This window comes from Streptosporangiales bacterium (assembly GCA_009379955.1).
In the GTDB taxonomy this organism is placed as follows: domain Bacteria; phylum Actinomycetota; class Actinomycetes; order Streptosporangiales; family WHST01; genus WHST01.
Window position 1 is genome coordinate 1 of record WHST01000044.1, and the last position, 45,368, is coordinate 45,368.

40 protein-coding genes are annotated in these 45,368 nt (G+C 69.0%); 30 read left to right on the forward strand and 10 right to left on the reverse strand.

All coding sequences use genetic code 11. The features are described 5' to 3' along the window. Positions 1–140 precede the first annotated feature (140 nt). Positions 141–605: a hypothetical protein gene (locus tag GEV10_14785; GenBank protein ID MQA79721.1), complete on the reverse strand. Its 465-nt coding sequence runs from the start codon at positions 603–605 to the stop codon at positions 141–143. A gap of 63 nt (positions 606–668) precedes the next feature. Between GEV10_14785 and GEV10_14790 the strand changes: the two genes are divergently transcribed. Then, positions 669–1,397 (forward strand): MerR family transcriptional regulator, encoded by a 729-nt coding sequence (locus GEV10_14790; protein ID MQA79722.1) that lies wholly within the window; start codon positions 669–671, stop codon positions 1,395–1,397. Here GEV10_14790 and GEV10_14795 read toward each other — a convergent pair. The 3 genes from GEV10_14795 to GEV10_14805 all read right to left on the reverse strand — a co-directional run bounded on the left by GEV10_14795 (position 1,357) and on the right by GEV10_14805 (position 4,415). Next, entirely contained in the window at positions 1,357–2,247 is an 891-nt protein-coding gene (locus GEV10_14795; protein MQA79723.1) for a phosphatase PAP2 family protein, read from the reverse strand. The two genes, GEV10_14790 and GEV10_14795, sit on opposite strands and share 41 nt — an antisense overlap. 95 nt (positions 2,248–2,342) lie before the next feature. Beyond that, positions 2,343–3,827: a hypothetical protein gene (locus GEV10_14800; GenBank protein ID MQA79724.1), complete on the reverse strand. Its 1,485-nt coding sequence runs from the start codon at positions 3,825–3,827 to the stop codon at positions 2,343–2,345. A gap of 402 nt (positions 3,828–4,229) precedes the next feature. After that, a complete protein-coding gene (locus tag GEV10_14805; GenBank protein MQA79725.1) occupies positions 4,230–4,415 on the reverse strand; it encodes a hypothetical protein in 186 nt (61 codons plus the stop codon). 69 nt (positions 4,416–4,484) lie between these two features. On the opposite strand from GEV10_14805, the gene GEV10_14810 reads away from it, so the two are divergent. Together GEV10_14810 and GEV10_14815 are read left to right on the forward strand one after the other, a co-directional pair. Continuing rightward, complete coding sequence (locus GEV10_14810) at positions 4,485–7,214, forward strand: hypothetical protein (protein ID MQA79726.1); 2,730 nt, start codon at positions 4,485–4,487, stop codon at positions 7,212–7,214. Between the two features lie 39 nt (positions 7,215–7,253). Next, entirely contained in the window at positions 7,254–8,249 is a 996-nt protein-coding gene (locus GEV10_14815; protein ID MQA79727.1) for a hypothetical protein, read from the forward strand. 62 nt (positions 8,250–8,311) lie between these two features. Here GEV10_14815 and GEV10_14820 read toward each other — a convergent pair whose 3' ends face one another. Next, positions 8,312–9,163 (reverse strand): alpha/beta fold hydrolase, encoded by an 852-nt coding sequence (locus GEV10_14820; GenBank protein MQA79728.1) that lies wholly within the window; start codon positions 9,161–9,163, stop codon positions 8,312–8,314. 14 nt (positions 9,164–9,177) lie between these two features. Continuing rightward, entirely contained in the window at positions 9,178–10,185 is a 1,008-nt protein-coding gene (locus tag GEV10_14825; GenBank protein ID MQA79729.1) for a hypothetical protein, read from the reverse strand. A gap of 293 nt (positions 10,186–10,478) precedes the next feature. Between GEV10_14825 and GEV10_14830 the strand changes: the two genes are divergently transcribed. The 5 genes from GEV10_14830 (at position 10,479) to GEV10_14850 (ending at position 15,230) form a co-directional block, all read left to right on the forward strand. Continuing rightward, complete coding sequence (locus tag GEV10_14830; protein ID MQA79730.1) at positions 10,479–11,450, forward strand: iron chelate uptake ABC transporter family permease subunit; 972 nt, start codon at positions 10,479–10,481, stop codon at positions 11,448–11,450. 68 nt (positions 11,451–11,518) lie between these two features. Beyond that, positions 11,519–12,508, forward strand: coding sequence for an iron chelate uptake ABC transporter family permease subunit (locus tag GEV10_14835; protein ID MQA79731.1), 990 nt, complete (start codon positions 11,519–11,521; stop codon positions 12,506–12,508). Then, positions 12,505–13,377 carry an ATP-binding cassette domain-containing protein gene (locus tag GEV10_14840; GenBank protein MQA79732.1) on the forward strand — a complete coding sequence of 291 codons (873 nt, stop codon included), beginning with the start codon at positions 12,505–12,507 and terminating at the stop codon, positions 13,375–13,377. Before GEV10_14835 ends, GEV10_14840 begins: the two co-directional genes overlap by 4 nt. After that, the gene (locus GEV10_14845) at positions 13,374–14,396 is read left to right on the forward strand and encodes an ABC transporter substrate-binding protein (GenBank protein ID MQA79733.1); all 1,023 of its coding nucleotides are present in this window, start codon (positions 13,374–13,376) and stop codon (positions 14,394–14,396) included. The genes GEV10_14840 and GEV10_14845 overlap by 4 nt, the downstream gene beginning before the upstream one ends. Positions 14,397–14,414: 18 nt before the next feature. Continuing rightward, positions 14,415–15,230 carry a siderophore-interacting protein gene (locus tag GEV10_14850; protein MQA79734.1) on the forward strand — a complete coding sequence of 272 codons (816 nt, stop codon included), beginning with the start codon at positions 14,415–14,417 and terminating at the stop codon, positions 15,228–15,230. A 29-nt stretch (positions 15,231–15,259) separates the two neighbouring features. Here the strand turns inward: GEV10_14850 and GEV10_14855 are convergent, their stop codons facing one another. Continuing rightward, complete coding sequence (locus GEV10_14855; protein ID MQA79735.1) at positions 15,260–15,637, reverse strand: hypothetical protein; 378 nt, start codon at positions 15,635–15,637, stop codon at positions 15,260–15,262. A 10-nt stretch (positions 15,638–15,647) separates the two neighbouring features. Beyond that, positions 15,648–17,576, reverse strand: a complete 1,929-nt coding sequence (locus GEV10_14860) for a GAF domain-containing protein (protein ID MQA79736.1) — start codon at positions 17,574–17,576, stop codon at positions 15,648–15,650. A 90-nt stretch (positions 17,577–17,666) separates the two neighbouring features. On the opposite strand from GEV10_14860, the gene GEV10_14865 reads away from it, so the two are divergent. The 8 genes from GEV10_14865 to GEV10_14900 are packed head-to-tail and all read left to right on the forward strand — an operon-like array spanning position 17,667 to position 26,034. Then, complete coding sequence (locus tag GEV10_14865; GenBank protein MQA79737.1) at positions 17,667–18,737, forward strand: alcohol dehydrogenase catalytic domain-containing protein; 1,071 nt, start codon at positions 17,667–17,669, stop codon at positions 18,735–18,737. A gap of 51 nt (positions 18,738–18,788) precedes the next feature. Continuing rightward, positions 18,789–20,165, forward strand: coding sequence for an MFS transporter (locus GEV10_14870; protein ID MQA79738.1), 1,377 nt, complete (start codon positions 18,789–18,791; stop codon positions 20,163–20,165). A 20-nt stretch (positions 20,166–20,185) separates the two neighbouring features. Next, positions 20,186–20,635, forward strand: a complete 450-nt coding sequence (locus GEV10_14875; protein ID MQA79739.1) for a hypothetical protein — start codon at positions 20,186–20,188, stop codon at positions 20,633–20,635. Beyond that, on the forward strand, positions 20,632–21,819 hold the full coding sequence (locus GEV10_14880; GenBank protein ID MQA79740.1) for a hypothetical protein: 1,188 nt from the start codon (positions 20,632–20,634) through the stop codon (positions 21,817–21,819). The genes GEV10_14875 and GEV10_14880 overlap by 4 nt, the downstream gene beginning before the upstream one ends. Further along, on the forward strand, positions 21,486–22,652 hold the full coding sequence (locus GEV10_14885; GenBank protein MQA79741.1) for a 5-oxopent-3-ene-1,2,5-tricarboxylate decarboxylase: 1,167 nt from the start codon (positions 21,486–21,488) through the stop codon (positions 22,650–22,652). Before GEV10_14880 ends, GEV10_14885 begins: the two co-directional genes overlap by 334 nt. A 13-nt stretch (positions 22,653–22,665) precedes the next feature. Then, on the forward strand, positions 22,666–23,757 hold the full coding sequence (locus GEV10_14890) for a hypothetical protein (GenBank protein ID MQA79742.1): 1,092 nt from the start codon (positions 22,666–22,668) through the stop codon (positions 23,755–23,757). Next, positions 23,672–24,730 carry a phosphotransferase gene (locus tag GEV10_14895; GenBank protein MQA79743.1) on the forward strand — a complete coding sequence of 353 codons (1,059 nt, stop codon included), beginning with the start codon at positions 23,672–23,674 and terminating at the stop codon, positions 24,728–24,730. The genes GEV10_14890 and GEV10_14895 overlap by 86 nt, the downstream gene beginning before the upstream one ends. Further along, positions 24,727–26,034 carry a phosphopyruvate hydratase gene (locus tag GEV10_14900; protein ID MQA79744.1) on the forward strand — a complete coding sequence of 436 codons (1,308 nt, stop codon included), beginning with the start codon at positions 24,727–24,729 and terminating at the stop codon, positions 26,032–26,034. Before GEV10_14895 ends, GEV10_14900 begins: the two co-directional genes overlap by 4 nt. Here the strand turns inward: GEV10_14900 and GEV10_14905 are convergent. Beyond that, complete coding sequence (locus GEV10_14905) at positions 26,012–27,166, reverse strand: mandelate racemase/muconate lactonizing enzyme family protein (GenBank protein MQA79745.1); 1,155 nt, start codon at positions 27,164–27,166, stop codon at positions 26,012–26,014. The genes GEV10_14900 and GEV10_14905 overlap by 23 nt on opposite strands. A 22-nt stretch (positions 27,167–27,188) precedes the next feature. Then, positions 27,189–28,589 carry a glucuronate isomerase gene (gene uxaC, locus GEV10_14910; protein ID MQA79746.1) on the reverse strand — a complete coding sequence of 467 codons (1,401 nt, stop codon included), beginning with the start codon at positions 28,587–28,589 and terminating at the stop codon, positions 27,189–27,191. Between the two features lie 238 nt (positions 28,590–28,827). On the opposite strand from uxaC, the gene GEV10_14915 reads away from it, so the two are divergent. The 14 genes from GEV10_14915 (at position 28,828) to GEV10_14980 (ending at position 45,118) form a co-directional block, all read left to right on the forward strand. After that, the gene (locus GEV10_14915) at positions 28,828–29,880 is read left to right on the forward strand and encodes a LacI family DNA-binding transcriptional regulator (GenBank protein MQA79747.1); all 1,053 of its coding nucleotides are present in this window, start codon (positions 28,828–28,830) and stop codon (positions 29,878–29,880) included. A 20-nt stretch (positions 29,881–29,900) separates the two neighbouring features. After that, entirely contained in the window at positions 29,901–31,175 is a 1,275-nt protein-coding gene (locus tag GEV10_14920; protein MQA79748.1) for an extracellular solute-binding protein, read from the forward strand. 37 nt (positions 31,176–31,212) lie between these two features. After that, the gene (locus GEV10_14925) at positions 31,213–32,145 is read left to right on the forward strand and encodes an ABC transporter permease subunit (protein ID MQA79749.1); all 933 of its coding nucleotides are present in this window, start codon (positions 31,213–31,215) and stop codon (positions 32,143–32,145) included. Continuing rightward, positions 32,129–32,992 (forward strand): ABC transporter permease subunit, encoded by an 864-nt coding sequence (locus GEV10_14930; protein ID MQA79750.1) that lies wholly within the window; start codon positions 32,129–32,131, stop codon positions 32,990–32,992. Before GEV10_14925 ends, GEV10_14930 begins: the two co-directional genes overlap by 17 nt. Positions 32,993–33,049: 57 nt before the next feature. Beyond that, a complete protein-coding gene (locus GEV10_14935; protein MQA79751.1) occupies positions 33,050–34,702 on the forward strand; it encodes a hypothetical protein in 1,653 nt (550 codons plus the stop codon). Continuing rightward, entirely contained in the window at positions 34,699–36,369 is a 1,671-nt protein-coding gene (locus GEV10_14940; protein ID MQA79752.1) for a hypothetical protein, read from the forward strand. The genes GEV10_14935 and GEV10_14940 overlap by 4 nt, the downstream gene beginning before the upstream one ends. Before the next feature lie 189 nt (positions 36,370–36,558). Continuing rightward, a complete protein-coding gene (locus GEV10_14945) occupies positions 36,559–37,599 on the forward strand; it encodes a hypothetical protein (protein ID MQA79753.1) in 1,041 nt (346 codons plus the stop codon). A 6-nt stretch (positions 37,600–37,605) separates the two neighbouring features. Continuing rightward, a complete protein-coding gene (locus GEV10_14950; protein ID MQA79754.1) occupies positions 37,606–38,418 on the forward strand; it encodes an ABC transporter permease subunit in 813 nt (270 codons plus the stop codon). Further along, a complete protein-coding gene (locus tag GEV10_14955; GenBank protein ID MQA79755.1) occupies positions 38,373–39,245 on the forward strand; it encodes an ATP-binding cassette domain-containing protein in 873 nt (290 codons plus the stop codon). The genes GEV10_14950 and GEV10_14955 overlap by 46 nt, the downstream gene beginning before the upstream one ends. Continuing rightward, positions 39,242–40,084, forward strand: coding sequence for an ABC transporter permease subunit (locus tag GEV10_14960; GenBank protein MQA79756.1), 843 nt, complete (start codon positions 39,242–39,244; stop codon positions 40,082–40,084). Before GEV10_14955 ends, GEV10_14960 begins: the two co-directional genes overlap by 4 nt. After that, on the forward strand, positions 40,081–42,405 hold the full coding sequence (locus tag GEV10_14965) for a molybdopterin-dependent oxidoreductase (GenBank protein MQA79757.1): 2,325 nt from the start codon (positions 40,081–40,083) through the stop codon (positions 42,403–42,405). The genes GEV10_14960 and GEV10_14965 overlap by 4 nt, the downstream gene beginning before the upstream one ends. After that, a complete protein-coding gene (locus tag GEV10_14970; protein ID MQA79758.1) occupies positions 42,395–42,907 on the forward strand; it encodes a 2Fe-2S iron-sulfur cluster binding domain-containing protein in 513 nt (170 codons plus the stop codon). Before GEV10_14965 ends, GEV10_14970 begins: the two co-directional genes overlap by 11 nt. Further along, positions 42,715–44,265, forward strand: a complete 1,551-nt coding sequence (locus GEV10_14975; protein MQA79759.1) for a UbiD family decarboxylase — start codon at positions 42,715–42,717, stop codon at positions 44,263–44,265. The genes GEV10_14970 and GEV10_14975 overlap by 193 nt, the downstream gene beginning before the upstream one ends. After that, on the forward strand, positions 44,228–45,118 hold the full coding sequence (locus GEV10_14980; GenBank protein MQA79760.1) for a carbon monoxide dehydrogenase: 891 nt from the start codon (positions 44,228–44,230) through the stop codon (positions 45,116–45,118). Before GEV10_14975 ends, GEV10_14980 begins: the two co-directional genes overlap by 38 nt. Positions 45,119–45,368 lie beyond the last annotated feature (250 nt).

Sequence of the window (45,368 nt, forward strand, 5' to 3'; positions counted from 1 at the left end):
CCGGCCTGACTCTTTACGCCGTCCTCCGCGAACTCCAGGCCCTACTCGGCGTCTGGACCGGCGCTTGCCGTCTCTGCCTGCAACCCGTCCTGCCACGCCCACCCACCCCCGCAGACTCGACATAACAAAGTACTACTAGGTCACCCGGCGCGGCGCTCGTAGCGCGCGCGGGCGAGGTGGTGGGCCTTTCCGAGCAGCTCTCGGGTCGACCCGTCGGTACGCCGGCCGGGGTTCACCACCGCGAGCCAGCCGAGGGAGCCGTAGACGGGATGGGCGATGACAGCGTCGACGGCACCGGTGTCGACGGTGTCATCGGTTCGTGCGCGCGGCACGTGGCCTGTCCAGCGAACGAAGGACTCCTTCCCGGCGGCGACGTTGACGCGGAACGCGGCCGGGCGGTCCAGGCCCGACGTCTCGTCGCCCGGGTAGTTCTTCGTCACGATCGTCGCGAACGGCTGAGTCGCTTCCGGCATGACGCCATCGGGAGCGTAGTAGAAGAACGTGTCGCCCCAGCTGACCTCGGGTGAGCCGTCGCCGGGCCCCGGCCTGACGATCAGCACTCCGTCGAGGGCTGCCACGAAGTCGATGATCTCGTCGATGGTCATGCACTCCAGCGTTTCATTAAGGTGCTTGTGGAGACTTCGGGTCCGCGGACGGGAGCGTCAGGGGTGTCGACTCTCAACTCGTCGACCATGCGCACGGTCGACGTCGCGCGACGCGCCGGGTACTCCGTACAGCAGGTGCGCAACCTCGAGCGCGACGGGGTGCTGCCGACGGCGACGCGCACGGCAGCGGGCTACCGCAGGTACGAGGAGATCCACCTGCGTTCCGCGCAGGCCTACCGGGCGCTGGCAGCCGGCGCGGGCCCGGTCGAGGCCAAGCGGATCGTTCGAGCGGTACACGAGTGCCCGGCGCCTGAGGTACTTGCCCTCCTCGACGCGGCACACGCCCGACTCGACCGCGAGCGAACGGACCTCGCACTCGCCGTGCGGGCCGCCGAGGCGATCACCGCGGAGCCGATCGACGACGTACGCGCGCGGGACTCGATGAGCGTGTCCGAGCTCGCCGCCGCGCTCGGCGTGCGCACATCGACGTTGCGGCACTGGGACGCCGAGGGACTGGTCGTTCCCGACCGCGTCTCGACGCGGGGAACGCGACAGTACGCACCCGCCGACGTCAGGGACGCGCGGATCGTCCACCAGCTACGCGGTGCCGGGTACCGAATCGACACCCTCCGGGCCCTGATGCCGGACCTCCCGCGCGGGCACCGGTCGGGGGACGTCGCAGCCGCGCTGGCGGCCCGGGACGCGAGCATCGCGGCCCGCTCCCATGCCCTTCTCGACGCCGCCGCCGCCCTCAGTGCCGTAATCGCGCTCGGGGCGAATCCGCCTCGGTGACGTCGCCGCCGTGCGTGCGGCGTGAGACCCAGGACGCCGCGACCGGCAGCTGCCTTGCCGCTCGGACCTCCCGGGCGCGTGACACCGGCAGCAGCGGTCTGCCCACCGGCAGGAACCGGTCAGGCAGGGCCGCCTCGGCCCGCACGATGATCCGCAGCACCACACCGCCCGCGACGACACCTCCGACGAGGTCGGTCACCCAGTGCCAGCCGAGGACGAATGACGTGAACACCGCGTTGAGCGTGATCAGAGCCGCGCAGAAGCCCAGCAACGTGACGAGCCGCCTCGACGCCGAGCTGTACTTCGCGATGAGGCACACGGCGAGGCCGTAGAAGATCACGGACTCCGCGGCGTGCCCGGAGGGATAGCTGATGCCGTGCCAACCCTGGCTGAAGAGGCCGCCCTGGAAGAACGACGGGTCGTTCAGCTGCGGCGCCGGCCGGGCGAACCCGATCTTCATCAGCCCGATGACGCCGAGGAACCCGACCTCCGCCGCGAAACCGGCGAGGATCGGCCGCCAGGAGCGTCGCCGCCACGCCAGCGGGATCGCGACCGCGGCGAGGACGGGAAGGACGACGGCCTGACCGGCGATGCGGTCGAGGACCTCCTGGAAGAACGGGCGCAGGGACGGCGCGTACCACCGGATCCACTGGAAGTCCAGTAGCTTGTCGAGCTCGCGCAGCGGGCCGCTGGCGAGCACGGTGACGACGACGAACGCCACCACGAGCACGGGCAACGAGGCCGCGCGACCAGCGAGCCGCCGCAGCCGTGAGGGCCTCGCATCGGCGCCGGGCGAGTCCGCCGTCTGGCTGATCTCGCTATCGACCGAGTGCGCTTCGACTACCGACATGAGACCTCAGGGTAAACGCCCACCCGGACCGCGCTTGCAGGTCACCCCCACTTTCGTGCTCACGAGGCGATAACGACCTCGTCCGAGCGGCATGTTCAGGGCCGGGATGGTGCGAAATATGCGTAGATAGGCGCTTCTTCGTTCAACCGGATGCGCGGCCAGCCGGCCACACCGTCGGGTGGTCGCTCGCCGAACAGCACCGTCACGAACCGGGCGTCCTCCCGCTGCGCTCTGCGCTGGTCCCGCCGGAACTCCCGTTGCCAGTTCGCGCTGGCCAGCGCCGAGAGGTTGTCGCCGGCCTCGCAGCCGAGGGCGTAGGCGAGGGCCGGTGCCTGGTAGCCGGAGACGACACAGGGCGGCGAGATGCCGTGCTCGCCGATGCGCTCCGCGTAGCCCTGCCGCGCCTGCCGTACCGCCAGGGAGCCGGGCGCCCTGTCGAACGCGGCGACCACCTGGACGCCGGTGTACAGGAGGACCGCGATGGCTGCCGCACCCGCGACCACGTTCCTCCTGCTGCCGACCGACGACCTGACGAGCCGCACCAGCGCCGCGGCGGCCACCACGACGAGCACGCACTGTGCGGGCAGCAGGTACCGGTCGGAGGCGTACGAGAGCAGCAGGAAGTACGGAAGGATGAGCCCGGCGGACGCGACCAGTGTCAGCACCCAGACGGGCCTCGGCCAGCCCCCGCACACGCCACGGACGACCGCGACCGTCACCACCACCGCGGCCGCCCACCCCACGCCGAGGGCGAGCGTCGGCAGCGGCGCCGTGGCGGCCTGGGCCGCGATGCTCGCCGCCCACTGGGACACGAGCGGGTCGCTCCCGGCGTCGGTGATGGTCTGCATGCCCGCCAGCCGCGTGACCGGACCGCCGAAGCGCACGAGCGCCTCGACCAGCCAGGCGACGCCGCCGATGCCGAGCCCGGCCAGCACCGCGACCGGCGGCCCCACCCGCCGCCACCGACGTACCACGACACACGCGGCGAACAGCGGAACGGCGAGGAACACGGCATCGGTCGGCCGCACGAGCGACATCAATCCGAGCGAGCCCGCCACGCCGACCAGCGCCCGCCACTCCCCTGCCCCCTCCACCGCGCGCACGAAGAACGCGACGGTGGCGACGGCCGTGAGGGCGGTGTACAGGTTCGGCAGGGCGAGGTGGGCGATCAGGAGAACCTCGCTCGAGAAGGCGAACAGCAGGGCCGCGAGCGGCGCGACGCGCGCGTCCACCGCCAGCCAGGGCCGGAACGCCAGGAAGAGGCCGAGAGCGCTCACCACGGTCAGGTAGCCACGGATCACGGTGAACGAGGACGTCACGGCCGTGACGGGTGCGAGCAGGAACGCCATGCCGGGTGCGCGATGCGGCGACGGCGTGAGGTCCGGTGCGTGCTGCGAGAACTGGCTGACGTAGACGACCTCGTCCCAGCTCTGGAACACGTCGAGCGGGATGAGCGCCACCTGCGTCACGGCGAACCCGGCCGCGACGACGGCGAGCCAGAAGACGCCCGAGCGTCGCGTCACCCACGCCAAGGCACCCATCGACATGCCCCAGATCATGCCCCCGGCGCGAATGATCATGTTTAGTGGGTGAAGCCGTCGTTCCCACGGCGCATGCGCCGTGGGCAGGACGTACTCACCGTGGGAAGTGGACGCGAAGACCTGGAGGGACGCCCCATGCCCAGCGGAGACGACGCCGCCCGTTGGTCGGGAGCGCGGTCATGAGTGGCGGGCAGCGCCGGCTGCTGTTCGAGGTGTCCGCACCAGTGCGCGCCACGCTCGACGAGCTGCACGGCCTGATCGACGAGGGCTGGCTCGGGCGTGCGCTCGGCTGGGGCGAGATGCCTCCCGACGACGGACCGGGGGCAGGACGCGGAGTCGCCCACGCCCCGGGGATGCTCGGCATGCAGGGCGGCTGGTGGTACCGGGGCGAGTACACGGCCGAGCAGACGGGATCCGAGGTGCGGCTGGTGCACCGCGTCTTCAATGTCGCCCGGCAGGGACGCTGGGCGGTGGCACTGGCCAACCGCTTCTTCGTCGGCTATCGCGTGGCCCTGCAGGACGGCGTCGACGACCTGGCACGACAGGCCGACGAGCACCTCGCCGCCCAGGGGAACGGCCGGGAGGGGACGCGGCGCGAAGGAGAATCTTGACCCCCGTCGCGCGCAACCGCGATACTCCTCTCCATCAGCAGTCGGAGTTCCGAGGGGACCCGGAGCTCCAGGTCATGTCGCTCCTATGACCGGACGTGTCCCCGTGGAACCCAGACAGCGCAGGCTCGCAGGCAGCTCGACCAGGCCGGTGCGGACGTGGGTGTCGCTCACGGCAGCGGTGGCCCTCGCCGTCTCGGGGTTCGCGCTGCAGGCACCCCCGAGCGTCAGCGCGCAGACGACGGCTCCGTGGGACGGCAACCCCCTCTCGGCCGGGCTCGGACCCACGTACGGCGAGGAATGGTGCGAGCCACCGGCCGCCGGGTCGAGCATCGCGGACCAGCAGGGTCCGCCCCTCGCCCTCATGCCCGGCGCCGCCGTCAGGTGCACACTGGACCGGTTCACGACGGAGGCACGCCGGGCCGGCGTCCCGGACCGGATGTCGTACTCGGTCATCGGGAGGTCCGTCCAGGACCGCGACCTGTACGGCGTCGTGGTCAACGCCAGCGAGACGCCGCAGCAGCGACGCGACTACCGGCGCTGGGTCCAGCTGCGCTCGGTCATGACGACCGACCCGAAGCGTGCGCAGTCGCTGCTCGCCGACTGGGGCCCTGACGTCAAGATCCCGATCGTCGTCGAGGCCAACATCCACGGGAACGAGGAGGAGGGCACCGACGCGGCGATGCAGGTGATCCGCGACCTCGTGACGACACCGCGCGGCACCGACCCGATGGTCGACACCCTCCTCGACCACGCGTTCCTCGTCGTGCACCCCACGATCAATCCGGACGGCCGGTACGCCGGCACGCGCGCGAACGCCAACGGCTTCGACATGAACCGGGATCTCCTCGTACAGGGGCAGCCGGAGATACGCGCGAGCATCACGAACATGCTGAAGTGGCTGCCACCCGTCGGGCTCACCATGCACGGGTACACGAACATGATCCAGTCGATGACCAAGCCACACAACCCGGGCTACGAGTACGACCTCATCCTCAAGTGGAACCAGCGGCGGGTCGACGAGAACGACAAGGACCTCACCGCGATCGGCATGGACGTCATCCGTCAGGTCAACGACTGGAACGCGAACGCCGAGTCCGAGCCGCCGCCGGTCGGGCCCGCCTACGCCGAGGGTTGGGACGACTGGGGGCCGTTCTACACCGCGGGCCACGCGTCCACCTGGGCCGTCGACATCCAGACCGTGGAGATGTGCGACAGCGGTCCCGGTTGCGACGGGCGGTTCGGCTCGAAGCGCATGCAGTACGTGGCGTTCTACTCCTCCGCCCGGTTCTGGACCGCGCACCGCAACGCCCTGCTGAACGACCAGGTCGAGATGTTCCGCAGGGGTCTCGCCGACGCCGAGCGTGTCGACTGCTGTGACGACCCGCTCGTCGCCGACCGCGGCTTCACCGAGGCCGAGCACAACTGGACGGTCGAGTACCCCAAGGCCTACGTGATCCCGTTCGACCGCGCGCCGGCGGGACGCTCGCGCGGTCACGACGCCCAGCGAAGCGACGCCGAGGCCAACCGGCTGACCCGGTGGCTGCTCGACAACGGGGTCCGCGTCACCGAGACGACGAGGGACTTCGAGTGGGGCGACACGACGTTCCCCGCACGTTCCTACGTCGTGTGGATGGACCAGCCGCTACGCGGGCTGGCGCTCACCACGCTCGGCGCGGGCCAGGACATCTCGGACCGCATCGCGCGCCTCTACGCGCCGCCCGGCGCCTGGAGCCCCGGTCACATCTGGGGCGCGGACGTCGTCGAGATCCCCCGCGGGGACTCCACGTTCGACCCGCGCACCGTCCGCGTGTCCTCGACGAACCGGCTGACCGGCGGCGTCCGCGGCGGTGGTCACGCCGACTGGTACGCGGTGACACCGCGTGGACCGTCGGAGGTGCGCGCCGTCCTCGACGTACTGCGCGACGGCGTGGACGGCGGAGTGGCCGAGGAGGAGTTCACCAGCGCGAGCGCGGGGACCATGCCGGCCGGGTCGCTGATCTTCCCGAGTGGGCACAAGGCGGTCACGGCACTGCGGGCCGCGGGCATGAAAGCCGGCTTCTACTTCGAGCGCGGGAAGGGCAATAAGCCGGAGACGTCGAACCTGTCCGGCGTGCCGCGCATCGCGGTGCTCGTGGACAGCGCGGCCCCCGCCATGAATGACACGCTCTGGTCGCTGCAGCGGATCTTCGGCGACGACGCCGAGTTCGTGTCCGTCGCGGCCGGCGACGACTCGCTCCAGAACGCTCCGGACGACCCGCTGCGCGACTTCGACGTCGTCTACAACGCCGGCCAGAACTACCCGGCGGCGGAGAACGACACCGCCCGCACCCGGCTGCAGGCGTTCTTCGAGCGGGGCGGCGGGTACATCGGCACGAGCCAGTCGGCGAACAACTTCGCCTTCCTCAACAACGCCGACCCCGCGCTGATCGACGGAGCCCTGACGCAAGCAAGCCAGCCGGCCGGCGGCGGTATCGCCCGCTGGGCCAACACCGGGTCCGGCGGACCACTCACCGGGGGCTACCCGAGTGAGGACTTCCTCTACCTGCCGACGAACGTCACGTACTTCTCGTCGGTGCCGGCCGCCGCCACGGTCGACGGGCGCTACCTCGACGACACCACCGACATGTTCGTCGCCGGCCTGTGGCGCGACCGGCAGGAGGAGGCGGCGGGAGCGCCGGTGATCGCGCACGGGCAGACCACCGCAGGGAGCCGCTATGTCGCCTTCGCGACGAACCCGTTCTCCCGCGGCGACGCGGAGCGTGAGTGGACGCTGATGGGCCAGGCCGCCTTCTGGTCCGACCTGACCGACGAGTAGGGACGCGGGACGTACGCTTGTCGGGTGGATGAGCGCGACGTGCTACGCGACCTCGGTACGGCCATTCGGAGCTGGGCGGACGAGGGGGTCGGCGTCGTCCGGGTGCTCGACCGGCATGGGTTCGGCACGGTCGAGGCAGGGCAGCTGCTCGCCGGCACCGGCGGCGGCGATGTCGCCGGGCGCCTGTTGCGCGGCGCGGTCGACACCGTCGCGATCCCGCTGACCGCGTCCGCGGCCTCGGCACCGGGCACGACGCGCACCGACGTCACCGAGGACGCCGCCGTCGCCGCCGGCCTCGGGTGCGCCGGCCACGCCCACCTGCTCGCGCATCCCCTGCCACGCGACCGGGCGGCGGCACTGGGCGACGCCCTGGAGGCGGGGTATCCGGTGGCGCTCGCGAGCACCGTCGACGGCGGTCGACAGCTCGTCGTCTCGTGGACGCCGGGCGAGGAGCGCCACGGCACCCTCGGTGCGGCGGAGGTCGACGACGCGGCCTGCCAGGCCGCGGAACGCCTGCTGCGTCGCGGTGCCACCGCGACCGACCGGCTCACCGCCGCGGGCGTCGACGTGCTGCTCGACATCTGGGTCCCGGTGCCGACGGTCCTCGTGGTGGGCGCGGGAGCCATCGGTGATGCGCTGGTCGCGCAGGCGCACGTGCTCGGCTGGCACGCTCGCGTCGTGACGGCTCTCGCGGACGCCCGCGACGCCGTCGCCGCGTTCTCCCACGCCGACGTCCTGGTGCTGCTCGACCACTCACCCGACTTCGACGCCCTGCTGGTCGACGGCGTCGGTCACGGTCGCGGGTTCCTCGGCGCGCTCGGCTCGCGCACCACCCAGGCCACCCGCCGGGAACGCCTGCTCGCCACCGGGTTGACCGCCGACGACCTCACCGCGCTGCACGCCCCGGTCGGGCTCGACCTCGGCGCACGCTCCCCCGCCGAGACGGCGGTGTCCGTCGTCGCCGAGGTGATCGCGTCGCGATCGGGGCGCGCTGCCCGTCCGCTCGCCTCGACCGGCGGCCAGATCGGCAGCTGACCCGGACCATCCCGCTGTGTCACCGGCACCTCGATGTCGCCATGACAGCAGCGAGGTGCCCTTCACACGAGGCTCGCGCCGCCTCCTTCGCCAGCTTCGAGGAAGGCAAGGATCGCGGTGGTGACCTCGGCGGGGTACTGCGCATGAGCGTAGTGGCCCGCGCCCTCGATCATCTCGAGCGAGCCGAGACCTTCGGGCATGCCCGCCACGACGGCCGCACCCTCGGCCCCGGGGTCGGCCCAGTCGGGGTCGAGCGTGCCCTCGATGACCAGAGCGGGGCACACGATGTCGGCGAGCTCGGCACCGGCATCGGTGGGCGCGGACATGCCCATCCTGCTGACGACGGCCATCCGGCCCGGCCTGCGCAGGTCAACGTCGAGAGCGGCGACATGGTCGGCGAAACCGGTGGGCTTCGTCCCCGGGTAGGCATGGTCGAGGTAGCGCTTCCACAGTCCGAGGCTGCGCAGCACGCCGGTACCCATGAGCAGGGCCATGCCCTTCCGGTAGCGGGCGTTGGACACCAGAGCACCCAGCTCGATCTTCTGCGGGCGGGTGAAGGGGCTGATCTCGACGATGGCGGTGACGAGCTCGGGTCTCCGCGCCGCCGCGATGGTGGCGGAGCCGCCGGCGAACGAGTGACCCACGATGACGGCAGGGCCGCCGAGGTCGTCGATCACGGCGAGCAGGTCGCCTGCCGTGTCGGTGCGCGTGTAGGACGCCCAGCCAGTACTGGACTCGCCGTGACCACGCAGATCCGTGCTGGCGACCCGGAATCCGCCCGTCGCGAGTCGGGCGGCAACGTCGCGATAGGCCGCCCTGTTGTCGCCCATGCCGTGGGCGAGCACGATCAGCGGGCCGTCGCCGGTCACGTCGTACGCGAGCTGTCCGCCGTCGATCGTCAGGAACTCGGTCATGATTCTCCTCGGGTTCAGTAGCCGCCGACACCGCCCGCGCCGCTCCCCGTCGAGCCGGTCCCGCCGACGTCCAGCTGGCCGTCCGGCCGGTCACGTCCGCCGCCCTGACTCCCACCGCCCCGCGTCCCGCCGCCCGACCGCCCCCCGACGAGCTCGTGGACGAGCATCACCACCAACGGCCACGCCACGAAGCCGAGGAACGGGAGACCGACGAACAGGAGGGTGCGACCGGCGCTCTTCTTGCCGCCGGGTGTCTCGACTCTCTGTCCCGCGAACGAGCCCGTCACGGAGACACCCTCGTCGCTCGGGACGGACGTCTTGACGACCGTCACATGTCGCGACCCGTGCATCCGCGCCGCACAGGGCGTGTCGCGCTCGCTCCAGGTGCACGCGACACCGGACATCGCGACGTCGCTGGTCACCGTCGCCTCCAACCGGTCGACCCGGCCGGGCCAGGACGGCGACACGGCGTCCAGCACGAACCCGTGGCCGAATCCCGGCGTGCGCATGCGGTACTCGAACGCGAACCGCTGCCGGCCGGTCCAGCCACCCTCGGGTGCGGCCACCCGCACGACCATGTGCCGGTCACCGAGCACACCGCGCTCGTTGCGCTCACGCACGCTCGTGCGCGCGCCGGCGGGTGCGTCGACCTCGATCCCGGACGTGCCGCGCCCGACGGCCGACCTGTCGTACGACTCCAGCAGGCTCCTGGTGAATCCCCGCGCCGGTCGGCTGCCGAAGTCGTACTCGAACACCTCGCGTACCGAGGCGACGCCGTTCGCACCGACATGCATCGAGACCGCGAGCCGTTCCACGTGCTCGCCGGGACGGGCGGGCCGTTCCCGCAACGGCTCAAGCCCGGGCGGGAGGAAGCCGAAGCACAGCATTCCCGCGACGTAGTAGGCGATCAGGAGGGAGACGACGACCACCGCCTTGCGGAGGTCGCGCCGCCGCTCGGCGCGTTCACGCGCGATGCGTGCCTCGAGCCGTGCACGTGCGGCGCGACCCGGCGCCCTGGCCAACAGTTCTCGTTCACGGCGGCGCCTGGCCGACGTGTACGTGGATCCGCCGCGTTTCCGTCCGGGCGGCGAAGTGGCGCCGGGCCGACGTGCCGGCCCAACGTCGTTGTCGCCCACCTCTCCAGTATGACCAGCAGCCAGGGTCCATGGTCGGTCCGACCAATCCACTTAGGGTAGCCTTACCTCAATTTCCCTGGTGAGAGCGGGTCGTGGTGGCCGAGTCGGCGGTCGAGGCACGTGCGGGTGACGGTGCCCGGCCGGCCGCGGCTCGGAACGTGGCTCGTGGCGCCGGCCTCCTGGCCGCGCTCGGCGTCCTGACCGCGTTGAGCGTGCTGGGCGTCTGGGTCGGGTCCGACCCGGTGCCCCTGCGGGCCGTGTGGGAGACCGTGGTCCGTTACGACGACACGAACGCCGACCAGCTGATCGTCGCCACCATGCGACTGCCCAGGATCGTCGTGGGTCTGCTCGCGGGCGCCGCGCTCGGACTCGCCGGCGCCGTCATGCAGGGCCTGGCGCGCAACCCACTGGCCGATCCGGGAATCCTGGGCGTGAATGCGGGCGCGTCGCTGGCGATGATGTGCGGCATCGGCGTGTTCGACGTCACCACGTTCGACGGCTACCTGTGGTTCGGCTTCGCCGGCGCGGCGCTCGCCGCCCTGCTCGTGCACCGGGTCGCATCGCTCGGCGGGAGCGGTGCGACGCCGGTCAAGCTCGTCCTGGCCGGCGCGGCCGTCAGCACCGCGTTCGGTTCGCTGACCACGGCCGTCCTGCTCACCCGCACCGAGGTCTTCGACCAGTTCCGGTTCTGGCAGGTCGGCTCGCTGGCCAACCGGAGTCTCGGCCTGTCCGCGCAGGCCGTGCCGTTCCTCGTCGTCGGTGGGCTGCTGGCCCTGATCAGCCGTCGGCTGCTCAACGTGCTCGCCCTCGGCGACGACGTGGCCCGCGGGCTCGGCGTGAACCTCGGCGTGGCGCAGGGCATCGCCGCGGTCGCCGTCGTCCTCCTCTGCGGCACGGCCACGGCGATCGCCGGGCCGCTCGCCTTCGTCGGCCTCGCCGTGCCACATGCGGCACGGCTGATCGCCGGGCCGGACTATCGCTGGATCCTGCCCTACTCGGCGGTGCTCGCTCCTGCGCTCCTCCTGTCCGCCGACGTCATCGGTCGGGTCGTCGCGCCACCCGGCGAGGTCCAGGTGGGCGTGGTCACCGCGGTCGTCGGCGCGCCCGTCCTCGTCCTCCTGGTGCGACGCGGGAAGCTGGTCCGGTCGTGACCGCCACGCGTCGACGAGACGACGAGCGGTCGGCCACGGACGTCGTCGCCGCCGTACGCCACGGGGACCTGGCCAGGTCCCGGACCGTGGTCCTGGCCCTGACGGGGATCGTGCTCGCACTGCTCGCCGTGGCACTCCTCGCAGGGAGTGTGTCGGTCACCGTGACGGACGTGTGGCTCGCGTTCCTCGGTCGCGGCGCACCGTCGGTGGAGTACATCGTGCGGGAGGTGCGCGAGCCGCGGGCGCTGACCGGGGTGCTGGCCGGGGCGGCGTTCGGCCTGTCCGGTGGGATCTTCCAGAGCCTCATCCGCAACCCGCTGGCGAGTCCCGACATCCTCGGCATCACGATGGGCGCCAGCGTCGCGGCCGTGATGTGCCTCCTGGTCGTCGGTGGGTCGGGCGTCGCCGTGACGGTCAGCGCTCTGTGCGGAGCCTTCGGCACCGCCTTCCTCATCTACCTGCTGGCCTGGCGCCGAGGGGTCAGCGGTCATCGGCTGGTGATCGTCGGCATCGGGGTGTCCGCGGTGCTCTCGAGCGTCGTGTCGTACGTGATGACCCGCTCGCAGGTGCGCGACGCGCAGCAGGCACTGGTCTGGCTGACCGGGAGCCTCGCCGCACGGACCTGGACCGACGTGCGACCCCTGGTCCTGGCGCTGGTCGTGCTGGTGCCGGCCGCGCTGGTGCTCGCCGCCGCGCTACGGCCCCTGCAGTTCGGTGACGAGACCGCCAGAGGGCTCGGCGTCGGGGTCGAACGGAGCAGGCTGGGGCTGGTCCTCGTCGCCGTCGCGCTCGCGGCCTTCGCCACCGCGGCCGCCGGCCCGGTCGCCTTCGTCGCGTTCATGTCCGCCCCCGTCGCGCGACGGCTGGTCGGCAGAGGCGGGCCGGCCCTGGTGCCGGCGGCCCTGGTCGGCGCGGTCGTCCTGCTCGGCTCGGACCTCGTGGCTCAACGGGTGCTCGGCGCCGTCACGCTCCCCGTCGGCGTGGTCACCGGCGTACTCGGCGCCCCCTATCTCCTGTGGCTGGTCGCCACCACCCACCGGATCGGATCCACCGGATGAACGGCCGTCGCGAAGGTCCCGGCGAACTCGAGATCGACGAGGTGTCGCTCGGCTACGAAGGCCGTCCCGTGGTCGACCGGCTGTCGGCGGGGATCCCGCGCGGGCGACTCGTCGCCATCGTCGGCCCGAACGCCTGCGGGAAGTCGACCCTCCTCCGTGGCATGGCCCGGTTGCTCACGCCGTCCTCCGGTGCGGTGCTCCTGGACGGCCGGGCCATCAGCACCATGCCGACCAGGCAGGTGGCGACGAGGCTCGGGATCCTGCCGCAGCATCCGGTCGCACCCGAGAGCGTGACGGTCACCGACCTGGTCGGTCAGGGACGGCACCCCTACCGCGGCTGGCTGCGGCGCTGGAGCCCGGCCGACGACGCGGCGGTGGCCGACGCCATGCGGGCCACCGACACGCTGGCACTGGCCGACCGCCTCGTCGACCAGCTGTCCGGTGGCCAGCGGCAGCGGGCCTGGATCGCGATGGCACTCGCGCAGCACACCGGCATCTTGTTGCTGGACGAGCCGACCACCTACCTCGACGTCACCCATCAGATCGAGATCCTCGACCTGCTCACCGACCTGAACCGCGCGAGCGGCGCCACGATCGTCATGGTGCTGCACGACCTCAACCTCGCGTGCCGGTACGCCGACCACCTGCTCGTCATGAAGGACGGCGGGATCGTGTCGACCGGCCGGCCGGCCGACGTGATCACCGAACGGCTGGTGGCCGAGGTGTTCGCACTGGACAGTCAGGTCATCACCGATCCGGTCTCCGGCGGCCCTCTCGTCGTCCCCTTCGGTCGCCATCACGGCGGCTCTCCCGACCCCACCGATGCCTTCGCACCCCCGAGCCCGAACCATGGAACGAGGTCAGAGTGACTGCACCGACGATCACCAGAGAACCCACCCGACGCCCTCTCCCGGAGCGGCTCGTGCCGTACGACGCCGTCGACCGGCGCGGCTTCCTCGCCGGCGGCGCCGGACTCGCCACGATCACGCTGCTCGGCGCCTGCGGCGAGTCCGACGACGGCGGCAGTCGAGCGACCGAGCGGCAGGTACGGACCGACAAGGGTCGGGTCGGCGTGCCGGTCAAGGTCGCGCGGGTCGCCTGCGCGGACTTCTTCGGCGCCTTCGCGGTGATCGACCTCGGCCTCGTGCCGGTCGCCGTGTCGGGCTCCGGCTACCAGGACACCGGACCGACGTACGCACCCAAGCTCGCCAAGGTGCCGACCGTCGGTGACTTCACGACACCGGACCCGGAGAAGGTCGCCGGGACGAACCCCGACCTCATCCTCCGAACCATCGACACCGCGGACGCCCTCTACCGGCAGCTGACCGGCATCGCACCGACCGTCGTGGTCAGCTTCCAGCGGCTCAGCCTCACCGAGGTGACCAGCAGGGTCGGCGACGTGCTCGGCCGCAAGACCGAGGCCGACGCGCTGCTCGCCACCTACCGGAAGCGGTACGGGGAGATCAAGACCAAGCACGCCGACGTCCTCGACAGCCACACGTTCACCTTCGCCCAGACGGCCTCCGACTCCACGTTCTGGACGCTGGGAGAGAAGTGGACCGACACCAAGGTGCTGGTGGACTGCGGGGTCCGATTGGCCGAGCCGTCGGCGTCACAGAAGGACCCCACCCAGGAGTACTCGATGGAGCGCATCGGAGTCCTGGAGCGGTCCGACGTCCTCGTGATCCCGGCAGGCCCGGACGGTGTCACCGAGGCACCCGACAACAAGCCGTTGACCCGTAACGCGTTGTGGCGCCGCCTGCCGGCGGTGCGCGCGGGTCAGGTCTATCCCGTGCCGTCCGGCGCGGCGTCACTCGGCACCGCGCTCGAGCTGATCACCCGTCTCGACACGGTGCTGACCGATGTCGCCGCGACCGCGGGTGGGTGAGCGATGCCGCGTACCAACATCGCCGCGACCAGGATCAAGCCGGCGGACGCCGAGCTGCTCACGCTCCAGGTCGTGCGGCGCGAACGGATCTCGCCGCACTTCGCCCGCGTGACGCTCGGCGGCGGTGACATCGAGCGATTCGTCGCCATGGGGTTCGATCAGTGGTTCCGGCTGTTCATCCCCGTGGCCGAGGACTCGCTGGCGCGACTGCCGCGCAAGCTCGACACGCTGGCCTATCTGAAGTATCTCGCGATCGCGAAGACGTCGCGTCCGGTCCTTCGCAACTATTCGGTACGGACGTACCGGCCGGACGGACCGGCGGGGCCGGAGCTCGATGTCGATTTCGTGCTGCACGGTTCCCCGGCCGACGGCACGGCCGGCCCGGCCGCGGAGTGGGCCGAGACCTGCACGGTCGGCGACACGGTCGCGATCCTCGACGAGGGCATCGGGTTCAACCCGCCCCCGGAGCTGCGGCACGTGCTCCTCGTGGCGGACGAGTCCGGGCTGCCTGCGGCCGCGGCGATCCTCGCCTCCCTGCCCTCCGACACCACCGGTCACGCGATCATCGAGATCCCCGACGCCGACGACGCGCAACCGGTCGAGGGCCCCGACGGCGTACGCGTGGAGTGGGTGGTGCGAGAGGACGCCCACGCCGTCCCCGGTCGTGCCGCACTGGCGTGCGCCGAGGCGCTCACGCCGACCGAGCCGTTCTACGGCTGGGTGGTGGGCGAGCAGACGCTCCCCGTCTCCCTCCGCAGGCACTGGATCAGGGCGGGCGTACCGAAGGAGAACATCATGTTCTGCGGCTACTGGAAAAACGGGCGCAGACACTGATCCGGCGCGTCACGATGACGTGGCTCGCTCTAACCAATCGTGGCGGCGCCGTCGCACGCCTCGATCAGGTACAGCCCGTCCCTCACCTCGGTCACCGAGTCGACCCGCAGCCCGGCGCGTTCGGCGAGAGCGGCGAACTCGTGGCGACTGCGTTCGCCACCGCCGAACATGGTGTACATCTGCAGGTCGAACGCGAGATCGTGGTCGTCGTCGACGCGAGGGATGCGTTCCACCAGCACGACGCGCCCGCCGGCGACCCGGCGGAGGATGGCGACCGCCTCGGCGTCGGGCCAGTCCGCGATGCTGGCCGACGGATTCGGCCTGGACGCCCACGTCTTCGCGGATCCGCACGACCACCTGCCGACCGTCGTCCCCGTGCGCCGACACACGTGACCGCCGTGCGCCATCTCCGCAGACTCAACCGGTGTGTCGGCGCAGATCGCTCGTGAGGCGCCGGAGCTGCAGCGCCACCTCGATCTCGAGCATCCGGGGTCGGTCCTGCCATCCCTCTCCCAGCAGCTGGGTGATGCGGTCGAGGCGTTGCCTGAACGTGTTCACGTGCAGGGACGCGAGGCGTGCCGCACGCGACAGGTTGCGGTTGCTCTCGAGATAGGCGTCGAGAGTCGACAGCAGCTCGGTCCCGCGTCGGTCGTCGACGTCGATCACCGGACCCAGTACCGACCGGACGAACTGTGCGCTGTCCGGCTCCGACGCCATGAGAAGGCCCGCGACACCGAGGTCCGACACACTCGCCCCCTCCCCGACCACACCGAGTCGACCCAGCACCTCCAGGCAGCGAAGCGCCTGCGAGTACGCGGTCCCGATCTCGACCGGACCGACGGCCGGACCCGCGCCGCCCGCCGTCACCTTCCGGCCGGTCGCCGATCCCACCTCGGCCGAGGTGGCCCTGGCCGCATTCCCGGGATCCGGGTCCGGAAGCAGGAAGACGAACCTGCCGCCGTGCTTCCCGACGAGACCGTTGCGCGCCTTCGCCCAGCGTGCGACCTCGTGCGAGATGTCCCGGTCCGTGTCGGAGTCGATCACCACGACCGAGTGCCGCTCGTCCGTATCGACGCCGACGACGAGGGCCCGCTCCCGGAGGGTCGTCGCGTTCTGGCCGCCCGAGGAGATCAGATCGTCCACGAGATCCCGGTGGATGCGGTTCTCCGTCTCGGCCACCACCTGGCGGATCATGAGCAGCAGCGCGAGCACCATCGCACCGCGTTCGAGTATCAGGACGTCGGTCTCGGACAGCTCCTCGGTCGACTCGAGGACGATCCCTCCCGCCCGATCGGATGCGGGCGGCGCCATGGCGACATAGAGACCGTCATGCCGGTAGGCACGCCCGGAGCCGTCCTGGCGTTCGAGCGCGCCGACGACCGCCTCGGGCACGGTGCCGGCGTGCGGGCTGTTCGACGATGCCAGGAGGTCTCCTCGTCCGTCGACGATCAGGAGAGGGACGTCTCGCAGAGACGCCGACAGCGTCGCCGCGAGATCCGACAGGTCGCCGCCACGGAGAATGAGGTTGGTGAGCTTCACGTGTGTCTCCGCCGCGAGCGCGACCGACTGACTGTTCTCGTAGATGATCGTGTTCGCACGGTTCAGCTCGGCGAGAGCGCTCTGCATCTGGTCGAAGAGTCTCGCGTTCTCGTATGCCACGGCAGCGTGCGCTCCCAGGGAGCTCGCGAAGGCCACCTCCCCGGCCGTGAAGACGCGGGCCGACCGCTCCGCGACGTACAGCACGCCGGTCACGACGTCACCGATCAGGAGCGGAACTCCGAGCAGCGAGACGATTCCTTCGTCCCTGACGGCATCGTCGAGTGCGGGCGTGTGCCGGAAGTGCTCCTCGGCGAAGTAGTCCGATGTCGAGACCGGCGTCCTGGTCTGGCCCACCAGACCGCCCAACCCGTCTCCGAGAGGCATCTGGGTCCCCTGGAACCTCGTCGAGACGGACCCGATCGTGATCCGGTGGTAGTACCTGTCATCGCTGTTCTCGTCGATCAGGTCCAGGTACGCGACGTCGACGCGGAGCATGCTCTTCGCACGGCTGACGATCGTGTGCAGCAGCTCATCGAGATCACGTACGGACGCGAGGTCCATCGCGGTCTCCAGCAGCGCCAGCGACTCCTGCTCGCGTCGCCTTCTACGTTCCAGTGCCGAGAGCACCGGACCCGAGACCGCCACCATCTCGTCGATCAGCTTCGCCTCGCTCTCCCCGTCGGCGGCCGAGAGAGCCGACTCACGGAGTCGGGCGAGCTCGTCGGCGGGCGCCTCGCGCGCAAGCAGCCGCAGGATCGCTCGCGCTGTGCGGACCACGAGTGGGTCGTCGTCCGATTGGGCTGTCATCGGTCCACCCCCGAACGGTGACGGGTGTATGAACCATACATTCGGCGGTCGGGATCATGGACAGGATGCACGTGTACCTCGTGCGGCGACATGCGTACCGTAAGGCCAATCCGACCGACCAGCCCTGCGCGGAGGACCTGTGTGATGCGGCACCGAGCCCACCCGGACTCGCGCTCGAACCTGGCCGTCCGCTGGCGGGGACCGGAGAGCCTGACGGTGGAGCAGGTTCCGTTCCCGTCGCGTGAACCGGACGAGGTCGTCGTCAAGGTGGAGAGCGCCGGAGTGTGCGGCACCGACGTGAGCGCCTGGCGCGGTGACGTCGCGCGCATCGACGACGGCACCGTGATCGGGCACGAGTTCGGAGGCACCATCGTCGAGGTCGGCGACGGGGTCGACCGGTGGGACGTCGGACAGCGCGTCGCGATCGATCCCAACGACGTATGCGACCGCTGCGACTCCTGCCGGACGGGGTCACTCGGATTCTGCACGCAACGCCGGCTGATGGGCATCGACCTCGACGGCGGCATGCGCGAGTACGTCGCGGTGAAGTCACAGCGTCTCGTCCCGGTCGGCGCGAACACCGATCCCCTCGCACTCGCGCTGGTCGAGCCGGTGGCCGTGGCGGTGCGCGCATGCGCCCGAGCGGGGGTCGTGCCCGGGACACATGTGGGCGTGATCGGCGGCGGATCGATCGGCACCGCGTGCGTCCTGCACGCACGAGACCTCGGTGTCCGCTCCCTCACGGTCGTCGAGTCCGATCCCGCCCGACGAGCGATCGCCGCCGCCCACGACGTCGCGGCGATCGCACCGGGCGAGCGGCCGAGCTCGCCGTGGGACAGCGTGATCGACACCGTGGGAACGAGCACGACCATCGGCTCGTCCCTGGGCCTCGTCCGGGCCGGTGGCACCGTCTGCGTCGTCGGCGTCGCCCACGACGGCTCGCTCCCGTTCGCCGAGAAGATCGTCCGGGACGAGATCACCGTCACCGGCTCGTTCTGCTACAGCCGACGAGATCTCCATGAAGCGGCCGACCTCGTCAGCCGCGTGGAGCTCTCCACCTTCGCGGTCGACGTCGTCCACGGTCTGGCCGATGTGCCCACCGTGTTCGCGTCGCTGGCCAACGGGATCCGCGGCCCAGGGAAGGCAGTCGTCGTTCCCTGACGTACCGGAGCCCGCCAGAACACACTGGATCTGCGTCGAAGGAGATGCTCAGTGAATCCCCCAGATCAGGCAAGCGACAGCACACTCTCGCCGCAACCCGTCGTCCGAACGCCGAAGGCGGGCAGGAGCCCCGTACGAGCCGCGGTCGCGAGCTTCGCCGGCGGCACGCTCGAGTACTACGACAACCACATCTACGCTCTCTCGGCCACCCTCGTCTTCAGTCAGGTCTTCTTCCCGAACGCGGGAGGAGTCGCCACGCTCGCATCGCTCGCGACGTTCGGCGTCTCCTACGTCGCCCGGCCACTCGGAGCGATCCTGATGGGCCACTTCGGTGACCGTGTCGGCCGCAAGCGCGTGCTGGTGTTCATCCTGGTCCTCATGGGCGCGTGCACGTTCCTCGTCGGATGCCTGCCCGGCTACGCGCAGATCGGCATCTGGGCGCCGATCCTGCTGGTCACCCTGCGCATCCTCCAGGGCATCTCCATCGGAGGGGAGACAGCTGCGGCGACGACGCTCACCATCGAGGTCGCTCCCCCGCGACGCCGCGCCTTCTTCACGAGCTGGGCGCCTGGCGGGATCGTCACCGGGTTCGTCCTTGCCTCCCTCGTGTTCATGCCGATACTCGCGCTGCCGAAGGATCAGCTGTTGAGCTGGGGCTGGCGGATCCCGTTCTGGTTCAGCGTGTTCGTCATGGTCACCGGATACATCATCCGCAAGAAGCTGGAGGAGCCGGAGGCGTTCGTCGAGGCGAAGGAGGAGAACGCGCTCGTCAGGGTCCCGCTGCTCGAGGTGTTCCGCTCGCACTGGTCGGCGGTCATCCGGGTGGCGTTGTGCTCGCTGGCGTTCATGGTCGACATGATCATCAAGGTGTTCGCCCTGTCTCTCGCGACGGGGGTGTACGGCATCTCCGCGAGCACGATGTTGTGGGTGCTCATCGTCAGCAACGTCTTCGCTCCGCTGACCCAGCCGCTCCTGGCGATGGTGTCCGACCGGGTGGGTCGAAAGCCGGTGTTCATCGCCGGGAACCTGGCCTGCGCGGGTTCGATCTTCGCCTACTTCGGTGCGATCCAGAGCGGCAACATCCCGCTGCTCTTCGTCACCGGATTCCTGTCCGTGTCCTGTGCCTACGCGGCCGTCAGCGCGGTCTATCCGTCCTTCTTCGCGGAGATGTTCAACCTCAAGGTGCGGCAGACCGGCATGGCGTTGGGCCTGCAGGTCGGACTGATCGCCGCCGGTTTCGGCCCCGCGGTCGCGATCGCGTTCACGGCCGGCACGTCCGACTGGCTGCCCGTCGCGGTGACCACGGCGATCGTGACGCTCATCGCCATCGTCGCCGCGCTCACCGCGAAGGAGACGTTCCGCGTCCCCCTGCACGAGCTCGGCGTCCCGATCGAACGCGCCGCCGCGAAGCCGAGCGGCTCCCCGTGAGACTCACCCACCGGTCATCCGTGGTCGACGCACTCCGAACGGCGCCGCCCGCGTCGATCGGGACGCCCTGCTTCGTCCGATGTGGCGTCGTCGTCCCGCAGATCACCACGGTGACCGTCGCGTCGGTCCTGACGCGGCTCGCCAGGACGGGTGCGGATCTCCTGCGTCGCACGGCAACGCAGGCGTGGCTCACCGCCAACCCCGGGTCCGTCATCGCGTCGCTGACCTTCGGTGACTCGGCCTCCGCACTGTTCGCCCTCTGGACCGAGCCCGGACACGGCGAGCCGCGCGAGCCCGTATTGACGCTGCGCGAGTTCCTCGTGGTCGGGACGACCGGCTCGGTCGAGGGCGCGGACATCACACTGCCGGCGGGTGACGATGTCGACGATGACGTGAGCTTCGAGGCGGCGGTGCGGATCGCCCTCGACACGGGCTGGTCGAGCTGGTCGTCCGGGGAGGTCCACGCGTGAGTGTCCCCTCGGCGCGACGTGAGCCCTACGGTGTGCTCTTCGTCGGCGGGATGCGTACCCACCTCGAGCTGTACGCGCCCAGGTTCGCGGCGGACCCTCGCGTCCGACTCGTCGGCGTCACGGACGAGCGCGGCATCGACGACGGCACCCGCCGGCTGAACGAGGAAGCGGCACGGTGGCTCGATATCCCGTACCTGCCGGACCTCGATGCGGCACTCGCCGACCCGGCGGTGTCCATCGTGTGCGTCACGCCCGCGGTGGAGCGTCGAGCTCGGGTGTTGACGACGTGCGCGGCCGCGGACAAGCACCTCTACCTCGACAAGCCTCTCGTCGCCCGGCGCAGCGAGCTGGAGCACGTCCATGCCGCATTCCGGGACTCGACGAGCACGCACCGCGCCTACTCGTTCGCGAAGACGCCGTGGCTGCGGCACGCGATCGAGGTCGGAGACTCGGGCACGCTGGGAACGCTGACCGGCATCCACGCGGAGGTGCTCTACGCCAAGGGGCAGCAGGACCTCGACACCCCGAGCGTCCGCAAGGAGACGGGTCATCCGACATACACGTTCTTCGACGCGAAGCGCGAGCTGGCCGAGATCGGGTTCTACGGCATCAGCGCCATCCTCCTGCTCTCGCCGAGCCGGGTGAGGTCGGTGTTCGCCCTTACCTGCAACTACTTCTTCGAGGGCCACGTGCGTCGGGACATCGAGGACTTCGGCACGCTGATGCTGCGGATGCAGGACGGGCTCGTGGCCAGCGTCACGGCGGGCAGGTACGGCCGGAGCAGCCACGCCCAGGGCGGAGCGCAGCGGATCAGGCTGGTCGGCACCCGCGGATCCGCTTCGTTCGACGCATGGGAGCGCAGGCTCGAGGTGAACGGCCGCGAGGAGGCCGTCCCGGCGACGACACACCCCGAGGATCCCCTGAGCATGTGGCCGAGTACCTCCACCGGCCCACCGACCGCGCCCAGGTGGGTCTCGGAGACGACCACGGTCGACTGGGAGCAGCAGGACGTGTCGGAGTTCATCGACGCGATCGCCCAGGGACGCAAGGATCGACTCGGGATCGACCACGCCGTTCGGGTGAACGAGATCATCCTCGCGGCCTACCAGTCAGCAGCCATTCGACAACCCGTCGACGTCAGCGGATACCTCGACGACCGAGCGGAAGACACTCCATGCACCTGATGACCTGCACGACCGACGGACGCACCTCCGTGCTGGCCGAGACCGCCGAAGGCCTCACGCGAACCGGATTCGACGACATGCTCGACATCGTCGACGGTGGGGCGGAGGCACTCGCCACCGCTCACGACAACTCGCGTCTCGCAGCGTCGCACGGGGAGTTCGTCACCGCCGACAGGGTTCTGGCACCGATCCCCCGCCCGGCACGCATGCTCTTCGCCGGGCTGAACTACCGGGACCACCTCGTCGAGTCCGGAACGGACCAGGTCCCCGAGTCGCCCCTGATCTTCGCGAAGACGTGGAACACGGTCATCGGGCCGGGTGACCCGATCGTGCTCGACTCCCGCGAGCGCGACGTCGACTACGAGGTCGAGCTCGGAGTCGTCGTCGGACGCGCGTTGGCGAAGGCCTCCCCCGACGAGTGCCTGGACTCGGTGTTCGGGTACACGGTCGTCAACGACGTGTCGTCTCGGCGGGTGCAGCTCGCCGACGCGCAGCTCACCCTCGGGAAGAACTTCGACACGTACTGCCCCATGGGTCCGGCGATCGTCACGGCCGACGAGGTCGCGGACCCGATGAACCTCGAGCTGACCTGCACCCTCAACGGACGGGTCATGCAGCGGGCCAGCACCGCCGAGATGCTGATGGGCGTCGCCGAACTGCTCGCGTTCCTCAGCGACCACACGCGGCTCCACCCGGGCGACGTGATCGGCACGGGAACGCCCGCGGGGGTCGGGTGCTACCGGAACCCGCCCGTGTACCTCGCTCCGGGCGACGTGGTCGAGGTCGCGGTCGCCGGTGTCGGGGCGATGAGCAATCCGGTGCAGGCGCAGTAGAGACGAGGCGACGATGACAGACGGTTCATCGGTGGTCTTCACCGACATCCCGGGCCGAGATCTCGATCTCGAGCAATCCATCCTGTCGTCCGCCGGCGTCGAGGCCCGCGTGATGGAGGAGGCCCGCCCCCTGGCCGAGCAGGTGGCGGAGGCGCGGGGAATCGTCACGCTCTTCGGACAGGTGCCCGCCGACGCCATCGGGGCAGCGCCCCACCTCCTGACCGTGGCGCGCTATGGCGTGGGCGTCGACAACATCGACGTGGCATGCGCCTCGCGGCGAGACGTCGTCGTCACCAACGTCCCCTCGTACTGCGAGAACGAGGTCGCGGAGCATGTGATCGCGCTCCTGTTCGCCTCGGCCCGCAAGGTCTGCGTACTCGATCGCGATGTCAGGGCGGGCAACTGGAGACTCGACCCGGCCCGACCGATCTACCCGATCGCGGGCAGGACACTCGGGCTCGTCGGTTTCGGCCGTACCGCTCGTGCCGTGTGTCAGAAGGCGCACGCGCTGTCTCTCCGGGTGCTGGTGCACAGCCCGAGGACGAGCGCGGAGTCGATCGAGGAGCTGGGTGCCGAACGGGTCGACGACCTCGCCACCCTGCTCGGGGCCTCGCACTTCGTGAGCCTGCACACCTCGCTGACCCCGCAGACCGAGGGATTGATCGGACGTGAGCAGCTGGCGCTGATGCGACACGATGCCTTCCTGGTGAACGCGTCACGGGGAGGTGTGGTCGACGCATACGCTCTCGCCGACGCGCTCCGCGCCGAGAGCATCGCCGGCGCGGCGCTGGACGTCTTCGACCCCGAGACTCCCCCTGCGGACCATCCGCTGCGCGGTCTGGAGAACGTCATCATCACGCCACACGTGGCCTACTACTCGGAGGAGTCGATGCTCAGGCTCCGCCGCCGGACGGCCCAGAACGTCGTGGCCGTCCTGACCGGGCGGATGCCCGGCTCAGTGGTCAATCCCGCGGTGCTGGAGAGTCACCGCTGGCGAGGTCGACTCGTGGAGAACGGGAATGGGGAACGGTGTGACGACGTGGCCGGCTCATCGGCGGGAACAGGCGAAGTACGCGCCGCCGCACCTGATTCCGCGCATTCGTGAACTCGGCCTCATCCCGTCGAGCGTCGACGACACGGACGTGACGCAGACGCCTCTGCCGGGTGGCGTCTCCGCACGCATCCACCGGGTGTCGTGGCACGGAACGAGCATCGTCACGAAGCAGGCGCTCCCCAGACTGGCCGTGCAGGCCACGTGGACCGCCGACCCCGCTCGGGCCGGTCGCGAGGTGGCGTGCATCAGGGCGCTGGCACGCGGACTCGGTCGACCGTCCTGGCTCCCGACGGTGCTGCTGTACGACGAGGCGAACTGCGCGTACGTGATGGAGTCCGCGCCGGCCGGGGCGCGGAACTGGAAGGACACCCTCCTGAGCGGCGACGTCGACCTCGACGTCGTCCGGAGGTTCGCCGCGATCCTGGCGGCGATCCACGCCAGCCCGCTCGACCAAGACGAGCGGGCGCTCTTCGAGGACTCCGACGCGTTCGTCGAGCTGAGGATCGATCCCTTCTACCGAGCCACCGCCGACCGTCACCCCCGCCTGGCCGGCGTGATCAACTCCGCGGGTGCGCAGCTGCTCCAGAACCGCACGGCCCTCGTGCACGGCGACTTCAGCCCGAAGAACATGCTCGTCTGGGACGACGGCCTCATCGTGCTGGACTACGAGGCCGCGCATCTGGGGGATCCCGCCTTCGACCTGGCGTTCATGCTCTGTCACCTCGCCCTCACCGCGCTGACGCTGCCCGAGAAGGCGCCGGAGATCCTGCATGCGAGCGACGCCTTCTGGACGCAGTACCTGTCGTCCACCGGTCGCGGCGATCTGGAGAGGCGCACGGCCCTCCACGTGGCCTGCCTGCTGCTCGCCCGCGTCGACGGCAAGTCGCCGGTCGACCATCTTCCGGACGACGCGGCGACGACGGCCGTACGGAGCGTCGCCCTCGCACTCCTGGACCGGCCCGCCGGCACCCTGGAGGACGTCAACCGGTTGATCCTGACCGCCGCACGGGAGATGAGCTCATGACGACGATCCGCACGGTACGCGCACGCGAGGTGCTCGACTCTCGGGGACGTCCGACCGTCCAGGCCGACGTGCACCTCAGCGACGGAACGCTCGGGCGCGCGTCCGTGCCGAGCGGAGCGTCGACCGGACGGCACGAGGCCGTCGAGCTGCGCGACGGTGGATCCCGCTACGGCGGTATGGGTGTCCTGAAAGCCGTCGAGTCCGTCGACGGCGCGATCTCCGATCGCCTCCGATCGGAGTCCGTCGACGACCCCGAGCGCCTCGACCGCGCGATGATCGAGGCCGACGGCACCGACGACAAGTCGGTCCTCGGGGCGAACGCGATCCTCGCGGTGTCGCTCGCGCTGGCCAGGGCCTGCGCGGCCCACCAGCGGCAACCGCTGTACCGGTACCTCTCCGCGGGAGCTCCCGTCACGCTGCCCCTCCCGATGACGAACATGATCTCGGGCGGCATGCACGCACGAAGCGCCATGGACATCCAGGACGTCCTCGTCGTGCCGGTGGCGGCGCGGACCTACTCGCAGGCGCTCGAATGGATCTCGGATGTCTTCCGTTCACTCGGCGAGTTGCTGGACCAGGCGACCCTGTTGCCTTCTGGTGTCGCGGACGAAGGCGGCTACGGGCTGTCGGTGACGTCCGAGGAGGCACTCACACTCGTCACCGAGGCGATCGCGTCGTCCGGGCACGAACCGGGGAACGACATCGCGATCGCCGTCGACATGGCGTCGTCCCGCCTCGTCGACTCCCGGGGTGGTTACCTGGTCGACGGGGACCGGCTGACCAGCGCCGAGATCGTCGACCGCGTCGTCTCCTGGACCGAGCGCTTCCCGATCATCTCCGTCGAGGACGTGCTGGACGAGGACGACTGGGACGGCTGGGTCGCCGCGACCCAGCGGTTGAGCCACGTTCAGCTCGTCGGCGACGACCTCTTCACGACGAACGTGCGGCGCATTCAGCGCGGCCTCGATCTCGGCGTCGCCAACAGCGTCCTCGTCAAGGTCAACCAGATCGGAACGCTGACGGAGTCTCGCGCGGCCGTCGCCCTGGCACGAGAACACAGCTACAGCACCGTGATCTCGGCACGCTCCGGCGAGACCGAGGACGACTTCCTCGCGGACCTCGCCGTCGGCCTGGACGGCGGGCAGATCAAGATCGGCTCTCTCACCCGGTCGGAACGACTGTCGAAGTACAACCGCCTCCTCCAGATCGAGGAGGAGCTGGGCGAGTCCGCGACGCTCGCGCGCCCGTTCGCCGCTGCGCGTACGGCGGGAGCCGGCGCGGTCAACCCACGACGAAACGGCTGAGAGCGTCCTCGTCGATCTCGATGCCGAGCCCGGGACCGGTCGGGACGGCGACGTATCCGTCCACGGCTCGGATCGGTTCGCGGCACAGTGTGTCGCGGATCGGGTTCGGCTGCTGGTGCAGCTCGAGCAGGGGAGACTGGTTGAGCGGTGTCGGCGTTCGGCTGTCGGGGAAGTCCCGCATCGTGGCGAGGAGGTGGAGCGCAGCCGCGAGTGCGATGGGGGTGCTCGACACCACGTGCGGGATGTAGTGGATGCCCCAGGCGTCGGCCAACGCAGCGATACGTCGGCATTCCGTGAAGCCACCGGCGTTGGCGAGATCCGGTTGGACGATGTCGACGGCCCCGCGAACCAGCAGGTCACGAAAGCCGAAGCGCGTCCACTCCACCTCGCCGCCGGCGATCGCAAGCCCGAGCGCGGACCGTAGCCGCACGTATCCGTCCAGGTCGGTGCACGGCACCGGTTCCTCGAACCAGACGACACCGAGGCGGTCCAGCTCCCGTCCGACGCGGAGCGCCGTGTGCACGTTGTACGCTTGGTTCGCGTCGGCCGCGATGACGAACTCGTCGCCGAGCGCCTCCCGGATGGCCGTGACACGACGGAGATCCTCACGCGGGTGGAGACCACCGATCTTCACCTTGAGCGCCGCGTACCCCTGCGCTCGGTACGCGAGTGCCTCTTCGACGGCTCGTTCGGGGACGGCCTCGTCCGCGAAGTAGTACGGCCCGCTGGCGTACGCCTGCACGCGATCGCGGTAGCGCGCGCCGAGCAGCCGCCACAGCGGGAGGCCCAACGCACGCGCCTTGATGTCCCACAGCGCCATGTCGACACCGCTCACAGCCTGCATGACCATGCCTTGGACACCGAACGGACTGAAGGACCCGACGACCCGCTGCCACAACTCCTCGACGAGGAACGGATCCTTCCCGTGCAGCACCGGAGCCACCTCCTGAGCCAGCACGGTCGCGACCGACCGTTGCGCAGGCCCGCCGCACTGCCCCCACCCGACCACCCCGTCGTCGGTCGTGATCTTCACGACGACCGCCACCCGGGTGGAGTTCATCCGTTGCGCATAGCCGTATGTCGTATCGAGCGGAGCGCTGAGCGTGAACGTCTCGACCTCGGCGATCCTCACGGCTCCTCCTCCCGAGGTGGCGTCACGTCAGCTTGAAGATGCGCTTCGGGATCCGGTAGGCGAGATCCACGATCGTCTCGGCGGCCTCGTCCAGGGGCAGACGATGCTCGGCGACCAGCTTGGCGAGGAAGGCGGCGTCGACCCGGCGTGCGACCTCGTGCCGGACCGGGATCGAGCAGAAGGCTCGGGTGTCGTCCACGAAACCGGCGGTGTTGTAGAAGCCCGCCGTCTCGGTGACGGCCTCCCGGAACCGCCGCAACGCTTCCGGCGCATCCAGGAACCACCACGGCGCTCCCAGGTAGACCGCGGTGCAGCCGCCGGCGATCGGTGCCAGCTCGCGGTAACAGCTCGACTCGTCCAACGTGTACACCACGAGCGTGAACCGGGGATCGTTGCCGAACTCCTCCACCAGCGGACGCAACGCGTGCACGTAGCCCGTGGCCTGCGGGATGTCCCCGCCGGTGTCCCGGCCATGCGTCGCGTGCAGCCAGGTGTTGTGATTTCGCACCGCACCCGGATGCAGCTGCATGACCATGCCGTCCTCGACGGACATCTGGGCGAACTCCATCAGCATGTGGCCCTGGAACGCCTCCGCATCGTCACTCGACGCCTCTCCGCGCAGACCCCGTTCGAAGAGGGCCGCGACGTCGGCGGGATCGAGTCTCCCGGTGCGAGCCGTCGGGTGACCATGGTCCGATGACGTCGCACCCGCCTTGACGAATGCCTCCCTGCGGCGACGGAGCGCGGTGAGATATCCCGCGAAGGTGGAGGTGTCCTCTCCCGCAATCTCGCCGAGCCGGGCGACGCGACCTGACCAACCTGCCCACTCCAGGTCCACTACGTCATCCGGACGGAACGTCGTGATGACACGCCTTCCCCACCCGTCCGAGGCGAGCGCCGCATGTGCGGCCAGGTCGTCGAGCGGCGACTCGGTGGTGGCCAGCACCTCGATGCCGAAACGCTCGAACATGGCACGCGGCCGGAAGCTCGACTCGGCCAACCGTGCGGTCAAGGCGTCGTAGACGTCGTCCGCGCTGCTCGGCCCCAACGGAGTCTCCACACCGAACACGTCGGTGAGTGTCCGCTCCAGCCACAGACGTGAGGGCGTACCTCTGAACAGGTGCCAGTTGTCTGCGAACGTCCGCCAGATCACCCGCCCATCGGTCTCGACCGGCTCTCCGGTGATGGTCGGCACCCCCAACCCGGCCGGCGGGATCCCCTGCGACAGCAGCATCCGGGTCAGGTAGTGATCCGGGGCGATGATCAACCGCGCCGGGTCGGGAAACGACGCGTTGTCGGCGAGGATGGCCGGGTCGACGTGCCCGTGCGGGCAGATCAGCGGCAGGTCACGAGCGTGGGAGAACAGCTCCCTGGCGATCCCACGCTGGGTGTGGTCCGCCGGGAACAGCAGGTCCGCGGACATTCGACCCCTACCCTTCTCCGGTGCAGGCGCGCGATGCAAAGGCTTGCAGCGAGAGCAAATCATCAAACCCGTCACGTGGTCAACAGCCCGAACGTCTCGCGCAACATGTCGCTACATGCCCTGAAACCACTCATTTCGATGAGATCGACGACGGAGGGAGTGCTGACTCAGGTGTTGACATGACTGCAAGGGTTTGCACTAATAGCGAGACGAGTCGGCCACGGCTGGGAGGTCACGCGTGCGGGCCACCATCCATGACGTCGCGGAGGCGTCGGGGGTGCACATCTCCACCGTCTCCCGCACCTTCTCCGCGCCGCATCTGGTGAAGGAGGAGACCCGGCATCGCGTCCTGCTCACGGCCGACAGCCTGGGTTACCGGCCCAATCGGGCAGCCAGCTCGCTGATCACCGGAAAGACGCACAACATCGCGTTGATCGTCGCGGACATCGCCAATCCGTTCTTCGCGCCGATGATCAAGGCGGCCGAGAGCCAGGCTCGTCTCCGCGACTACAACATCTTCGTCGCGGAGACCGACGAGGATCCCGGGGTCGAGGAAGACCTCGCGCGCGCTCTGGCCAAACAGGTCGACGGCGTCCAGCTGTGCAGCCCGCGCATGAGCAACGTCCAGATCGAGAAGCTCTCCCAGGAGATGCCTGTCGTCGTCGTGAACCGCCTGGTCACGGGCCTGCCTTGCGTGCTCATGGACGTCGCGTCCGGTGCACGGAGTGCGCTCGAGCACCTCGCCGGACTCGGCCACCGCGACATCGCGTTGCTCGGTGGACCTCGTGGTTCCTGGACGAGTCGCGAGATCGGCAGGTCCGCCGCCGCGGCGGCGCGGAGGCTCGGGGTGACGCTCACCGTGCTCGGCCCCAACCCACCGACCGTCGAGGGCGGATACGCGAGCGCAGAGCGTGCCGTCCGTGAGGGCGTCACCGCCGTGCTCGCCTACAACGACCTCGTCGCGATCGGCTTGATCGAGGGACTGGAGGCACAACAGGTCGTGGTCCCCACCGACGTGAGCGTCGTCGGCATCGACAACATCGAGATGGCCCAGCGGATTCGGCCCAAGCTCACGACGGTCGCCAATCCGACCTCGGCCGCCGGCCGGACCGCTGTCGACATGTTGCTCCAGCTGGGGGACGACCGTACGACGACCGCGCAGGTGACGCTTCAGACGGAGCTGATCGTCCGCGACTCGACCGGCCCCGGCCCGCACGCCAAGGAGCAGTCAGCAACGGAAGGTAGAGGTCGACGTCGGGGGCGCCGACGGACCGAGATGCGCAAGATGTAGAGCAGCAGGAGGCACTGCCAATGAAGACAAGGCCGCTTCTGGGGCTTCTCACGGCCCTCATCCTGGTGGCGTGCGGCGGATGCGCAGGCGAATCCGCCGATGCCGACGACCCCGTCACGTTGTTCCTTCCCACCGGCACCTTCGAGCGCTCGATGCTCCCCATCCTCGATGCGTTCACGAAGGAGACCGGCATCAAGGTGGAGCCGATCGCCGTCCCGGCCGAGGACGCACGGTCGCGCCAGGTGCTCGACATGAACACCGGCAAGGGCGACGTCGATCTGGTGCTGCTCGACGACACGGCCTGGATGGGCGAGGTGGTGCACAACCTCCAGCCGCTCGATGACCGCATCAAGAGCGACGACGTCAAGGTCGACGGCTACATCCCCGCGCTGCTCGACATCTTCGAGTCCGAGGGCAAGCAGTACGCCTTCCCGCTCGGGCTGAGCAGCCGTTCGCTGATCTATCGTGCGGACCTGTTCGAGAAGGAGGGACTCGAACCGCCGAAGACCTGGCAACAGTTCTACGACTACGCCGAACGCTTCACCAAGGGCGACATGTACGGCTTCGCCGGTCCGTGGGGCAGGACCACCACCTACGTGTCGGTGTGGCAGTTCATCGCCCGCAACTACGGGCTCGACGGGGTCATCGACGAGAAGGCCAAGAAGCCGCTGTTCAACTCCGAGGCAGGCATCGCCGCCGGCGAGCTCATGGTCGACCTCTATCGCAAGAAGCTGATGCCGCCGGACTCCATCGAGTTCGACCACGATGCCACCGTGGGCGCGATGCGTAAGGGACGTGCCGCCATGGCAATTCTCCCGAGCACCTACATTCCGGAACTCAACAAGGAGGATGCGTCACCGTACGCGGGAGAGTTCAAGTACGCCCTCGCGCCCACCCTGAACTCCGGCATGGAGGACAGCTACGTCGTGACCGGCTGGGGATACGGGTTGTCCAAGATCTCCGACAACCAGGACAACGCCTGGGAACTGATGAAGTACCTCAACAAGAAGTTCCAGACTCCCGGTGACGACGCCACCAAGGAGCAACTCAGGAGTCCCAACTCCGAGGCGGCGTTCGCACACCCCATGGCCAAGGAGATCTTCCCTGACGGCCAGGAGAAACTGGTCAAGGAGGCCCTCGGCCGGGGACACGCCAGACACGGCATCCCAGAATGGGTCGAGATCGAGAACCTGATCGCGGACGTGTTGTCGCGCGCATTCCTCGGGAAGACCACCGTTGCCAAGGGTTTCGCCGAGATCGATCCCAAGGTACGGAAGATCCTGGCGGAGTCGTGAGACGCGCCAGAGAGGTGGTGAGTGACCGGAGTAGACGATGACGGTGACCACCGACGCCGCTCGGAGAACCGAGGGCAGGTCGGTCTCTCCCAAGGTGCCATGGTGGCGGCACAAGAACACCCTTGCGTACGCTCTCGTCGCGGTACCACTCGTCGTTCTCGCCATCGCGCTGCTGCTCCCCGTGGGGTTCAACGCCTGGGTGAGCCTGCACTCGTGGTCACTGGTGGACCAAGGCGGGCCCAAGTTCATCGGCCTGGGCAACTACGAGCAGATCTTCACCGATCCTCGCTATCGCGGGACCGTGCTGCGGACCTTCGTCTTCGTCGTCGGCACCGTCGGAGTGCAGCTGATCGTCGGATTCGCCATGGCCCTGTTCCTCAACCGGCACTTCCGCACGCTCAAGGCGCTCCGCACCGTCCTCCTCCTTCCGATGATGGTGTCGGAGGTCGTGGTGGGGATGGCGTGGCGGTACATGTACGAGTACAGCGGCGGCGCCCTCAACTGGTTGCTGAGTCTGGTAGGACTCGGTCCGGTCCATTGGCTGGGACCGGACCTCGCCCTGCTCAGCATCATCTTCGCCGATGCGTGGTCCAACATCCCCTTCGTCACCCTGATCCTCTTCACCGCCCTGCAGACGGTACCCAGGGACATCCTCGACGCCGCCGCCGTCGACGGGGCTCAACGGTGGACCCGCCTCCGACACGTGATCATCCCCATGGTGCAACCGGCGATCCTGGTCGTGCTGATGTTCCGCACGATGTTCGCCATCCGCGCCTTCACCCTCGTGTGGATCCTCACCGAAGGCGGGCCGGGCGGTACGACGAACCTGATCGCCATCGACGTGTACAAGTCGGCCTTCAGCAACTACAACCTCGGGCTGGGCGGCGCCCTGTCCTGGGTGCTGGTCGCCATCAGCCTCGTCATCGCCATCCTCTACATCAGGTGGTTGAACCGTGAGCCGCTCTACTGACATCGCGAACGACCCCACCATCCGTGGCGGGCCCAGCAGGGTGTTCGCCTACGTCCTCGTCGGCGGCATGGTCGTAGCAGCTGTGCTGCCGCTCGCGTGGCTCGTGCTCCTCAGCGTGACGCCACAGAGTGTCATCAACCGGCGCACACCGGCCGTCTTCTTCGAGCCGACGCTGGCGCACTTCCGTGAGATCCTCGCCGGACAACGCTCGACGATCGTGCTCTCCCTGGCCAACTCGCTCATCGTCAGCGTCGTGTCCACTGTCGTGGCGGTGGTCCTGGCCGCGTTGTGTGCCTATGGACTGGCGAGGCTTCGACCGCCCGGGCACCGTTTCATCAGCCTGCTCATCCTCGCGGGGCGCCTGCTGCCGCCCGTCGCACTCATGGTGCCGATGTACATCGCCGCGACTCAGACCGGCCTGTTCGACACACGCACCGCACTCATCATTCCCTACATCGCCCTGAGCCTTCCACTGGCGACGTGGATGCTCCAGGGATTCTTCATGGACCTGCCCAGGGAGCTGGAGGAGGCCGCACTCATCGACGGCTGCAATCGGCTGACGGCGTTCGTCAGGGTGATCCTCCCTCTCGCCGGGCCCGGTATCGCGGCGGCGAGCATCTTCTCGTTCATCCTGGCGTGGAACGACATGGCGATCGCACTCACCCTGACGTTGACCGACGCGGTCACCCTGCCTCCGTTCGTCTCTCAGGTCAGAGCCGAGGAGGGAATCATGTGGGGTCAGCTGGGTGCCATCACCGTCTTCATCATGGCGCCCGTTCTCCTCCTCTCCTTCCTCGTCCAGCGATGGATCGTCGGTGGGCTCACCGGCGGCGCCACGAAGGGGTGATGCGAGCAGAGCAGGGCTCCGGGACGGTAGGCAACGGCCAGCACGAAGGGAACCGAAGTGCAGAACTATGAGACGCGTGCGCTCGAGATCCACAGCGACCTGATGTGGCGGGAGGAGGAGATCCGCCACGCGCTCGATCTCATCGAGAGATACGAGATGAACGCGCTCATCCTGCACGAACCCGACCTGCTCAACCGGATGACCTATCCGCGTCGCTACTTCACGCCCAACTCCGCCTGGGGTGCGGCTCCGCCTCGACGCGGCGAGAATCTCATCCTCAACACCACGGCCTACATGCGCAACGTGATGGCACAGTGTCGTCGACGCGGCATCGACTTCTTCCTGAACCTCAAGGAGCTGGCGTTTCCTGACGAGTTCATGGAGATCGCTCCGGACGTGATCGTCGACGGGAAGGTGTGCCCCACCCATCCCGCATGGGCCGAGCTCATCGACGCCAGGTACACCGACCTCTGCGAGGATTATCCCGACCTCGCCGGCGTGATCGTCAGTGTCGGCAGCCCCGAGGGTCGCGCCACTCTCTCCTCACGAAAGTGCGGCTGCGAGCGCTGTGCCGGCACCGATGCCGCCGAGTGGTACCGATGGATCACCGAAGGCCTCTCCCGCCCACTCGCCAAGGCGGGTAAGAGGCTCGTCGTCCGCGAGTTCTCGTACCTTCCCGCGGATCAGGACGCGGTCGTGGCAGGACTCGCCGATCTGCCCGCGGACATCGAGTTCGCAGTGAAGCCCTACGCCAGGGACTACTACCCCACCTATCCGGACAACCCGGCGCTCGCCGCGCTGCCGGAGCGCCGTCGGTGGCTGGAGTACGACGTGAACGGGCAGTACTTCGGCTGGGGAGTGTTCCCCTGCCCCGTCGTCGACGACCTGCGTCATCGGCTCACCCGCGGGCTCGAGGTCGGTGCGACGGCCGTGCTGCTGCGGACCGACTGGGAACGAATCAACGACCTCACCGCGCTCCACAACGTCAACGGCCTCAATCTCGCCGCGGGCGCCCTCCTCGCGCGGCACCCAGAGACTTCACCGGTCGACGCACTCGCGCGCGCTCTGGAGCAGACGAACATCGTCGATCCCAGCGTCGATCCCGAGGTACGCCTGCAGGTCGCCACCACCCTGCTGGGTCTATGGCCGGTCGTGGAGAAGACGCTCTACATCCAGGGGTTCGTCTACAACGACTCCAGTCGCATCCCCAATGGCGTCGACCATGCGTGGTGGGTGTTCGCGGAGAACCACAATCTCGACGACTGGGACCCAGGCGCGGCCGCACGCATCGACGTCAGTGATCCCGACGTCACCGCCGCGATGCTGACCGAGAAGGATCGGGGACGCGCCGACCTTCTCCGCCTGGTGGCCGAGATCAGGGACTGGATCACCCTGGGAGTCCTGCGGATCCCCGACGTGTACCGGCTCGGCGACGTCGCCGGTTTCATGGCGACCTACATCGAGGAGTTCGTCGCCAGCGGAAAGATCACCATCCTGGTGCGGGCCGCTCAGCGTCGAGACGGAGGGATCACCGGCCAGGAACGGGAGTCCCTCGCGGCCGAGACCACCGTGCTTCGCGACGTCATGGCACGGACGGAGCGACAGCGGACGGTCGGTGCCCACACGCACCACGTCGGGCAGCTCCTCGACACCGCACGGATGGAACGGATGATCGCAGATGCCGAGCAGGTGCTCGCGGAGGAGAAATGAAGACCCGCGCGCTCGAGCTGCATGCCAGTAGCAACATCTGGAACCCGGATGGCCTGATCGAGGTCCTCGATCTCATGGCCGACATAGATCTCAACACCCTGGTCATTCACGAGATCGGCATCATGGAACGTCTGGTCTATCCGGGCAGGTTCTTCGGTGCCGGCGACGAGCCGGGCATCCACCACCGCTACCGCAGCACGTTCCGGGACCTCTACCGGCTCGACCCGGTCAGGAGGTCGCGGCCGTACCAGCACCTCTCCTTCATGCGCTGGCTTGCCCGCCGCGCCGCGGAACGGGGAATCGCGCTCTTCCTCAACAACAAGGAGCTGTCGTATCCCGACTCCCTGTTCCGGCTGCGCCCGGACCTCATGGTCGACGGTTCACCCTGTCCCACCGCACCGGGGTGGATCGAGTTCCTCGAGACCAAGTACGACGAGCTGTTCACCGACTTTCCCGAGCTCGCCGGGACGATCACCTCTCCCGGCACCGGGGAGAGCCGGCTGTCCTTCTCGGCCGGATGGTGCTCGTGCGACCGCTGCGGACGTACCGACCCCTCTGATTGGTATGCAACGGTCATCGACGCGATACACAAGGTCGCCACGCGGCACGCGAAGACGTTGGTGGTACGCGACTTCGTCTTCACGCGCTCGTCGCAGGATGCACTCGCCGACGGCCTGCGCGGGTCGTCCGACGACATCGTCATCTGCCTCAAGAACACGCCGCACGACTACTATCCGACCTTTCCCGACAATCCCAGGATCGGCGAGATGGGCGCACACCCCCAGTGGGTCGAGCTCGATGCCATGGGGCAGTACTTCGGTTGGGGCATCGCTCCGGCGATCATGACCGAGGACATCCGGCGCAGGCTCGATCACGCCCGTGCCAACGGAGTGGACGGCGTGTTGGTGCGGATCGACTGGGAAGGACTCGAAGGACACAGCGCGCTTCGAACGTTCAACGCGCTCAACATCCACGCCGCCGCCGCCCTCGCTGCCGATCCGAGCACGCCCACCGACCTCATCTACCGATCCTGGGCGACGTACAGCCGGGCCGTCCACGAGGACGCGACGCCCGAGGTCGCCGACGGTGCGAGGGCATGGCTGCGGGACCTGCTCGAACGGACCTGGCCGGTGACCGCCAAGACCCTCTACGCACATGACTGCGTCTTCAGCGATTCGAGCCAGTTCCCGGTCTCCATCGATCACGCCTTCTGGCTCGCCGAGGAGAAGAACAGCCTCCGCGACTGGGATCCCTCCAAGGAGAACGCGCTCTCACCGGACCCCGGCAACATCGAGCGCCTCCTCGAGGAGAAGCGGCAGGCCGTCCGCGACGTCGCGGACCTCGCCGCCAGAGCCGACGAGGGCCATCCCGGTCTGAACGTGGACTGGCATGCCGAGCTCCGACGGCGCTTCCGCGTCTTCCAGGAGTACGTCGGCGCCTTCGAGCTCGCCGCGCGGGCCGTCTTCACTGGACGTCATGTCCGGGACGCCGATGACATCGACCCTCACCTTCTCGCGGAGGCGCGTGCCGCGGTGCGCGAGATGCGGGAGGTCGTCGACCGCCTCCGGCGCGACGGTCTTGCCGACTGGCACCCCGCCGCCGCCGTCCTCAGCGCCGACCGTCTCGAATGCCTGAGGGAGGACGTGGCCAAGGCGATCGACCGGTGACAGGCGGTTCCCGACACCGAGTCGCTGTCGCACGAGATCATGCTCGGGGTCTTGCATAGACAACTGAATACTAATTACTGTTGCCTATCAGCGGTCCAGGCGCCTGGGGACGAAACCTCGACCGACTGTGTACGCCCGCAGGCACGGTGATGTGAAGACCGAGGAGTCCGACATGGGACCACGACCGTCATGAGGGCAGCCGGCCACGAGTCACAGCTCACTCGGCGTCAGTTCGCGCAGATCACGGGCGTGGCGGGCGTGGGTCTGCTCGCCGGGGCCTGCGGAGGGTCCGGTGGAGGAAACGGCAAGCTTCCCACCGTGCACATCCAGGCCCTCGACGGCGGGATGTCGGCGCTCTCGCTCCGGGTGATCGAGGAGGAGGGCTTCGACGAGGCGCACGGGTTCAAGGGCGACTTCCAGTATGTCTCGGCGGATGCGTCGGCCCAGAACTTCCTCGGCCACGAGAGCGACGTCGCGTTCGACATCGGCCCGCCCGACATCGGCGTGATGAAGAGCAAGGGCAACGACGTCGTCATGTTCTCGGGCAACACCAAGAACCATCTCCGGATCATCACCCGTGCCGACGCCCCGTTCGAGTCGATCGACGATCTGGTGGGTCGCAAGGTCGGCCACTACGGCGACGACTCCACCGGCACGCTGTCGCTCTCGATGCTGCTCGATCAGTATCACGACGGACTGAGCTTTCAGAAGGACTTCCGCCTGGTACTGGCGGCACCCGCGGCCCTGGTGCCCCTGCTCGCCTCCGACCAGGTCGACGCGATCCTGAACTTCGAGCCCAACATCAGTCGAGCCACCCAGACCGTGAAGGGCGGCATCAAGGAGGTCTACGACCTTGGCGCGGAGTGGGAACGACACACCGGTGGCACCCTCTGGACGACGACGGTCGGCGCGTTCCGCGGCTGGCTGACGAAGAACCCCCGGCTCGCGAAGGCCGTGCTCGCCGCGTGGGGCGACGCGGCGAAGGTCCTGAACGCCGATCCGGGCAAGATCGTCGCCGACCGCGCATACAACGATCTGCTGGGTCTCCGTGGTAAGGGGCTCGAGACGTTCACGACCTACCTCGAGAAGCGCAAACTGTTCACCACCGGCCTCACGCCAGAAGAGGCGAGCAACATCGGAACCTTCCTCGAGCTGATGGCGAAGCAAGGCACCCTGTTCGACAAGGCACCCCGGCATGTGGCCGAGCCACTCGACTCGCTCCTGAAGTAGACGTCCATGACCACCGACGCGAGGACGCAGGGCGGATGGTCGCGTTCGAAGGTCCTCCTCCGCGCGCTCCCGGTCGTGTCCGTGCTCGTCATGGTCCTGCTCTGGACCGTCGTCTACCGGTTCACGGTCTTTCTGCCGTCACCGAGCGAGGTCACGTCGGCGGCCATCGAGATCGTGAGCGATCCCGCCACCTACGGCCCCGTGTTGAGCTCCCTGGTCCGCCTGGTCATCGGCATCGGTGTCGGCATGATTGCGGCACTCCTGCTCTGTCTCGCGGGAATGCGCAGCAGCTTCGTGCAGGCGATGGTCAGAACATACGTCCGGATCGCCATCGTGGTGCCGAGCCTGTTGCTCGCACTCCTCGGCCTGGTGATCCTCGGCACCACGACCTGGAGCGCCGTCCTCATCGTCGCGGTGCTCGTGTTCCCGTTCGCCGCGGTACCGATGCAGGACGGGCTCCGGTCGTTGGAGGGCGCCCATCTGGAGGCCGCGCACGTCTACCGGTTCGGCCGGGCCAGGACGATACGCCACGTCGTCCTGCCGCACATGGCTCCGTACGTCTTCTCGGCCATTCGCAACTCGCACGCGCTCGGGTGGAAGGTGCTCATCGTCGCCGAGATCTTCGCGGTGCGATCAGGGATAGGTCACGAGTTCCAGAGAGCGTTCGACCTGTTCGACATCGCTCGCGTCGCCGTCTGGTTGATCGTCTTCCTCGCCATCATCGCCGTCATCGAGTACGGCGTTCTCGAGATCGTCGAGCGACGGGTCTTCCGATGGCGACCGGGCAAGCACCGCGAGCAGCTCGTTGCGGCCGGCTGACGACAACGTGCGCGACCACTCGGGACGGGAACATGTCTGAGAAATACGTCGAGGTCCACAACCTGACAACGTGGTATGACCCGGCTGTGCCCATCCTCGAGGACGTCAGCTTCGAGATCGGCAGCGGAGAGTTCATCTGCGTACTCGGGCCCAGTGGGTGCGGCAAGTCCACGCTGCTGGCCACGCTCAGTGGCCTGAAGCCTCCGCAGGCCGGACGCATCCTCGTCGACGGCGAGGACATCTACGACCGGCAGGCATCGCTTCCCCGTCTCGGTTACGTCTTCCAGGACCACAGACTCCTGCCGTGGCGCACCGTCTCGCAGAACATCTCGCTCGCGCTCGACGCCGCCGGCGTGGCATCCGAGGAGCACGAGGACATCATCAGGACCTACCTCGACGCGCTCCAGATAGGTTCGTTCCACGACGCGTGGCCGCTGAACCTCAGTGGCGGTCAACGCCAGCGTGCCTCCATCGCCCGAGCCATGGCGATCGATCCCGACTACCTGTTGATGGACGAGCCGTTCAGCACATTGGATGAGCTCACGGCGCGTGAGCTCCGCGACGAGCTGCTCAGGATCTGGGAGGCGTCGGGGAAGACGATCGTCTTCGTCACCCACTCGGTGCACGAGGCCATGTTCCTCGCCGACCGCATCTTCGTCCTCAGCACCTACCCCGGCCGCCTGTACCGGACGATCGACGTGAACGTGCCCCGCGTGCGCTCGCACGAGGACGTCGACCTCGCCAAGCTGGAGGCCAGCGTCATCGAAGACCTGCTCGTCGAGTGGGGGCAGAAGGGCGCCCCGGCCCCGGAACGGGAATCGACGTGAGGACCACCGACGTGCGGGAGCGCGAAGCGGACCCGCCGAACGTGACGGTGCCCCGTCGCCGGGTGCGCGACCTCACCACCCGCCTGGTGCCACGCGACTCGTTGGCGGCGGTGGTCGCGGTCCTGTCGATCGTCGTCGCGTGGTACCTCGTCGCCGCGGCCGTACCGCGCCTTCCGGTACCGACCGAGACCCTGGGTGCGGCGGCCCGCATCCTCGCCGACCCGAGCTCCTACGTTGACGTGCTCTCGACGCTGCGGCGTGTCGCCATCGGCTTCGTCGCGAGCACGATCCTGGGAGTCGTCATCGGTGTGGCCATGGGCAGCTCACCGTGGTGGCAAGGGGTGCTCAAGCCGTGGGTGCTGGCCGCGCTGGCGGTCCCCGGGCCGGTCGCCATCATCTTCGCCACATTGCTCATCGGCATCTCGGAGCTGAGCGTCCTCATCGCCCTCGTGTTCATCGTGACGCCGTACGCGTCGAACATCCTCGTCAGTGCCGTCGCCGGACGGGATCACTCGCTGGAGGAGATGGCGTACGTCTTCAAGTTCACGTCGATGAAGCGTTTCCGTCACGTGGTCCTGCCGCAGCTGCTGCCGGCACTGTTCGCGGCGATGCGCACGTCGTTCGCCCTCTCCTGGAAGCTGGTCGTCGTCATCGAGGCCGTCGGTGCGAGCCGCGGCATCGGGACACAGATCAGTCGCAGCTTCCGCCTGCTGGACGTCGCCTCGGGCATCGCCTGGGCCGCGCTGTTCGTGATCGTCATGTGGCTGATCGACGCGATCGGGTTCCAGCGAGTCGAACGACACCTGTACCGGTGGCGGTCAGGGACGAGGGTGGCATGAGCGGCGCCGACTACCCGGCTCCCCATGCGGTCGGACAGGCCCTCCCCCGTGAGGACGGCTACGAGAAGGTCACCGGTCGCGCGATGTTCGCCGGCGATGTCAGGCTGCCGGGAATGCTGGAGGCCGCCGTCGTGCGCAGCCCGGTTCCCAAGGGTGTGATCAGACGGATCGACGTCGAGGCCGCGTTGGCGACCCCGGGCGTCCACGCCGTGCTCACCGCGGCCGATCTGCGCAAGCCTCCCGTCGGATGCACCGACACCAGGTACGGCGTGGTGATCCGCGACAGACCCATCCTCGCCGAGGACCGCGTCACCTTCGCCGGCGAGCCGGTCGCGGCAGTGGTCGCCGACACCCGGCAGCTGGCTCGATCGACAGCGCTCGCGGTGACCGTCGAGATCGAGGCGGAGGAAGCAGCACTCACGCTCGACGACGCACTGCTTCCACACAGTCCACTTGTCCATCCCACGGGGTTCGAGGTCGAGGATGCCGTGTACTCCTCGCCCCTGCCGCTCACCTTCGGTGAGTCGAACACCGGGCTGGTGTACGAGACGTCCCGCGGCGACGTCGACGCCGCACTTCGCGACTGCGCCCGCACCTTCGAGGGCACCTACCGGTTCCCGGCCGTCTACCAGTACGCGATGGAGCCGTTCACCGTGGTCGCGAAGACGGTGGAGGACACCATCACGGTGTGGTCGCCGGCGCAGCACCCGTCGCAGGTGACGCGTGACCTGGCCCGCCTGTTCGGTGTCGGCGTCAACGACGTGCGGGTCTCCGTGCCGTTCGTCGGCGGAGGCTTCGGGAGCAAGTCCTTCACCCACATCGAACCGCTCACGGTCGCGCTGTCGCGTGCCGTGGGACGCCCGGTGCGCCTGGAGTTCGACGTGTCCGAGGCGATGACCGTCAGCCGCCGGCACAACGCCCTCGCCCGGATCCGCTCGGGCGTGGACGAGGACGGCGACATCGTCGCCTACGACCTGGACATCTCCTACGACACCGGCGCGTACACGCTTCTCGGCCCGTACGTCGTGGCCAAGGGTGTCTTCCGAGGCCTGGGCGCGTACGACTTCCCGCACTATCGGGCTCGTGGACGGTTGGTCTTCACCAACACGTCTCCTGCCGGCTCGATGCGCGCGGTCGGTGGCCCGCAGGCGGCGTTCGCCCTCGAGTCACACCTGGACGAGATCGCCGTGGCGCTCGACCTCGATCCGGTCGAGACACGTCGCCGCGTCGTCGCACGGCGCGGAGCCGAGTTCAGGGCCGGCCGTACCCCCATGGACGCCGACATCTCCGAAGGCCTCGACTCGCTGGAGCGACTCGCACGAGATCTCGACACCGGCACCCCTTCGCAGTCGCGCCAACGGTTCGGCACGGGGTTCGCCATGGGGGTGGCCGATCCGGGAGCATCGCCGGTCTCGACGGCGGTGCTGCGGTTGGCCGCGGACGGGTCGCTGACGGTCGCGGTCGGGAGCACCGAGATCGGTCAGGGCGTCCGCACCGTCATGCGTCAGATAGCGGCGGACGCACTCGGGGCTCGCTACGACGACGTCACCGTGACCCCGACCGACACGGGTCACGGTCCGTACGACGCGTCCACCGGAGCCAGCCGGTCGACCTCGATGTCGGGTCTCGCCGTGTACCGCGCGGCTTCCGGCATTCGCGCGCGGTTGGTGCGGGCGGCAGGTGACGAGTGGGACTGCTCCCCCGACGACGTCGTCGTCCACGAGGGAGTCGTGACCGGCCCCGGCGACCGTGCCAGGCCGATGGAGTACTTCGTCCACCGGCACTTCGGCCAGAACGGTGGGAACTTCTACGGAATCGGTGAGGTGACGGGAGGCGAGTTCGCCACGACACCCGCGTTCTGGGAGGTCGGTGCGGGTACCGCGAGCGTGAGCGTGGACACGGACACCGGCCAGGTGCGGCTGATCGGCTATGCCTCGGTGGCGGACGTCGGCAAGGCCGTCAACCCGCTGCTCCTCGCCGGCCAGGAGCACGGTTCGGTGGTCCAGGGCATCGGTCACACCCTGTACGAGGAGCTGGAGTGGGATCAGGGGCAGCTCGCCAACGACTCCCTGCTCTCCTACCGGGTGCCGCGGACGACGGATGTCCCGGAGAGCTTCGCCGAGGCGTTCATCGAGAACGGCGACGGCCCGGGCCCGTACGGCGCGAAGGGCGCGGGTGAGGGCGGCATCCTCCCCGTCGGAGCCGCGATCGCCAACGCGGTGTACGCCGCCACGGGCGCGCGCCTGCGCGAGCTCCCGCTGACACCTGAGCGCGTATGGCGGGCACTCCGAGACCTGGACGGAGCCTCGGATGAGCGCTGACCCCCGCAGCCACGAGGTTCCGATCGCGTGTGCGGTGAACGGCCGTACCGTCGAGCTGACCGTGCAGGCGCACGAGCTGGCCATCGACGTCATCAGGGACACGCTCGGACTCACGGGGACGAAGCGGTCCTGCGACGTCGAGGTGTGCGGGGCCTGCGCCATCCTCGTCGACGGTCGCACCGTGAGCTCGTGCACGACGCTCGCTCTCGAGCTGGACGGGCGTCAGGTGCGCACCATCGAGGGTCTGGGCAACCCCGACGGCACGCTGCACCCGCTGCAGCAGTCGTTCCTCGATCACGGCGCGCTCCAGTGCGGATTCTGCACGGCGGGCTTCCTGCTGACCGCCCACGAGCTGCTCACCGACGGCGTGCGGGAGCGGGAGGAGCTGCGCGAGGCATTGGAAGGAAACATCTGTCGCTGCACCGGGTACGTCACGATCATGGACGCCGTGGTCGCCGCAGCCGACAGCATGGACCGAGCCGACGAGGGAAGGCACACATAGTGGACCGGCTGCCGAGCAACTTTCGCGAACAGGTCGATTTCCTCGAGGCGCGAGGCGATCTCGTCCGGATCAGGAAGACCGTCGACCCGCGTTTCGAGGTGGCCGCCGTCGCCACCAGGATGGATCCGGGACCCGCGTTGCTCTTCGAGGACGTCGCGGGTCACGACCTTCCCGTCGTCATCGGCACCGACGGCGACCGGCAGCGCATCGCGGCGTCTCTCGGCGTGTCGACGATGGACCTCGCCCAGCACTACGCCGACGCGATCGCCCACCCGATCGCGCCGGAGTTCGTCGAGACCGGACCCGTCAAGGAGGTCGTCCGCACGACGGACATCGACCTCGCGGCGGAGATGCCGGTGCTGACGCACTACGAGCGCGACGGCGGCCCCTACCTGACCACGGGCATCGTCGTGGCCGAGGACCAGGAGCGCGGCGTACGCAATCTGTCCTACCACCGGTTGCAGGTGACGGGACCCGACGAGCTACGCGGGCTCCTCCTCCCCCGGCACCTGCGCAGGATGCTGGAGGCCGCGGAGGCCGAGGACCGCCCGGTCCCCGTCGCGATCGTGTTGGGGATGGACAGCGCCGAACGTCTCGCGGCGGCGACGTGGGGCTCGTCGATCCCACTGGGCTTCGACGAGCTCGGCATCGCCGGTGCGCTCAAGGGCTCGCCGGAGCGGCTCGTCAGATGCGAGACGGTGCCGGTGCACGTGCCTGCGCACGCCGAGATCGTCATCGAGGCCGAGATCGAGCCCGGTGTGCGCCTGCCCGAGGGACCGTTCGCGGAGTACACGGGCAACTACGGCAGGGAGACCAAGAGCCCGGTCTTCCGCGTGAAGGCCATCACCCGCCGCGCCGACGCCCTCTGCCAGTCGCTGGTCGCGTTCACGTCCGAGCACCACAACCTGCTCGGCATGCCGTACGAGCCGGTCGTCCTCTCGACCCTGCGCGGCATGCTCCCCGACACCGAGGCCGTCCACATCACGCCGGGCGGCTGCGGCAAGTTCCACGCCGTCGTGCGCATCCGCAAGCGTCACCAGGGCGACGGCAAGGACGCCATCATCGCCGCCCTGTACGCGGTCAGGGACATCAAGCACGTGACCGTCGTCGACGACGACGTCGATCCCTTCAACGCCCGCGACGTGGAGTGGGCCGTGGCGACACGCTTCCGCGCCGACCGCGACCTCGTCGTCATCGAGGGCGGCAAGGGCAACGAGCTCGACCCGTCGGTGGGCGAGGACGTCATCACCGCCAAGCTCGGGATGGACGCGACCAAGCCATTGGGCGCCGCCGGTCGGTTCGAGAAGGTCAAGGTCCCCGGTGCGGCCGACCTCGACCTGTCGCAGTACCTCGGTTGACCAGAACGCATCGGCAAGGAGTGAACGGTTGCTTCCGCGGTTCGCAGTCGAACGCCCCCGGTCTCTCACCGATGCACTCGATCTGCTGCAGCGCTTCGGTGACGACGCGGCCTTCTACATGGGCGGCACCGAGCTCCTGCTCCTGATGAAGCTCGGCATGGCGGACGCGTCACTACTCGTCGACGGCAAGCGCCTGCCCGAGCTGCGGCGCCTCGACAGCACCGATGGCATCCTGCGCATCGGGGCCGGTGAGACACACCGTGACATCGAGCGTTCGCCCGTCGTACGCACGGCGATGCCGGCACTCGCCGCACTGGCGCGCGGTGTGGCCAACCTGCGCGTGCGCAACGCCGGCACGCTGGGCGGCAACCTGTGCTTCGCCGAACCGCACTCGGACCCGGCCACCCTGCTGATCGCGCTGGGTGCGGAGGTCCGGCTCGCCTCCACCGGGGGCGAGCGGACAGTGGCACTCGAGGACTTCATCCTGGGCGCGCTGACGACAGCTCTCGCGGACGGCGAGGTCATGACGGAGGTCCACGTCCCGATCCCGCGCCACGACGTCGCCGTCGCGTACGAACGCGTCAAGTTCCGCGAGCGGCCGGTCGTCAACGTGGCAGTCGTGCACGACGCGCATGCGCCACGCGTCGTCGTCGGAGCCGTCGGCAACCATCCGTGCCGGGTACCCGAGGCGGAGGCGCGCCTGGCGGCCGACCCGTCGGACACCGATGCCGTCGCAGCGGCGGCCGGTGCGGCCGCGAACCCGGTGGCCGACGCCGACGGAAGCGACGACTACAAACGCCACCTGGTGTACGTCGCCACGAAACGAGCCTGCACCGCAGCCGGCGTGACCTGACCGTCCGCGTCCGGCGGGACTTGTCAGTCATCCATCGCCGCTGGTACGGCGACCCCGGGCGGGTGACAAGGGTGGACTCGGTCGTGGTGCCGGTCGCCTCGCGGCCACGACACGTGAACGGCACCCTCACCGTGTCGGGGCATGGTGAGGGTGCCGTTCACGGGTGCGCTGCGAGGGTCGTCGGTGGAGCTTCACCTCACCGACATGGACTTCACCTCGTCCCGGCACGAGGTGAAGTCCACGTTGATCA

Coding starts and splice junctions, on each gene's coding strand:
- GEV10_14785 (MQA79721.1), bottom strand. CDS start 605: ATGACCATCGACGAGATCATCGACTTCGTGGCAGCCCTCGACGGAGTG.
- GEV10_14795 (MQA79723.1), bottom strand. CDS start 2,247: ATGTCGGTAGTCGAAGCGCACTCGGTCGATAGCGAGATCAGCCAGACG.
- GEV10_14800 (MQA79724.1), bottom strand. CDS start 3,827: ATGATCATTCGCGCCGGGGGCATGATCTGGGGCATGTCGATGGGTGCC.
- GEV10_14810 (MQA79726.1), top strand. CDS start 4,485: ATGACCGGACGTGTCCCCGTGGAACCCAGACAGCGCAGGCTCGCAGGC.
- GEV10_14820 (MQA79728.1), bottom strand. CDS start 9,163: ATGACCGAGTTCCTGACGATCGACGGCGGACAGCTCGCGTACGACGTG.
- GEV10_14840 (MQA79732.1), top strand. CDS start 12,505: ATGAACGGCCGTCGCGAAGGTCCCGGCGAACTCGAGATCGACGAGGTG.
- GEV10_14855 (MQA79735.1), bottom strand. CDS start 15,637: ATGGCGCACGGCGGTCACGTGTGTCGGCGCACGGGGACGACGGTCGGC.
- GEV10_14860 (MQA79736.1), bottom strand. CDS start 17,576: ATGACAGCCCAATCGGACGACGACCCACTCGTGGTCCGCACAGCGCGA.
- GEV10_14865 (MQA79737.1), top strand. CDS start 17,667: ATGCGTACCGTAAGGCCAATCCGACCGACCAGCCCTGCGCGGAGGACC.
- GEV10_14885 (MQA79741.1), top strand. CDS start 21,486: ATGGGAGCGCAGGCTCGAGGTGAACGGCCGCGAGGAGGCCGTCCCGGC.
- GEV10_14890 (MQA79742.1), top strand. CDS start 22,666: ATGACAGACGGTTCATCGGTGGTCTTCACCGACATCCCGGGCCGAGAT.
- GEV10_14895 (MQA79743.1), top strand. CDS start 23,672: ATGGGGAACGGTGTGACGACGTGGCCGGCTCATCGGCGGGAACAGGCG.
- GEV10_14900 (MQA79744.1), top strand. CDS start 24,727: ATGACGACGATCCGCACGGTACGCGCACGCGAGGTGCTCGACTCTCGG.
- uxaC (MQA79746.1), bottom strand. CDS start 28,589: ATGTCCGCGGACCTGCTGTTCCCGGCGGACCACACCCAGCGTGGGATC.
- GEV10_14920 (MQA79748.1), top strand. CDS start 29,901: ATGAAGACAAGGCCGCTTCTGGGGCTTCTCACGGCCCTCATCCTGGTG.
- GEV10_14925 (MQA79749.1), top strand. CDS start 31,213: ATGACGGTGACCACCGACGCCGCTCGGAGAACCGAGGGCAGGTCGGTC.
- GEV10_14940 (MQA79752.1), top strand. CDS start 34,699: ATGAAGACCCGCGCGCTCGAGCTGCATGCCAGTAGCAACATCTGGAAC.
- GEV10_14945 (MQA79753.1), top strand. CDS start 36,559: ATGAGGGCAGCCGGCCACGAGTCACAGCTCACTCGGCGTCAGTTCGCG.
- GEV10_14950 (MQA79754.1), top strand. CDS start 37,606: ATGACCACCGACGCGAGGACGCAGGGCGGATGGTCGCGTTCGAAGGTC.
- GEV10_14955 (MQA79755.1), top strand. CDS start 38,373: ATGGCGACCGGGCAAGCACCGCGAGCAGCTCGTTGCGGCCGGCTGACG.
- GEV10_14965 (MQA79757.1), top strand. CDS start 40,081: ATGAGCGGCGCCGACTACCCGGCTCCCCATGCGGTCGGACAGGCCCTC.
- GEV10_14970 (MQA79758.1), top strand. CDS start 42,395: ATGAGCGCTGACCCCCGCAGCCACGAGGTTCCGATCGCGTGTGCGGTG.